Below are 46805 nucleotides of genomic sequence, written 5' to 3'. Positions count from 1 at the left end.
AATACCTTTGGACAACAACGATGCAGAGAGATCTATACGCAGTTTCTGCGTCGGAAAGCACAGCTGGAATGTCATAGGTACTAAGAATGGGGCTAAGTCCAGCGCTATACTGTACAGCATAGCAGAAACAGCCAAAGCAAACGATCTTAAGACCTTCGAGTATTTCCAATATCTTATGGAGCAGATACTCATTCATTTGGATGATGACCCCAGAGATTATATGGAGAGCATCATGCCGTGGTCCAAAGAACTACCTGAAAACTGCTTCAAAACCAAATAGCCTTAGCTAAAATCGCCGCCCTTCCGGGCGGCCTAATTATTATCCAGTACATGTGGCTTACCACTTACCACTATAAGGTATAATATAGTCAAGGAGAGCAAATGGAATGTATATGGGGCCTGAAACGGAAACGATAGAATATAAGAAAACTACAGCTGAAATAAAGGATGGGTGCAAGTCAATCTGCGCTATGCTTAATAAGCACGGAGTGGGTACACTTTATTTTGGTGTTAAACCTGATGGTGCTGTATGTGGGCAAGATGTCAGCGAGTCGTCAGTTCGTGATGTATCGAGGACGATATTTGAGTCGATTAAACCTCAGATATACCCTACAATTGAAAAGATGGATATTGGCGGGAAAAGTGTTATACATGTAGAAATCAATGGAGAGGACCGTCCATATTCATGCTATGGCAGGTACTATTTGCGTACGGCTGATGAAGATCGTGAAATCAGTCCAGCTGAACTAAAGAAAATATTTTTGGAAATGAGCAATGATAGTAGTTGGGAGACACGAGATTCCAATATGACTATGAGTAGTGTAAATCATAAAACTTTAGCCGAATTTAAGGAAAGAGCAATCAGGGCAGAAAGATTGCCTGATGCGGAACTTTCGGATATTGATATTCTGAGAAGGATAGGCTTATGTAATAGCGAGAATCTTAATATGGCTGGCAATCTGTTATTTGGTAATGAGAATGCTTTATCATTGAAGTTGGCCGTTTTTGCTACAGATGAGAAACTGACATTCTTGGACCAGAGAATTGCAGACGGAAATATCTATGAACTGCTGCGTACGGCCGAGCAGTATATACTTAAGAATATCAGATGGAAAAGCGACATTATCGGCATGGAGAGAAAAGAAACGCCAGAGGTACCAATTGAAGTTATCCGAGAGGTATTGGCCAATAGTTTTGCTCATGCGAAATATGGGACGAACACTGACCATGAAATCTGCATACATCCGGGTATGATTGCTGTGTACAACCCTGGAGGTTTTGCTAATGTCAATACTCCTCAGGATTATATAGAGAAAAACCTCCCTTCAGTTATACGTAACAGACTTATCGCTAAGGCGTTGTATCTGAGCAAAGATATAGAGAGCTTTGGTAGCGGATTCAAGCGTATAAACAGTTTTTGTAATGACGCCGGACTCAAGTACACATATGAAAAAATGGATAACGGCTTTAAATTCGTTATTTTCAGGAGAGCATATGATGGCACCAACAACCTGGGGAATGACACTGGAAAGTCACTTAAACCTACAGACAAGGCAGTATATGATTTGCTGAAAAGCAATCCAAGCTATACCAGAGAAGAAGTTTCCTGTTATATTTCAAAAACTGTGAGAACTGTACAGCGAAGTATGGATTCATTGAGAGATAAGGGCTACATAGAACGCCAGGGATCACGGAAAAGCGGATACTGGAAAATCAAGAAATAGTACAACCTATCATAATTGCGTAGTATAATGGAATCAAAAGAAGGAGGGACCTGATATGTTCTTGACAACCTGGGGAGGAACTATATTTTTCGGAGTGTTGTTTGCGATTTTCTTCGCAATCGATAAAAGACGATTTATCAACGCTATTTTATTTCTGATTTTCCTGTGGTGTCTGTTCTGGTCAATAATGGCGCAGGTGACTACAGAATCAGCAAAAGTGGCAATCATCGCAGGGACCGCGACTTTGATTTTCGTCGGTCTGCTGATAATAGGCATGACGGTAGTGTACATTGCCGACGGTGTAATAGCCTTGCGGCGAGAGGGCTTCGGGCTATCCAATGCGTTGTCTATTCTGTTTATAATTGGCATGTGGATGGGATTTTTCTTTGTCATATTCTCGGTGCTTTCCGATAAATTTGCAGGCATATTGCTGCCCTTCGGCGTTTTCATAATTCTGGCTGAGATATACATCATTGTTACTTTCTCGGCGCTGTTTCTCTATGCCATACTTTACAGACACTTTCCCAAATCGAAAGACTGCGACTTCGTCATAATCCATGGCGCGGGGCTTTTGAACGGGTGCGAGGTTTCACCTTTGCTGGCGGGTCGCATCGATAAGGGCATATATATTTATCATCGCAGCGGCGACAAAGCCAAGATAATTGCTTCCGGTGGTCAGGGTGGTGACGAGACGGTAAGCGAGGCTGCGGCCATGCACGATTACCTTATAACAAAGGGGATCCCGGAGGATAAGATCCTTCTGGAGGATCAGTCGAAGACGACATTTGAAAATATGGAAAATTCCAAGGAATTGATCGACTCTCTCACAGAGAATATGGACAGGAAAATAAGGACGATTTTTGTTACAAGCGATTACCACGTATTCAGAGCCGGCATCTACGCGCGTAAGGTCCATCTGAAGGCAGACGGCGTAGGCAGTAAGACAGCTTCCTACTATTTTCCCAATGCCTTCATACGCGAGTATGTGGCTATTATGGTCAAGCATAAGGTGATACCGGTACTGCTTGTAGGGGGACTTGTGTTGATGCTGATATTTCAATAAATTTAAAAAGTTGATCGATTTATCACCTCTACAATACCATAAAATCGTTGAAATTTCAAGTCTTGTAATTGACGACGGAATGGTGTATTAAGTATGTGGAGGTGATTTTTAATGAACAATATGACAGCATTAGTAAGTTGTTTTGCCAGAGCATATCACACAAATCAAGAGGGACCTTATGTCTACTGCGATAAATTAGCGGGAAAGATTCTTGGCGAGGATGACTATAGGCAGATAAGTGAGAATATGACAGCGGGAATAAGTTTCTTTGATCCGGGTTATGGCGGCAAAGATCCATTGCGGCGTGTAGTGAATCATCAGCTGGCGCCATCGGTGCTTGCCCGGGAGGCATTTAATGAGCAACACTTATTTAATGAAATCAAACTTGGACTTACTCAATATGTTATTCTGGGCGCGGGATATGAAACGTCCGGGCTGGTGGTATCGGATCGGGTCAAGGTCTTCGAACTGGATCTCCCGGAGATGATAGCCGATAAGAAGAAGCGGTTGGGTAGAGCTGGTCTTGATCATAACGATATCACATACTTGCCATGCGATATGAGCGATGAATGGATGAAACCTTTGGAGGAAGCAGGATACAAACCGAGTGAGAAGTCTCTTTTCTCCATGCTGGGTTTGAGTTATTACCTAGAGAAGGAAGATTTCATGAATCTTATTATGACAGCAGCGAGGAAAATGTCAGTGGGCAGCGGCCTGATTTTCGATTATCCGGGTGATGATGAGGAAAGCTACGGGACTATCAACCAGAAGCTGGCCCAAGGTGCTGGAGAGGCTATGAAGGCAAACTACTCATATGAAGAAATGGAGTTGCTGGCTCAGGAGGCAGGTCTTTTGATATACGAACATCTGACGGCGGAAGACGCGGCGAAAGCCTTTTTCCATAGTTACAACGCCGAGCATAAGGATGAGCCTATGGGAACACCTGCCGGAGTTAAGTTTTGTTATATGGTTAAGCGTTGACCGGCCAAATCGCCTGTTGTATTATAGTAGGTAAAGGAGATATAAACATGATAAATAAAGGAATCAAAGGGACTCAGGAAGTTAAGGTAACGGAGGCCAATACGGCAATCACTATGGGAAGCGGCACATTGAATGTTTTCGCAACGCCGGCCATGGTGGCACTCATGGAGGAGACTGCGTGGAAGAGCGTGGCTTCTGAGCTTGGCGATGGCGAAGGCTCCGTTGGCATAATGATGGACATACAGCACGTTGCATCGACGCCGGTAGGCATGACAGTCACGTGCAAAACGGAACTTACTGAGGTTGACGGCCGCAAGCTGACTTTCAAAGTCGAGGCTTATGACGAAGCTGGCCTTATCGGCAAAGGAACCCACGAGCGTTTCGTAGTGTATAACGATAAGTTCCAGGCTAAGGCTGACAGCAAGCTGGCTAAATAGGCTAATTACGATTTGACTGTGGAAGAGTCGTTTGTAGATATTGTTGCATAATTAATTAGGAGCAAATTGACATGAGAACATGCATATGTGTAAGCAGGACCTACGGTAGCAAAGGAAGGGAGACATCTGAGAATATGGCGGAACGGCTGGTGCTTCCCTGCCATGACAGGGTCCTCATTTCTGAGGCCATAAGCAAAGGCGGAGTTGATACCAGCGTATTCGACAGGACCAGGACCAAAGAGGCTGACCGTTGGCTCTACGAGCATCTCTATGATGCCGATGCCATAGACGAGTCAGGTATGTCCCCTCAGGAAATGTTTCTGAATTCGACTAAGAAAGTCATAGTTGAACTGGCGAAGGCTTCTGATTGCGTATTCGTGGGCCGGAGCGCAGCACAGATACTGAAGGACAACTATCCGGAATGCCGCGTCATCAGCGTGTTCATAACGGCTACGCCGGAAGACCGGATCGCAGAGATAATGCGAAGATGGGATGAAGGCGAAGTTGCGGCTAGAAGACGCCTGAGGAAAATCGACGGACTTCGCAAGGATTGCTTTGAGTACTACAGATCAGATGAAGAGGCTGAGAAAGACAACACCTGGGGAGACCCGGCGTTGTATGACGCCTGCTTCAACACATCCTTGCTTTCTAAAGACAAGATCGCAGATGCCATAGAAGCCATATACCGCAAGAGCGGGGACTGATGGCAAGCCAGAGCTTAATTAGATGACTGGGGGTATCACCGGATGAAGCAACTGTTTGAGCATATGACAAGACTGGATTATGACGAAGTGTTCAATAACCTGAGCATTGGCCATATTTTTGTGTGCATTGCATTTGTCATAGGCTTCATATGGATGTTCAGACGTTCCGGCGATATACTCAAGATGCCGATTTTCGAGGCCGTGGAGAAAGTCATGGTCTTTGTCATCATCGGCGCTCAGGGCATATATTATTACTGGTATTTTGTTCTCGGCGCAGGCGGAGATCCATATCCTCTGTACATCTGCCGAATAGCCGGCATACTCATATGCCTGACGTATTTCGTCCACATCAAACCCCTGGAGGATTTCTCCATAATGGCGTGCATTTACGGGGGAATTATGGCTGTGTTCTTTTCCAGCCCCAAACCCTTTGCCTTTCCCCACATTACACGCTGGGCCTACTTTACTATGCACATCGGCATGACTTATGTGGCCCTGCTGAGGATCGTCCACTACCACAGACTCATAGGTAAGAAGGAACTCTGGAACGCCCTGATAGTCAACACCGTGGCGGTCATCGGAGTCCTGATCACAGATATTGTCATGGGCTGGAACTACATGTTCCTTATGCACATACAACTGCCGGACATGCCGGTACTTGCGGCATTACATGTGCCGGATATAATCAATTCGACGCCGTGGATAACATGCCCGGTGGCATTTATCGGATACACATTTGGCACCTACGCCGCCTGGCTCTTCGCCAGCTGGATGAGCCGGAAGGCCTTGCGCATGGGATTCCAGGTGGCCCTGGAACAAGCTACAGATGTGTAAACAAGTGAGGACTAATATATGTTTTTTGGAATTTTCAATAGTATAATGATGATTTATTTTACGGCGGCGGTGCTGCCGGCAATTATTCTGCTGGTCATAATTTACAAGCAGGACAAAGTGGAGAAGGAACCTGTCGGCATGATAATCGGCCTCCTGGGATTTGGCGTGCTGGCTGCATTTTGCTCAATGATTGCCGAAAGCGCGGGTCAGTGGCTGTTGCCGAAATTCGTCAGCACCCACAGCCAGTACTACAAAATAATATTCGCTTTTCTTGTGGTGGCTGTCGTTGAAGAGGGCTTCAAGTTTCTATTCCTGAAAAAGCGGACCTGGAACGACCCGAATTTCAACTATCGCTTCGACGGCGTTGTTTATGCAGTTGCAGTGTCTTTGGGCTTCGCGGCCATCGAGAATCTGCAGTATGTCATGGGTTACGGCCTGTCCGTTGCCACCAGCAGGGCCCTGCTGGCCATCCCGGGACACCTGAGCTTCTCTGTGTTCATGGGTACATTCTACGGCAATGCCAAGCTGCAGGCTGCTCGCGGGAATCATGGCCGCGCAAAATTCTGCCTGTTCCTGGCTTATTTCAGCGCAGTATTTTTCCATGGATTTTACGATTCGTGCCTGATGGTAAATACCAATAATTCTATGACGTTGTTCGTGACCTTTGTCATAGCTATGTATATTTTCGTATTTTTCCTGGTTCGTCACGATTCCAAGACCGACAGGCCGCTGTAGCAACGGCGGACAGAACGAAAGGAGATCAACCTTATGGGACTGTTTTCTAAAGAATGCGCAGTATGCGGAGGTACCGCAGACCTTTTGTCAGGAAAGAAGATTTCCGACGGCAAGATCTGTAAGGAATGCGTGGAGAAGTTGTCACCCTGGTTTACGGATTACGATGGAGCCACAACAGAGTCAATTAAGAATCAGATAGCAGCTCGCCGGGAGAATCGCGGCAAGCTTGACAATTTCAATGTGACTAAGGCCTGGGGCGTCAAGAAATACCCGGTTGCTACTCAGTTTATTTACGATGGCGAAAACAGGAATTTCGTCGTAGTCGAAGGACCTGAAGAGACCTTCAGAGAGAAGAACCCTGACATTATCAGTTTTTCACAGGTCAGAGATGTTTATCTGGAAGTCGCCGAGGACTGGAGCGAGACCAAGGACCAGTACGCAGTGAAGAAAACCAGCGCTCAGTTGCTGCAGGAAAACTATGATAAAGTTTACTGGCGCTACGACTTCATTCTGCATATAGAACTGGACCATCCTTATCTTACGGAGATCAGTTATCAGATGAACTTCAAAACTACAGTCATGAAAGTGCCTCAGAGGAAGTTCATGTATAGACGCGGTTTGGAATTTAACGGAGAATTCCGCAGAAAGGAGATAAAGGAGCAGATCGCCAGACTCAAGAGCCTGATAGAGTCAGAGGATGGTGCCATAGATCGCGGCAAGGCAGTCGATGCCATTATCGGAGCCAATGACAATGAGCCAATGGCGGAAGCAGTGGTATCAGGAATCAAGGATGACATCTATCTAAGTAAAATTGCAAATATTATCAAGCACGTAGAAAGAGCAAACAGGATCTCGGATCTGCTTTTAGCGTAAGGAGATGATTCCGAATGGAGAAAACTAAGAAGTGTTATCAGTTTATCTGCAGTAAATTTCCTGAGTGCAAGCTTGCCGCCGGCAGCTGCTGCGCCATCGAAGTTGATGAATACGAGCAGAGCATAAGCGAAGAAGAATGTAGCGAGAAGAACGATTACAAGTTGTTCGTACAGAAACAGAAATTTTACACCGGGCAATAGAGCCTGGCAGATTCAGTTGTTGCAGAAATTCCAGCAGAAACAGCTTAAGCGAAAGGAAAAGCACAGAGACCACTGATGCAAACATGGAGCGGTGATTCTATTGACGAATCGCCGTTTTAATTTAGTCATTTTTGAATAAATGACTAAATTAAAATGTAGAATGACTAAATTGAATTACGCCTGGATATTGAGAAATCAGTATCATTTGGTATAATGTAAGTAATGATTAACTAAGAGGTGCTTGAAAATGACGGAATTCGATGAAATAAAAAGTGAACTGCGAGAGTTCAACGAAGAGCGCGACTGGGATCAGTTCCACAGTCCTGAGAATCTGGCTAAGTCTGTAGCTATCGAAGCAGGCGAACTGCTGGAGTGTCTTCAATGGGATAATTCCTATAACAAAGGCGAAGTCAGCGATGAAATCGCCGATGTGATGATGTACTGCTTCATGCTTGCGGACAAGATCGACATAGACCTGAAAGGCGAGATCCTTCGCAAACTGGAAGAGAACAAGAAGAAATATCCTGTCGAAAAGTGCCGCGGTAAGAGCGACAAGTACGACAAATTATAGGCTGGAGAAGGAAACATATGAGGCGTTCGCAATTGAATTGAATTGGAGCTACTACTCGATGATTCACAATATGTGGGTCATCGTTTTTAATTTAGTCATTTTGTCAAAAATGACTAAATTAAAGATTGACATGACCAAGTAGACTAATTATAATTTAACTTAGAGAGAACTGTAACAATAGCGATTATTACATACCGTTGAAAAGGAAATAGTATGCGTGATTACAATTATGAAAACAGAATAGAGCTATTGATGAAACCGGAGGTGGTTTCTCTTTTGACTACAATTCATGAGTATAAAGGTCAGCAGACACTGTTCATGGAGACTAGGAAAGACACTCTTACACAGCTGATGAATGTTGCTAAGATACAGAGCACAGATGCTTCGAATAGAATTGAGGGTATTTATACCAATGAAAAGCGTCTTAAGCAAATAGTAATGGATAAGACGATGCCGAAGAACAGGAGCGAACGTGAGATAGCGGGATACCGTGACGTGTTGACGACTGTACATGAGAGCTACGAATATTTGCCGTTGAAGCCATCCATAATATTGCAACTCCACCGGGACTTATATAAATTTACTGGTTCATCAATTGGTGGAAGCTTCAAAGCAGGAGATAATATCATTGGTGAGATCAATGAAAAAGGAGAAGAAACAGTGCGGTTTCAGCCGGTTCCAGCCTGGGAAACACCTGAGTCAATAGAGGCTATATGTAATGCATATGATAGAGCAATGTCAGGTGCACAAGTAGATCCACTGATGGCGATCCCAATGTTCATACTGGATTTTCTCTGCATACATCCGTTTACAGATGGTAATGGCAGAATGAGCAGGATACTCACACTGCTTTTGCTGTACAGAAACGATTATACAGTAGGGAAATATATAAGCATAGAGAAGCTTATCAATGATAGCAAAGAAACTTACTATGAGGTTCTTAAGGAAAGCTCTGTTGGATGGCATGAAGGGGAAAATGACTATTTACCTTTCTTGACATATATGCTGGGGATTGTAGTTGCAGCATATAGAGAACTTTCGAATCGCGTTGCAGTATCAAGTAGTAACGAATCTGCCAAGCCGGATAGGGTGGAAAGAATTATAGAAAATAATCTTGGTAACATTACTAAAGCAGAGATTATGAAATTATGTCCTGATATAAGTCAGACAACAGTTCAGCGTACATTGAAGGAACTCATGGAGAGCAATAAGATAGTTAAAATTGGCGGAGGAAGATATACCTCCTATGTATGGAATAGGGAGAACGAATAAATGATAACAGGAGAATTAAAAAACAAAATAGATGGACTTTGGGATGACTTCGCTGCAGGAGGAATAGTAAATCCTTTGGAAGTAATAGAACAGATTACATATCTGATTTTTATACACGACCTTGACGAGACTGATAATATCCACGCCAAGGAAAGTGCTATGTTGGGCCTGTCTTATGAAAGCATATTTGCTGGCGAAGTAGAAATAGGCGATAGAAAAGTTGAAGGCAGTCAGCTTAAATGGTCGATATTTCATGATTATCCTGCCAGTAAAATGTATTCAGTAATGCAGGAGTGGGTATTTCCGTTTATCAAAACTCTTCATGATGATAAGGATAGCGCTTATTCCAAGTATATGGACGATGCGATTTTTAAATTGCCAACACCGTTGTTATTGTCAAAAGTTGTAAGCAAGTTAGATGATATTTTCGATTTAATGACAGAATCTCAGAATACTGATGTCAGAGGAGATGTATATGAATACCTGCTTTCCAAGATTGCCCAGTCAGGACGCAACGGACAATTTAGGACGCCTCGTCATATAATCAGTATGATGGTTAAACTGATGCAGCCGAGACCGGATGATGTGATATGTGATCCTGCCTGCGGAACCTCGGGTTTTCTTATTGCAGCAGGTGAGTATTTGAAATCGGAATACAAGGAAGAAATTTTCTTTGACAAGGTGAAGAAAGATCATTATATGAATCATATGTTTTTCGGATATGATATGGATCGTACCATGTTGCGCATTGGTGCCATGAATATGATGACACACGGAATAACTAATCCGTATATTGAGTATAGAGACAGCCTTTCTGATCAGAATCAGGACAAAGGCAAATATTCGCTGGTCTTGGCAAATCCTCCTTTCAAGGGTAGCTTGGACTATGATTCGGTATCAACGGATATTTTGAAAGTTTGCAAAACAAAGAAAACCGAGTTGCTTTTCCTGGCGTTGTTTCTTAGAATGCTAAAGGTGGGCGGCCGTTGCGCATGCATTGTTCCGGATGGGGTGCTGTTTGGGTCATCCAAAGCGCACAAAGCCATACGCACTGAGCTGATCGAAGGTAATAGGCTGGAAGCGGTTATTTCCATGCCGTCAGGCGTGTTCAAACCCTATGCCGGTGTATCAACGGCTATATTGATATTTACCAAGACGGGAGCCGGTGGAACGGACAATGTCTGGTTCTACGATATGAAGGCGGATGGATACAGCTTGGATGATAAAAGATCCGAAGTTGAGGAAAACGATATCCCTGACATTATAGAACGCTTTCATAATAGAGATAAAGAAGTTGATAGAAAGCGCACTGACCAGAGTTTCCTCGTTCCTAAGCAGGACATAGTTGATAACGAATACGATTTGTCAATCAACAAATACAAGGAAATCGAATATGTTCCGGTAGAGTATCCGCCAACGGAAGAAATACTTGGAAACATCAAAAGCATAGAAGCAGAGATCCAGTCGGAACTGGCTGAACTCGAATCGTTATTGAATGAGAATTGAGATTTGTAGGGGAAGATATGGAAACTTATAGATTAGAGGATTGCTGTGACATATTGGATTCTCAAAGGGTTCCGATTACCGAAGCGGATAGACAAGAAGGAGAATACCCGTATTATGGCGCAAACGGAGTTCAGGACCATGTTGCTGGTTACATTTTCGATGATGAACTAGTTTTACTTGCGGAAGATGGTGGGAATTTTGGCTCAAAAACAAGGCCGATAGCATATCGAGTATCTGGAAAGTGTTGGGTAAATAACCATGCACATGTGCTAAAACCCAAAAAACTGATTGACATTGATTTTTTATGTTATTCTTTAATGTTTTATAATACAGATGGAATAGTAAATGGAGCGACTAGACAAAAGCTAACGCAGGCTTCAATGCGCCAAATGGTTATACCAAAGTATAGTAAGGAACGACAACTTAAAATCATTAAAAAACTCAATACGATCCAAGACATCATTGCTGTTAGGGAAAAGCAAATTATTGAACTTGACGGGCTTATCAAAGCCCGATTTGTCGAGATGTTTGGAAATCCAGTTAATAATGAAAAGGGATTTGTAAAAGCAGCTATGGGTGATTATATGACACTGTTAACTGATTTTAGCTCGAATGGAAGCTATAAAACTTTAGATGGTGGCGTAACAATGTATGATAAATATAATTATGCATGGATGGTAAGAACAACTGATTTGGAATCAGGCGATAGGTCTGCTATTAAATATATTGATGAGAGTGCCTATGAACTATTAGCTAAGTCAAAGATATATGGTGGTGAAATAATTATGAATAAGATTGGCAGTGCAGGAAAGATTTATTTGATGCCACAGATAGATATGCCTGCGTCATTAGGCAGAAATGCATTTATGTTTAGATATGATGAACGTATTAATGTGAAATTCCTTTATTATCTTCTTACATCTGAGTATGGACAAAGAGAAATACAACAATATGTGAGAGGTGCTGTAACCAAGACTATTACCAAAAATGATGCACGAACTGTGCTTATTATTGTGCCACCAATAGAGATGCAGAATGAGTTTGAGGCATTCGTCAATCAAGTCGACAAATCAAAAGCTAAGATTCAGAAATCATTGGATGAAACGCAGTTGCTATTCGATAGTCTGATGCAGAAATATTTTGGATAAAGTAGATTAAATTAAATGGTATACTCGTATCATAAGAAACGAGGTGACCATAATGGAAGAAAAAATAATTGCTGTCATAAATGAAATGGCAGAGGTGCTAAACGTAGCACAACTAAAAAAGTTACAGGAAGTGATGTTGAAGAAGTTTGCTGATAATGAGGCTGAGAAACAGACCATTGCAAATGATGAGTATCTTAGGCTATTCCTTGAGGCAAAGACTGTGGAAGGTTGTTCTCAAAGGACAATAGCATATTACAGAACTACTATGGAACGTCTTTTGTCGAAACTTGATAATTCGGTGAGACGGGTGACTACAGAGAATATGCGAAGTTATTTAGCTGAATATCAAAACTGGAACGATTGCAGCAAGGTTACAGTAGACAATGTAAGAAGGAATATTTCCAGTTTCTTTTCCTGGCTTGAGGAAGAAGATTACATACTGAAAAGCCCAATGCGAAGAATCCATAAGATACGTACCAAGAAGCCTGTAAAGAATGTTATTACAGATGAGTGTATTGAGAAACTTCGAGATGGCTGTACGGAATTGCGAGATGTAGCCATTATAGATTTACTATATTCAACTGGTATGCGAGTTGGCGAACTTGTAAACCTTAACATTGATGATATTAATTTCGAGTCCAGAGAATGCGTTGTATTTGGCAAGGGAGATAAGGAACGAATAGTGTATTTTGACGCGAAGGCAAAGATACATTTACAAAAATATATATCAAGCAGGAGTGATCAGGAACGAGCATTATTTGTTTCACTAGATGCACCTTATAATCGCTTGAAGATAAGTGGAGTAGAAATAAGATTAAGAGAACTGGGAAGGAAGCTGAACTTGGAGAAAATTCATCCACATAAGTTTAGAAGAACAATGGCCACGAGGGCTATAGACAAGGGAATGCCAATAGAACAAGTACAAAGGATACTTGGGCATTCACAGATTGACACCACTATGCAATATGCAATAGTAAATCAAAACAACGTGAAGGTATCGCATCAAAAATTCATAGCATAGGCAACCAAGTCAGTCTAGGCATAATTTGCCCAAACTCAACAAGTATTAAGAAATTACTAGTTGAGATTTGTAGGGAACAAAATGATAAACAGTAGAGATCGAGTTTTTTGCCCATTGAGTGATTACATTATTGAATATACTGATAGAAATGTGGCGAACGAATATAAGCCTGTAGCGGTGGGCAGATATGGCATTAGAACTCGAGAAAGTATTTATTCGAAAGAATTGGCGAAAAACTATGAAAAGAATAAATTGATTTACAAAGACACATTAACTGTGGGCATGGGATCAAAACAAGTTGACATTGGAATTCTTAGCGATGATGTTACTTATTCGGTATCTCCAGCGTACCATACTTATCGCATTACAGGTATTAATTGCGATTATTTAAGGTACTGTCTTCGGTGTCGAAATTCTGACATGTTTGCAAGATATGTTAAAAGAGGTAGCAGACAGGGTAAATCAATTGATTTGAAACGATGGATTCAATATGTAATACCGGTTTATTCGGATATGATGCAGCATGAAATTGTGAAAAGATTGGATAAAGCGGAAAGCTTAATTGCGTTACGTAATTCAGAACTTAAAGAACTGGATGAACTTATCAAAGCCCGATTTGTCGAGATGTTTGGAAATCCAGTGACAAACGAAAAGGGGTGGCCAACTAAAACACTTGAAAAATTATGTAACTCTATTGTTGACTGCCCACATTCTACACCCAATTATACATTTGAGAATACAGGATACATGTGCATACGTACTTCTATAGTAAAAGAAAATTGTATTCGTTGGAATGAAATAGAGTACATATCAGAAGAAGAGTTTCGACGGAGAATTCAACGAAAACGTCCTGAAAAGGGAGATATTGTGTATACTCGAGAAGGTGCCATACTCGGGATAGCGGCTATTATCGATAAGGATTGTAATGTGGCATTGGGTCAACGATCTATGTTGTTATCCCCTAATGAGCATCAATGTTCTTCAGTGTTCTTAAGTGTAGCAATGAATTTTAAATCATTTTTGCGTACTGCTTTAAGGAGTATGAGCGGCTCGGCATCACCTCATATTAACGTTGGAGACATTAAATCATTTGTTATTATTGTGCCACCAATAGAGATGCAGAATGAGTTTGAGGCATTCGTCAATCAAGTCGACAAATCAAAAGTAGCGTAAGAACTAATGTAACAAATATGAGCATAATTTGTTATGAACAATATTAAAGTGTATAATGAAAATTGATTAAGATGGGAGAATCCTATGGGTAATTTTGATTTTCTTAAAAAGGATCCGCAGTTTGCTGGGTTCGCGGATGTTGCGATATCAGCAGAGAAGATACTGCATATTGATGTGGAAGCCTGCGTTATCAATTGCAGACGAGCGATGGAGTTTGCTGTCAAATGGATGTATTCTGTTGACAGTGACCTTGTGATGCCTTATCAGGATACACTGGTAAGCCTTATGAATACTGAAGAGCTTCGGGATATCGTTGATCATGATTTGTGGCGACGGATGGATTTCATCCGAAGGATGGGGAATAATGCAGCTCATACGGGAAAGCAGATAAAGATAGAACAGGCAGCTCTATGCCTGGAGAATCTGTACATATTCCTTGATTTCGTAGCATACTGCTATAGCGTGAATTACGAAGAAAACAGTTTTGACCGTAAACTTCTGGCGGAGGATGAAGCTCCAAAACTAGCGCCTGTTGATAATACTCCGGATATTGACCTGGAGGCCTTGATCGAGGAGAATAAGGCGCTGAAGGCAGAATTGACTGCCAGGCGTGAGACTAAGAAGGATACTTACGTACCTAAGCCTATTGATTTATCCGAATATAAGACGAGGAAGATATACATAGATGCCTTACTGATGGATGCGGGATGGACTGAGGGTAAAGATTGGGTCAACGAGGTCGAACTACAGGGAATGCCAAATAAATCTGAAGTCGGTTATGCGGACTATGTGTTATATGGCGATGATGGTCGTGCCATTGCTGTAATTGAGGCAAAGCGTACTTGTGTTGATGTGGCAAAAGGACGTCAGCAGGCAAAACTATACGCGGATCTGCTTGAGAAACAGTATAGGCGAAGGCCGGTAATATTCCTGACTAACGGATTTGAAACCAGAATAGCGGACAATCAGTATCCTGAACGCAAAGTTGCAGCATTTTATTCTAAACGAGATCTGGAAAAGTTTTTCAATTTGCAGACAATGCGAATGAGTTTGAAGCATATTTCAATCAACAAAAATATTGCGGATAGATATTATCAGGAAGCGGCCATCAAGGCAGTTTGTAATGCTTTTGACGAAAAAAATCGTAGAAAGGCATTACTTGTAATGGCTACAGGTTCAGGAAAGACCAGAACCGTTATAGCACTTGTAGATGTTCTGGTGCAACATGGTTGGATCAAGAATATTTTGTTCCTTGCAGATAGGAATAGCTTGGTAATGCAGGCAAAGAGAAACTTTACTAATCTATTGCCTGATTTGACGCTGACAGACCTTTGCGAGGACAAGGATAATTGTAGTACTAATGCTGTTTTTTCAACATATCAGACTATGATGGGATGCATAGATTCTACAAAGGATGAAGAAGGAAAATTATTCACCTGCGGGCATTTTGATTTAGTGATATGTGATGAAGCACATAGGTCAATATACAACAAATATAAAGACATTTTCAATTACTTTGATGCTCCTTTGGTTGGTCTTACGGCGACACCTAAGGATGAAATTGACAAGAATACATATTCGATTTTCCAACTTGAAAGCGGCGTTCCGACATATGGTTATGAATTGGCCCAGGCCGTAAGGGATGGATATCTGGTTGACTTTCTATCGGTGGAAAGCAAGCTGAAGTTCATTGAGCAGGGCATTGTATACGATGAGTTGTCTGAAGAGGATAAGGGAATCTACGAAGAGACCTTTGAAGAGGAGGACGGTGAAATCCCTGAAAAAATATCTTCCTCCGCATTGAATGAGTGGGTATTTAACGAAGATACCATCAAGCAGGTACTTAATATCTTGATGACGGAAGGAATACGCATAAACTACGGAGAAACACTTGGTAAGACGATTATCTTTGCCAAGAATCACTTGCATGCTGAGAAGATTCTGGAAGTGTTTGGCAAAGAATATCCTACACTTACTGGCTATGCCAAGGTAATAGATAATTATATGACATATTCACAGAGCGCGATAGATGAGTTCTCTGAGCCAGGGAAATTACCACAGATAGCAATATCGGTAGATATGCTCGATACAGGCATCGATGTGCCTGAGGTAGTCAACTTAGTGTTCTTTAAAAAAGTAATGAGCAAAGCTAAATTCTGGCAGATGATTGGCAGAGGCACTAGACTCTGCCCGGGACTTATAGATGGAACAGACAAGAATAAGTTCTATATATTTGACTTCTGCGGGAACTTTGAGTTCTTTAGGATGTATCCCGGTAAGCCTACTGCTAACCAGATGGCGTTGCAGGGGGCGATATTTGGATTGAAATTTGATATTGCTTACAAGTTGCAGGATATTGAGTATCAGACTGAGAGATTGATCAAATATAGAAAAGAATTAGTAGGCGATATGTCTGGTAAGGTGGGCGAACTGAACCGTGATAACTTTGCTGTACGTCAGCATATTAAATATGTGGATCTATATGCCAAAGCGACTAATTATAACAGTCTTACTTACGAAGACACATTGTTAGTCCGCGAGGAAGTTGCGCCATTGGTTCTGCCGGATAAGGACGAGGCAAGTGCCGTTAGGTTTGATGCATTGATGTATGGAATTGAATTGGCATATTTGATTGGCAAGAAGTATACTAAAGCACGCAATGACTTGTTTAAAAAAGTACAGGGAGTTGCGGGAGTGTCCAATATACCTGAAATCATGGCTCAGGCAGAGCTAATCAATAAGATATTGCATACAGATTACCTTGATAACGCAGGTATAAATGAGTTCGAATACATACGCGAAAATTTGAGAAACTTGATGAAATATATTCCACATATTGTCGCATATTATGATACAAATATGAGCGATGAACTACTCAGCACGGAATGGAATGAATCAGAACTGGAAAATGATGATCTTAAGAATTATAAGGCAAAGGCGGAATATTACATTCGACAACATCAGGACAATACCGTCATATCCAAATTGAAATCAAACATTCCTATGACGAAGTATGATTTGCAGGAACTGGAGAAGATCCTTTGGGGAGATGTTGGAACTAAACAAGACTATGAGGCAGAGTATGGTAACAAACCCCTTGGAGAACTAGTTCGCGAAATAGTAGGCCTTGATATGAATGCGGCCAAGACGGCGTTTTCACAGTATTTGGAGAACACTGATTTGGATGATAGGCAGATATACTTCGTTAATCAGATAGTTGAGTATATAGTACATAATGGTGTGATGAAGGATCTGTCGGTGTTGCAAGATGCACCGTTTACAGATAAGGGCAGTGTTGTGGAATTGTTCACAGATTTGAATGTATGGAACGGCATCCGTGGTGTGATCGACAGTATTAATGCTAATGCGGCAGCATAATTAATGAGGAGGACAGAAAATGAATGTTATATGTTTTCACAATCCCGATGAAGATAACGGATATCTTAGTAATTGGTACCTGTCTGATTTTACATTGGATGGAGTAAACTATTCTTCTACGGAACAGTATATGATGTTTAAGAAGGCGGAATGCTTTCATGACGATGTAATTGCTGAACAGATTTTGGTTACTGATGATGTGGCGTTCATTAAAAAATTAGGGCGTCAGGTGTCTGGATATGATGATAGCCACTGGGGTGGCATCAGACAGTTGATCGTATATGAAGGACTTTTGGCTAAATTTACACAAAATAGCGAACTAAAGCAATTGCTGATCAATACTGGTAATGATGTACTGGCAGAATGTGCAGTAAAAGATAAAGTCTGGGGGATTGGACTTTCAATATGTGACCCTGATAGACTTGATAAAGAAAAATGGAAGGGACAAAATTTGCTAGGATATTCATTAATGCTGGTAAGAGATAAATTTGTTTAAGGCTAAAGCCCTTATAGACAGAGCATACAATGAAAATTAGTAAACTGATGGGAGGATCATTATTATGGACTTTGATGAATATCTTAGAGAGTGCAATCTTATAAAAGATAAGAACGAGACCTATCTGAAAGAATTTGAGGATGACCTGAGGGACAAGGGACTTACTGAGAAGACCATTAAGCGGCATCTTTTTAATGTAGATTTTTATATTAACGAATTTTTGTTCCGTGAGAGGCCGGAAGAAATGCCAACTGGGTGTCATAATCTGGGACGTTTTTGGGGAGGGTTTTATATTGAAAAATGTATGTGGTCGACGCCCGGGAATATCAAGACCACGGCGGCCAGCATTAAGAAGTTCTATAAATCTATGCTGGAAAGGAATCACATAAGCCAGGAAGACTATAAGGAGCTTTGCGATGACATCAAAGACGAAATGGAGTTCTGGCAGGAAGACTGTGCGGCCTACAACGACCCATCGTTACCGAACCCGTGGGATTTTTTCTAAGGGAATCTGAACCGAAATTAACAGGGGGGAATCATTATGAATTATCCAAAACCTTTATCTGAAAAGTCTTTGAAGAGGCTTTATAGTGAGTCGGGTCTCAGCGATAAGCAGATAGATTTTCTACATCGTCTATTTGAGAACGCGGCAAATCTCTATGGAATCATCAGCGTAAGAGATATGTGGAATGTCTACAATGAATTGTCGGAGAAGATCCAGGTACCTAAACTTCATAGGAAGGACATTGTGACATTCTCGAGTATTGCCAGAAGAGAGGTGCAACCGTACTATGTAGCTGAGATAGATGATCTATATAGCATGGAAAAGAGGAGCGACCTTGCGAGAGAAATCGTATTACAATCTTTGATATGCCCAGGATACGCAGGACTATCGGAATACTATGAGCTTTCAGAGACACAGTGTGGCAAGCCTTATTTTGTCCCTGAGAATCTGCTCAACTTTGTAGACAGACCTGAATCCACAGAAGAACTCAAGCTGAGAGTGTGTCTGGAAAAGCTCAAGGTTACTATGAAGACCACCACCGATGAGCATGGTAATACTGTAAAGTGCCAGCACTTCGGTAAAAAACTGAAAGACTTTTCATACTATAACTCCCATGAAGATTTTATGATCAAGTATGAAGAAGGTGAAATTGACGGCAAAAAGCCTAATGAAAAAAGGGCGGAATACTTTAAGAATGAATACCGGGGGCCGGAGTCAGATAAACTGTTAAGGAACATTAAACACGAGTCTTCTATGGGATTCAATAATCCTACAAGTGTAATCAAGGATATATTTGATGAACTGAATGAATTGGGTGTATCTATGGACGAGGATCAGGCAAATAGGCTAATAAATCTTATATATACATTTCACAATAGCAGCAATCTCATGTGTAATCGCGGCTGGGCACCAGAAGAACTGATGCGTAAATCAGCAGCGGAAAATCCAAACATGCAGCCGATGATGACCTTGGGCCCAGGAATAAGGAAGGCCATAGAAGATGGGAAAATCGATATTGACGAGCTTCGTGCCATGATGGAAGCCAAAGGCATAAAGGTAGACTGGTAGCCTATATCCCTCTGATAAACCGCGACATCTGATCGCCCGAGTAGCTTGCATCAGTACTGAGTGCAGGAATCAGTCATAATATGAAATACATCAGAATAAACATCAGGATCTGTGTTGCCACCTAAAACCACGCGACACAGGTCTTTGTTATTGTAGACATAGTCCAAGAGTTCGCCGTAGCAAGCCGCCAGATCTTTTGCTTGCTTTTATGTTTCAATGATTCAATACCCTGGCTTCTTGCAATTGCAGCCCATCTTCTGATATTATCCTGAAAACTTGAAGTGAGAATCTCATCTGGAGTCTCAGGCCATTTTCCATTGTGATACATTTCAACACACTTTTTTGAAACGATACGAATACTGCATAAATGCCTCCTTGACTTTTTGTCCAGTAAAGGGGGTATATACCGTTTTGGCCGCGCACCTCCTTGCTGCCATTTGGTCTCATAAGTGCGAGCTCGCACGTATTGCCCTTTATTGAGGAACAAAGGTGCGCTTTTGGATTTTCAAATTTCATTTCCGCACGTATTGCCCGTTCTCAGATCATGGAGGTGCGCATATTGAAATTCCAACGATTTTACACGCACGTATCAGCCATTTGAGAGGAAAAAAAGTGCGTTTAGAACTCAATTATATACCATAAATTACCAATTATGGTCCTCGCCACCAGTGATGCGCACCTTGACCTATCAGATTGAGCCGATAAGTGCGAATTTGGTTTACAATAATGAAAAATCCGCACTATAGTCCAGGATATTCGCCTAATACGTGCGTGGGGGCTCGGATAATCGTGGGGGCACCGGATAATCCCAGAGGCTCTGTGCAACAATGGATCGGAGGATACCATGTCCAACTCATCTAAGCGACAACGCACAAAATTATGGCAGATAATCTATATAAAAAGTATAAAAATAGTGCTAACAACACAAACCATAATAAAAAATTATGTTATGTATAACAAAAAACCTTTTGCACTTATATTATAATTGTGTTATTATGTTTAAGGGCAAAAAATGAAGCATAACGAATTATTTGAGAAATTATTAAACACTTATAAAGAAAGCTATGATATATACACCGGTTACAGAGTTGGTGACCAGGAGTATGATGCATACGCTTTTTTAGATGTCACAAGCAGCAGGTATGTCCTTATGAAGAAGGCCGAACTGTGGCGTGCTGACTGTTACGAACATGTTTTCTTTAAACATGCTTCACAGATAACGGGTAAAGAGATAAGTGCATTTTCTGATCTGACCAAGAAGGAGATCGAGCCTAAATTGGTTCGAAAGGGTGAGCATACTATGCCCAAGGATCACATGTACAGTTTCATCACAGGTATATTTATCTGCGACGGACCAGTAACAGGTGAGACCGTGGACAAACTTAAAAGGACTGGATTCTACAAGAATTACAGTCTTTCTTTGCGTGGGTACTGTCAGCTGAGGCTGGCACTCATAGACATTGACGGCAGGAAAGTCTTCGGCAACAAAGCCGCTCGCGATATGGTCAGAGATATGCGGAAAATGCTACGTTCATCATAAATCAAAGTGAAAGGAGTGTTTTATGAACGCAATAGTATTATTTCTGGTAGGCGCTGCGGCGCTTATCATAGGTTATGTTACCTACGGCAAATGGCTGGCAGGTCAATGGGGCGTAGACCCCGGCAAAACTACACCGTCACACACTATGGAGGACGGTTTGGATTATTGCCCGGCCAAGGCCCCTGTTCTGATGGGTCACCATTTTTCGTCGATAGCCGGTGCGGGTCCTATCAACGGCCCTATACAGGCCGCAGTATTTGGCTGGGTGCCAGTGTTTCTGTGGGTAGTCATCGGCGGTATCTTTTTCGGAGCCGTACATGATTTCGGCGCACTGTTCGCATCCATCAGGAACAAAGGGCAGTCTTTAGGCGAGGTAGTTGCTGACACTATGGGCAGCGGCGCCAAGAAACTCTTCCTGGTTTTTGCTTATCTTACATTGATATTAGTAGTTGCTGCTTTCGCGTCTATAGTAGCTAATACATTTATGGCCACATACAATGCAGATGGATCGGTCAATTACGCTGCCAGCTCGGCGAACGCGTCGACAGCTATAATTTCCCTGCTGTTTATTGCTATCGCCATAGTATTCGGTTTTTTGGTATATCGTAGAAATGCTTCCCTGGGAGTTTCGACTATCATAGGCATCGTTGCTATCGTAGCGATTATGGCTATAGGACTCAACTGGCATCCGCTGTACCTGAGCAATCAGGCATGGATGATCATCTTGGGCATCTATATTCTGGTAGCATCAGTCACGCCCGTCTGGATATTACTTCAGCCTCGTGATTATCTGAGTTCGTTTCTGCTGTACTTTATGATGGCAGTCGCTGCAGTCGGCATAATCGGCGCAGCCCTGACAGGACATGGAACCCTTGACATACCTGCATTTACAGGATTCAAGGACACTTTGTACGCGGACAACGGCTTCACCGCGGGCACATCACTGGGATATATGTTCCCTGCACTATTCGTAACAATAGCCTGTGGAGCCATCTCTGGCTTCCATTCCCTGGTAGCATCTGGCACAACGGCCAAGCAGATCAACAGCGAGAAAGACGCAAGGCCTATCGCCTATGGCGCCATGCTCATAGAGAGCGGACTTGCCGTTATTTCCCTTTGTGCAGTTGGCTACATCTGGAATTCATTTAAGACAGGTCAGACCATTACGCCGACAGTAGTATTCGCAACGGGAATTTCCAAAATGTGCGCTACTATACCGTTCCTGGCGGGAGCAGAGACTGTTATCTATGCCATGCTCATACTTGCAGTTTCAGTATTCTGCCTGACATCACTGGACACAGCTACCAGGTTGGCGCGTTACATGTTCCAGGAATTCTGGCTTGAGCCGGGACAGACCTGGCACGAGGCTAAAGGCTGGAGAAAGACTCTGACCAATCCGCTGGTGGCAACTGTGATCACAGTTATTGCGGGCATCGCCATGGGTATGACAGGATACGCCAAGATCTGGCCACTCTTCGGAGCCGCCAATCAGTTGCTGGCAGCCTTGGGACTTTTGACAGTAGCCACATGGCTAGGAAAAATGGGTAAGAACAATAAGATGTTCCTGTTCCCGATGGCATTTATGCTTGTGGTAACATTGACATCCCTGGTACTGACACTGAAGGGTAAAATAACGGAACTTTCTGTAGTCGCCAGCGGCTGGGGAATAGCTCTGACTGTGCTTGCAGTGTTGCTTATAATACTGGCAGTAGTACTTGCCGTTACAGGTATCAGGACGCTGATTGCGCAGCATGGAGAGAAGCAGAAGGAAGAACAGACAGCTTAGCACATAATTGTGTGAAGATAATATACAGTGTTATGGGGGCTTGTCCGATCAGATTTACGCTGATTCGACAGCCCCCCTTATTTATTACTGATTTCTGTATTCTCTGATATGATGCTCAAGGGACGTGTACAGTTTGGTCGGTTCAACAGGCTTGGTCAGATAATCGTTCATGCCTGCGCCCTTGGCAGCCTTCATATCCTCATCGAAGGCATTAGCCGTCATGGCTATGATAGGAATACCGGCGGCATCCGGACGCCTGAGTCTGCGTATTGCCGCTGCGGCCTCCAGACCATTCATGACCGGCATCCTTATATCCATGAGAACAGCGTCGAAATATCCGAGCTCAGACTGGCAGAACAGATCCAGACACTGCTTGCCGTCAGGAGCGTAGGTAACATCCATCTGATGATTTTCCAGGAGGCTGATGGCTATTTTAGCATTGAGCGGATTGTCTTCGGCCAAGAGGATGCGTCTGCTGTCGAGGCAGTAAGCAGCCTCGTCGGCAGATCCGAAAGTGTCCTCGTGAGATTCCGGAGCTATCTTCATATCCAGGTGAACGGTGAATTGCGTGCCTTTTCCCGGAGCGCTGATTACTTCAATGGTTCCGCCCATGAGTTCCACCAGACTTTTCACGATAGCCAAGCCAAGGCCTGTTCCGTGGGAGGCCCTCGGATCCATACTGTCCTCCTGCTCGAAAGGCTCGAACATATGCTGCTGGAATTCCTTGCTCATGCCTATACCGCTGTCGCGGATGATAAAGTCGTTTGCAATGGTCTCCTCGTCTATTATGGTGGTTCTGACAGTGATTTCCACCTTACCGCCCTCAGGCGTGAACTTCACCGCATTAGTAAGCAGGTTAATGAAAATCTGCTCGAACCGGATAGGATCCACATATACCGGATAGGCATGGGTGCTTTCATTGAAGACGAAAGTAATATGCTTCGCCTCGCAGAGCGGGCCTATCATAGTTTTCATATTGTTGCTGAATCTGGAATAATTATATGGCTCAGGATTCAGCGGCATCTTGCCGGCTGACATTTTCTCTATGTCCAGGCAGTCGTTAACCAGACCTAACAAAAAGTTCCCTGCGGTGTTTATGTCTGCGATGTATTCGGACATAGTCTCCGAGTCTGCGGTTTTGCTCTTGGCCAGCTCGGACAGACCGATGATGGCGTTCATAGGTGTTCGCAGGTCGTGACTCATGCGCGACAAAAAGTCGGTCTTGATTTCGTTGGCTTTTTTCACGGCTTCTGCTGCGTCGCCCAGTGCCTTTACACGTGCCTGCTCCTGCTTGTAGACATCTGTAATATCCTGACGTGTAATGATGACCTTGTTGATTGAAGACTCCAGATAAGAATATTGCATTCTTTTTCTGCTTTGACTTCCATCAGGATTTAATACTGAAAGATAGTGTATGTATGAGTCATTGGCTTCCAGTTTATCACATATAGTCTGTATGGAAGTATTTACTATAGAGGCTTCCACATCTTCCTTACAGGCATACTTGTGCAGATATTTCTTAATATCGACGCTATAGTCATCGGACTCTGCCGGAGGCATAGGAGAAGCTCCGGTGCCCTTTTTTACCTTGATAGAATAGGTATTGTTGCGGCAGTCGAGAAGGGCCATGTAGTCATAGTCCAGGCCGATAACAGCTTCGATCATTGAATGGCTGGCCTTCTGTTCGTCGATATCGTAACTGTAGACGAAGCACATAATATGACTGGAATCAGGCTCTGCAAATAACTGGCCTTGAGTATGAGCCCAGAATATGCGACCGTCCTTAGCGCTGCGTAGATATTCGAAAGAAACCTCGTTATGTCCCAGGGAAAATCTGTGCTGCAATTCATTCCTGCCAAATAGAGACCGGAACTTTGCGGCTTCGTTTTTATCAACGAAAAGCTCTGCAGTTGCGAGCATGGCATGATCATAATCGATGACTCTTTCCAAGGCTACTGCATCGGCGGTTTCCATATAGTAGTATTCTTCTTCTCCTGTAGAGAGATCATACATGCCCTTAGCTACCAGATCAGGGCTGTTGGCCGTATTCAAAGCCTGGAGCTGACGTTGGAATTTACTCTCGGTATTCTTCTGGTCAGCGATATCCATGGCAAGCAAGATGGATATTATGTGGGCCTTATGGCGATCGAACACCGGCGTTACCATTATCCGCGTCCATCTGAAGTTTGATTCTTTGGAAGGCTTGACAAATACATCCTTTGATATTGCGTCTGATTCGGACGTCATTACAGGGAACAGGCTACGGAAATCATCTATGCTGTCAGGATGGACCAGTCCCATTGATATTATAGATTCAGGCACATTATAAACCAGTTGAGCATCCTTATCATCAGCGCTCTTTTTCTCAGTTCCCAGTGCCAAACTGCCCTCCGTTACATTATATGTACTGGCGGTTATTCTGGCCGCATCCATGGCGTGACTCAGTATAGCTCTGTTTGTCTCTAGTTCATGCTGGGTCTTGATTTCTCTATCCACATTATAGAAATTGCAGTAGAGCAGCCTTCGCTTGCTTCCCTCTGCTGCATGGACATTCCCTATGAGATGGAACCATACATATTTACCGGAGCCGTCTATGACCCTGTAGATAGCATCGGCGTGATCATGACCTGAAATCAGTTCAGCGATAGATTCCTGAAGAATGTGCACATCTTCAGGGTGGATGGCGTCCAGATAACTGTAATCGAAATACTGGGATCTGTTTTCACGGCTGTCACCGAGCATAGTATAGAAACTGTCGTTGAGATACAACTGCTGGAGTTTACCGCCTTTGATCTCATATATACCTATGCCGCCGGGTACACTGTTGATAATGTTCTTCAGCCACTCGTTATGCTCCTGGAGCTGAGTCTGATCGAAGAAATAGAACAGGTTGGCGGATTTTCCCATCCAATCGATGGCGCGGCCCTTGACCTGGATATTTCGTTCGTCGCTGGTAGTGGTGTTAGTGTCGATTTCTCCGTCAATCTGAATCGCCTCAGACTGAGCTTTAATGAGGCTATAGTCGATTTCATTCAATAGGCCATCCAGGTCGTATCCGGCAGAACTAACTTCCTCCGGAACGTGAATCATATATCGGAAGGCCTGATTGCCATAGAGCACCCTGTTGGAAGGGTATTCCAAGACAGCCTCAGCTACCATTGAATTCTGAGAAATGTATCTGTAGATCCGGCTTTCATCAGAGGCCGGAGAGAGTATGCAGTAATATATAGGATATCCGTCTTCCTCACGGATCTTAACTGCTGATATATGAAGCCATGAGGTTTCTTCGTAAACGCCTGTGTAATAACGAAAATCGCAGTTGATAGGCGAGCCTATGGCAGACTTCAACAATACTTCTGAATCGTATAGAGCTCTGTCATCAGGGTAGACCATGTCGCGCAGGCCGCCTTGGGAGTTCATCAGAGCCAGGAGTTCATCCTTGGTTCTGTTGCCAAGATTGAGGACAGCATCGTTCAGGTATATGCACTTGACTTGATCTGCTCTTTTGAAAACCCCTATGCCTCCGGGCATGGCGTCGACCAGTCCCTTGATTATCATGGAATTCTCCACGTCCTTATTGACATCCATAATGACGCCGATAGTACGCAGACGCTTGCCGTCCCTGTCAGGGGAAACAACGCCGAACATTCTAATCCATCTGTAACTGCCATCTTTCATTTTAAGACGAAGCACGCAGTCGGATTCTTTATCAGGGTCCAGATTGGACTCGAAGAAGGCCTTGAGCGTATGAATGTCATCAGGATGAACAGCATTTAAAGAACCCGTGTTATTCAGTATGGACATGTTATTATCTTCGCTCATGAGATAATTTTTATATGACTCTGAGGCATAGAATTCCTCGGTGACATGATTCCACTCGAATATAGCGGCATTGGCACGCTCGAAGGCCAGCCGGTATCTGGAACGTTCCTCAGCAAGATGATCTGAAGCTTTCTTCAACTGAGTCATATCTATGGTGGTTGAAAGCATTATAGGATAAGGGGAGTCCTCCTGATCTATAATGGTGAAATTTCTTCTTACATATATACGTTCGCCTGATGGTTTGGTGAGCCAGTACTCTGTGTGGCTGCCTTTATTCTTGATTGCCTTGTGGACTGCTCTGCTGATTTTCTCATAGTCTTTCTTGCTAACGGCGTGGTTATGTTAGTGATCAGGATCCTTTTCATAATCTTCGCGAGATACTCCGAGCATATCGAAGAAAGCGCTATTAGTGTATAGAGGGATCCCCTCGGATCCGTGAAGCTCTATCATGGAAATACCGCTGTTGATGCTGTTGGAAATTATCTGTATCTGGGCCTCGGCAAGTTTCGCCCTTGTGATATTCCTGAAAGATGACAGCACCATAAACTCGCCTTCTATTTCTATTTTGGAGGCGTCCATCTTCACCCATATGATCCGGCCGTCCTTGCGGGTCAGTCTGTACTCGGATTCAGTATGGTTCTCGTACATGAGCTGCTCTTTACATTTCTGGACATCAGGAAGATCATTAGGGAGTATCAGCTTTTCTATAGGCTGATCCTCAAACCTGGAATACTCTTCTCTGCTATAACCGATAATATTGAAGTACTGATCGTTAAGATATTCGGATTCTCCGGACCCTCCGTAGCGGAAGAGGCCGACTCCGTAAGGAAGTCTGTTAAGGAGTCCTTCAAGTGCTGTCAATGCTATCATATCGACTCATCCTTTCATAAAATACACAATCATTGTTGTAAGTAAAAAATATACTTACTTAGATAGAGTCATTATAGCATAATAATACAGAATATTCACTAACTATTTATATCGTAAGAAACCGGATAATAAATTAAGTTCCCTCATCTGTCTGAATATAGTATAATGACATTACGAGATATCGTGTTCAGACAGATTTCGGAGGAATGCATTATGTTGATGGATATGTTAGAACTGTTCGTGACCAGGAAGGATTTCCTCTGGGATCTGACCTTGCAGCACATTGAAATATCCCTGGCGGCTATTGCCATAGCCGTGGTTTTCGGAGGTATCGTGGGCATACTCATCAGCGAGTACCAGAGCGCCGTCAAGCCGACCCTGGGAGTCATCAACTTCCTATACACCATACCATCGATTTCCATGCTGGGCTTTCTGATTCCTTTTTCCGGAGTCGGGAACGCCACAGCTATTATAGCTCTGACCATTTACGCCCTGCTTCCTATGGTGAAGAACACTCACACGGGACTTGCCAATGTTGATAAAGGCATACCGGAAGCGGCTAAGGGCATGGGCAGTACCCGAAGGCAGATATTATTCAAAATCAAAATCCCTCTTGCCATGCCGGTTATTATGGCAGGCATCAGAAGCATGGTCACAATGACTATAGCTCTCGCCGGTATCGCCTCATTTATAGGTGCCGGCGGTCTTGGCGTTGCCATTTACCGTGGCATCACCACCAACAATTCCGCTTTGACCATAGACGGCTCCCTGCTCATAGCACTGCTGGCCATCATAACGGATCTTTTGTTAGGAGACTTGGAAAAGCGTATGGGCCGACACACCAAGAAGATACACATGCAAAGGAAAGTTTTTGTTATAATTGCTCTGGCCCTGGTAGTCATAGTCGCAGCCTGCGCCATTAACGCAAGCCGCGGCAGCGATACCGTCAACATTGCCACCAAACCTATGACGGAACAGTACATACTGGGCGCCATGCTTCAGGATGTAATCGAGCAGGACACTGACCTGAAGGTCAACCTGACTCAGGGAGTCGGCGGCGGCACATCTAACATACAGGCAGGCATGGAGAGCGGGGATTTCGATCTCTACCCTGAGTATACGGGCACCGGGTGGAATCAGGTGCTGAAGCGGAAGGAACTTTATTCGGAATCCATGTTCGACAAACTGGAATCCAAATACATGAGCAAATACGATATGACTTGGGCCAGCATGTACGGTTTCAACGATACTTATGGCATTGCAGTCAGGAAGGAAGTGGCAGACCGCTACGGCATCGAGACCTACTCGGATCTTGCTGCTGTAGACAGTAACCTGACCTTCGGCGCCGAAGCCGACTTCTACGAGCGTGAAGACGGATATAAGGCTCTTTGCAGGAAGTACGGTCTGTCCTTCGGAAAGACCATGGATCTGGACATAGGCCTCAAGTACAAGGCTCTGGCTCAGAAGAAAATAGATGTAATGATAATCTTCACCACCGATGGCCAGCTTTCTCAGGCAGACGCCGTGGTACTGAAGGACAATAAGGGATTCTTCCCATCATACCAGTGCGGAAACGTCATACGGAACACCGTTCTGGACGAGCATCCGGAGCTGCAGACGGCTTTGGACAAGCTGACGAATATTATAACCGACGAGGAGATGGCTCAGATGAATTATCAGGTAGAGAGCCAGGGCAAGGAGCCGACCGATGTGGCAGAGAAGTTCCTGAAGAGCAAGGGGGTCCTGAAATGAGTATGGAAATAGAATTCAGAAATGTGGATAAATCTTACGGAGAAAAATCCGTCCTGAAGGACTTCTGCCTCCAGGTGGAAAAGGGCGAATTTCTGACTATTATCGGAACATCCGGCTGCGGTAAGACCACCATGCTGAAAATGGTCAACGGCCTCATAACTCCCGATGCAGGGGAAATCTTCGTCATGGGAAAAGACATAAGCAAAGAAGACCAGGTCATGCTCAGGCGTAACATCGGCTACGCCATTCAGGGCGGAGTTTTGTTCCCGCACATGACCGTCGAACAAAACATATCCTACGTGCCGAACCTCCTGAACAAAGGCGATAGGAAGCGTACGGAGAACGCCGTGGAAAAGTGGATGGGTATAGTCGGTCTGGACGATGAGATCCTGGGACGCTATCCGGCTGAACTTTCCGGGGGACAGCAGCAGAGAGTAGGCATAGCCAGAGCTCTGGCAGCATCGCCGGAACTTTTGCTCATGGACGAACCCTTCGGCGCCGTAGATGAGATAACCAAAGCCCAGCTACAGAAAGAGCTGAAGGAGATATACCGCAAGACAGGCATTACTGTACTTTTTGTTACTCACGATATTGCAGAAGCACTGACCCTGGGGACCCGCGTTCTTGTCATGGATCACGGCGAGATCCAGCAGCTGGCCACGCCGGAAGAACTTCTGAAAAACCCGGCTACAGACTACGTTGCCCGCCTGGTGGAGAAAGAACTACACTGAAACTTCATTGAATGAAACCGAAATCTGTATTATAATAGACTGAAAACTAAATTTTTAGACACTTATTATAGAGAGGCAATATGAATAAAAGATTTAAATCAATATGCGTTCTTACGGCTATATTGGTGACCGCAGCCATGATAACGGCCTGCGGAGGGCCAACACCGTCGGAGGCTGCCGGAAGTTTCTTCAAGGGGGTCAAGGCCCAGGACGCTAGTGCTATAGAGAAGGCCTATGACGGTAAGGCTAAGTGGGTAGGTACTGAGGACCTGGAGAGCGCCTTTTCTGTAGGCGATACCAAGCTGACCAAATCTCAGAAGAAGGTCATAAGCAATCTTACGGAAAGGCTTCTGAAATTCAGCTATCAGGTCACAGACGAGCAGATAGACGGTGATAAGGCAACAGTCAAGGTTACCTTCACTACATATAAATTTGGAAACATGATAACTTCTGTGTTTACTGATTTCAAGGCAGAGGCAGTCGATAGAGCTGTTGCAGGGAAGACATATACCGATAAAGACCTGACGAGGATGGTAATAAACGAACTGAAGGCAAACAACGCGACCCTGACTGACAAGAATAAGAAGAAGACAGTAACAGTGAATCTGAAGAAGACCGGCGGCAGGTGGAAGGTCACCAAAATGTCTGCGGAAGCAGTAGACGCCATGCTGGGAGGCATCGTCACGGCCCTGGAAACTATCAATGACGCGACAGATACGGGGAGTGAAGAATGATGCAGAAACGTAAATATAAAATTTCGAAAAAACGCCTGGCAGTTGACATAGTATGCCTAGCAGCAGTGCTGGCGTTAATAGCCTTCGGTGTCAACAGAGTATTCTTTGCGGACAAAGGCGATGACGTGACCGGCGTATCGGTAGAAAAAGAACTGACCACGGCTGTGGACGATACGGCTGAGCACGAGAAGCTGCTGGCCAAGGCCATCAAGGCGTCGCCAATGGTCAAGGCGGCTGTACCGAACATCGGATATAAAGGTGGAAAGAAATTCTGGACATATTGCGGTTACTCGGGCCATATAGACTGGTGTGCATGCTTCGCCTCATGGTGTGGCGGACAGAACGGCTATATCGATGACGGCAAAATGGAAGAATTCGTATATGTGCCTTACGGAGTCAACTGGTTCAAGGAGAAGAAAAGATGGAAGGACGTGGGCTATAAGCCGACTTCGGGAAGTCTCATATTCTTCGACTGGGATGAAGACGGAACGGCTAATCACGTGGGGATCGTTGAATACTACCACGATGGTATAGTTTACACCATCGAGGGCAACCGCGACGACACCTGCATAGAAGGACATTATTCGTTAAACAGCAAGAAGATACTGGGATACGGTATCATCAATGAGTAGGAGGAGAAAATGATACATTTCGAGTCAGATTATCTAGAGGGCGCATGCCCGGAGATCCTGGAAAGATTAGTTGAAACAAATATGGATAAGACTGAGGGATACGGCGAGGATCCTTACTGCGAGAGCGCTCGCGACAAGATACGCAAGGCCTGCAAGTGTTCTGATGCTGAGATTCATTTTCTCGTTGGCGGTACTCAGACTAATATGACTGTCATCAAGGCTCTGCTGAAGACCTATGAAGGCGTCATGGATGCGCCGACAGGCCATATAAGCCAGCATGAAGCCGGCGCCATTGAGTTCACAGGCCACAAGGTGTTCCCGCTGCCATCAGAAGATGGCAAGATCAGTGCTGCAGAAGTAAAGAAATTCATGGACGATTTCCTGAAGGACGGAAACCGTGATCATATGGTAAGACCGGGCATGGTCTACATTTCTCACCCGACAGAGCTGGGCACCCTTTACACTAAGAAGGAGCTGACCGACCTGAGCAATGTCTGCAGAGAGTACGGCATCCCTTTGTTCATGGATGGAGCGCGCCTTGGCTACGGCCTTATGGCCACGGATACTGACGTGACCCTGCCTGACATAGCTGAGCTTTGCGACATATTTTACATTGGAGGCACCAAGGTAGGCGCATTGTTCGGCGAAGCCGTGGTAATTCCTAAGCCTGGCCTCATAGAGAACTTCTTCCCTATGATCAAGCAGATGGGGGCATCCCTGGCCAAGGGCCGCATACTGGGAGTGCAGTTCGATACTCTGTTCACTGACGACCTTTATATGAAGATATCCGGACATGCCATACACATGGCTGACAAACTGGAGCAGGGCCTCAGAGATAAGGGCTGCAGATTCTTCCTGGAGACGCCGACCAACCAGAAGTTCATTATTATGGATAATAAGAAACTGGAGGAACTGGGCAAGTCTGTGGTATATGAATATGTCCAGGCATATGATGATAATAACACGGTAATTCGTTTCTGTACCAGCTGGGCTACAGAAGAGAAAGATATCGATTTGCTTTTGGATTTAATGTAATTCATAAGCAATAATTAGTGTACTGGAGACCATTTATCACAATTAATGATAGATTCTTAAAATTTAACAACGAAGAAGTATCGGTTTTGTGCAAAAAACAATGCAACTCAATTGATATCGGCCTTTTTGGATGTTATACTATCTATGAAAGGTAAAAAAGGTGTGAAAATGAGAGAATTTGCAGAGATAAACAGAGCTTCCGTTGACGATTATCTGGATGTCTGTTTCAGCGCATATAAAGGCATGGGAAGGGTAGACGAGAAGCGGACTGAGTACTTGAGAAATAATGTGCTTGCCGATATAGACGATGCCTATGATTCTCGATTCTTCGGGTTGTATGAAAACAGTCAGATGATCGCGGCCATGAAGATCGTAGATCTTTCTATGAATATTTTCGGGAAATTGCAGCAGGCCACAGGGCTTATGTCCATGGCTATCAGACCTGAGTTTGTCAATGGAGAAGTGGTCAGCCAGATGATCAGCTACTTTGAAAGTTTTGTTAAAGACTCGGATTCTAATATAGCATTGCTGTTCCCGGGCAGCGTAGAGGTCAGTAAGAAATACGGCTACGGAAACGGCACCCGTATGGAAGAGTACAATATTCCGATCCAGGATCTGCCGGCTGCAGATGATATTTCCAAGCTGAGGTTCCTGACTAAGGAAGATTTATGGAACACGCTGAAATATCATGAGAATTTCGCAAGGCATAATCATACGGCTTTGATGAAGTGCATCCAGGAGATACGCGATATGCAGAATGACGCGGATATCCTCAGAATCAGTTATGTTGATAACGGACATATCAGAGGCTATATATCGTATAAATTCGTTGTTGATGAAGAAGGACAGTGTTTGTCCAGACATATCGCAGTAGATGAAATGGTCTATGAGAGCAGAGACATACTTAAATGCCTCCTCGGTTATCTTAAGATATACGCTAAGGATGCGGATCATGTGACCTTGGATACAGAAGAAGAGAACTTCACAGAACTTCTGAATATCAAGGAGGATGCTGATGCGCCAAGGGAACTGATAGTTTCTGATATGCGTGGAGTTATGGGCAAGGTATTGTCACCGATGAAGTTCGTGGCTCATACCAAGTACAGGAAGCTACCTTTGGCTAACATCATAGTTGAGATAGAGATCAGTGATGAGATGGCCGGAATGGACAAGGCCATGAAGCTTCGTTTCAGTGAGGACCGTGTCAACGGTTGCAGCAGATGGAGCGTCGCTCAGGCTGATGTAACGGCAGATGTCAAACTGCAGTGCACAGGAGCAGCCGCGACATCGCTGATGCTTGGAACTGTAAGACTGCCTAGTCTTATCAGATCAGGGCAGGCGAAGATCAGCGATTCACAATATACGCTGCTGCTTGATAAGTTGTTCTACAGCGGAGACGAGTGCGATGCAGAACCTGAACAACTGAATAGTTGATGATCATTGGCAGGCCGCAAGGCCTGCTTTTTTAATTCCATCATCATAGATGTTTCTTTATATGCCTTATAATCTGTTACGCCTTTGCCCATATTCGGGTGCTTGATAGAGTGGATCTGATCTACGGCGAAGAGCATTACCAGGCACAGGACCACAGGCACGACTATCTTCAGACTGATTCTGGAGAAGAGCACATCGTTGATCGGTCCGATCAGGTAAACTATGAGCATGCCTGCTATGGCGAAGACCAGCAGGCCTTCAGCGCAGATGCGTCCGTCCAGATTCAGGAAATATCCCGTATAATCCCACCAGCGCATTCCGTACTTTGCTTCTAGGTAATAGGAAGAACTGTATTCCAGAATGCCGCAGAGAACTATAGCTCCCAGAAATTCAACTACAGGGAACTTACGGAATTTACTCAGCAACACAAGTACGATGATCCCTCCGTAGCCATAGATCGGCAGCCACGGTCCGAATAAGGTACCGCGGTTGACGAATTCGCCGTCTTGAATAAGGTGGAGACTGACCTCCCAGCACCAGCCCAGGAAGGAGAACAGGAAGAACATGAGCAGCAGGTTCCATACAGTATAACTGCGCAGGAACATTATCTTACCGGCCAGGAAATCATCCCTGTGATCATACAGTGGATTGAGTCTTGACGGATAAGCCAGACCCTCCAGGCAGTTTTTATTCCGCCTGATCTGGAATTTCCGGCCTTCGATTTCCTGATAGGCGTTCTTAGTCTTAGTGCGGCCCAGCCAGATACCCAGCCAGTCGGCTATTAGTTTCTGGATAACATTGATGGTGATAGCGTTATCTTCTATGTAGTCAATTTCCTTGACGGTGTCAGAGTAAGCGGCCGTCAGGGCTGTGTCAGGGGCTTTAACAAAGAGATACTCGTCGTTGAGTTTCTCGGCGCCCGGCAGGTTGTTCTCCTTGGCTACGGCGCGCATGTCCATGTAATATTCGCAGAATGTGGACAGCTTGTAAGGAATCACATAGAGAATACTCACGAGGCCTAAAGTCGCAGCAGAGAGAATATACCATCCTATGAAGGACAGTTCGTATTTGAAGCATTCCCACTTGTGGCCATACATCATTTTCCGGGAAAGGTTAATTGCCTCACGCGGCCTGATATCCGGATTCTCTGCAACGATATAAGGTACCAGATAATAGGAATAGTGCTTGATGACACCTCCTATTATAGTGAGATCCCAGAGAAACTGGAATATATAGGTCACGAATACCGTCATCGATGCCCTGAACCATCGGCGTACAGACAGAAGATGGATGGCCCGTTGCAGAGGCACATATTTATATGTCCTTGCTTCCAGAAACATCCTCCTCATAATGACCTTGTAAACATTCATTAGAAAGATCCATATACACAGATAGAAAAACAGACTGATGATCACGAATATGACTGAAACAGCCTTGTCAGAATTAGTTATGGAATTCAGCGCCGAAGCAAATTTCAGGTAAAGCTGGCCCGAAGAAACACTGTTGGCCAGTCTGGCCAGAGAACCTCTGGAACGGCCTACGATCTTACCGTTATAATCCTTGGATCTGTAGTTTTCCAGTATCTTATTGGATTCAGTCTTTCCGGCCTTGATGTTATTATTGTAAATATCATTGAGAACATCGCTGGCATTATCCTTCATGAAGGGCGCCGATGTGCTGCTCTGAGTAGCCGTAGTCGTGTCGATCTTATTGAAGAGACTGCCGGAGGAATTGAACTCAGTTCCCCAGAACACAGCCAGAAGACACAGTATCAGCAGAAGAAAATAGTGGTGTTTGACTGTTGAACGACCCCGTCGTTTTAATTCTTTGATAGGTTCCATAATCAATTTCCTTTCCTAATAGTTAACTTAAATGTGAAATCTACCACAGCGATCTCGCTGTGAGTGCCAATGCGCATAGGAGGTCCGTAGTAGCCTACGCCGGAGGTGGTCAGGGTGGTGACCCCGTCGATGACACGAACGCCGTAAGGGTTCTGGCTCAGAAATCTGACAACCAGATTCCCCGGGAATATCTGTCCGTCATGGGTGTGGCCGCTGAAGACGAAGTCCGCGCCTGCGTCGTAAATGTTCGCAAAGTCCATGGGTTCGTGTTCCAGCACAAAAACAGGCTTGGTGGTGTCTTTGCCAAGGATAAGTGACTGTATGCCAGCTCTTTCGGCAGTGCCGTCGCCAGCCTTTTCCCCGTCCCGTCTGCCGGCAAGTATGACATTGCCGCCGGCGATGCTGACAGTACGGTCGTCCAGTATTTTGAAGCCGCAGTCCTTCAGGAAGGCCGTGACCTTGGGATTTCTGTAGGAGTGAGAAGAATCGGTTATAGCGAAGCCGCCGAAGAGCGTTTCTTCTACATCGTGATTTCCGTAAACTGCGTAGACGCCATACCTGGACTTGATGCCTGATAATATTTCGGAGTATATCTGCGGATCCTTCAGTGAATTGTAGGTACTGTTGAATATATCACCGCCTACAAGGACCAGATCCGGCTTCTGAGCGTTGATTTTCCCTACGAGAGATCTGTACAGGGATGGGTCCGAATTGCTTCCAAGATGGAAGTCTGCCACCAGGACGACCCTCATGTGTTTAACATTTCCCGCGTCCTTGTTAATCGTTGCTTTATAGTTGGTCGTGTAAATATCCTGAGCGTTGAGAATGCCGTAGAAATTCAAACTCACAGTAAGGAACACCATCAGAGGCAAAGCCACCCAGGCCCAGTGCCGAGGCAGTCCGCTGCATTTGCCACGAGAGGCCAGCCTTATGAGCAAGCGCAGGATCTGCGCTATGAGCAGAAAGCCTGTAAAATAAATATAGAAACCCAGCCACAGATTTCCTGCGGCTGCAAGTTGCGTTTTCAGCTGGTCATCGGGTAGATAAGCTCCGGAAACCGGAAGGAGGGCAAGCAAAACATACACTATATAGAAGACTATCCTCTTGACTCTGCTGTGATAGCTGTGAAAACAGCGTCTCAGCCAGAAGTCGGTCTGGACAGCAGTATAGATGTTGATCACCACATAGGTTGTGAGCAGTAGAGCTGTTATCATAGGCATCCTTTCTGCTTTTAAGTTTATTCGATTTTACTATAACTTCATCTAAAATACAATAAAAACACAGTCCCCTGTGATATAATGATTAACATATTGTTGGGAGGTCAATTAGATGGATAGAAGCATTTTCTATGGAAATATAATGTTGATAGTCTGCATAGGCATATACCTGTTATGGTGGGCTCTGGCTTTTAAGCCGGAAGCTGAAGAGGTTACTACCAGAAACGGGGTCATCATAATCATCGCTGCCATAGTCGGCATCATAGGAATCATAGTTATGGTCAAGGGCATAAGATCCGTCCCTGAAGGCGGGGAACTGTTCTCTAATAAATGGGTCATTATAATCGGCGTAGCTGCCTATGTAGCCCTGTTCCTGTTTTCATGGTTTGTCTTTAAAAGACAGGTCACCACAGAGCTTTTGCTTATAGTCGGCTGGACGGTGCTGGAAATGATCGTAGTCAACGTAATGTATCAGTACGGCATGATAATGTCAGGCCGGGCGTTGCTGGTCATAACAGTCATCATCGCCGCATCCATCGTAGGCTTCATATGTTACCTTTTGTACTATAACCTTGAAGGAAACAAAGCTTACATCGACGGCATGATCCCACTGGTGCTGACAGGGGCCGTGACCGCATGGATCACCGTGCTGACAGCCCTCATATAAATTAGCGTATAATAAGAGCCGGTCCTCACGGGCCGGCTTGTTTATTTACAGTTTCTGCTTGACCATGTTGACGAAGTTCTTCCGGTCACCTGCAACGATGAGATGCTCGTCTAGGTTGAAAGTGTACATCTCCCTGTCCAGGGCACTGATCTTGTCCGCAGATTTATATGCGATGATGTTCACATGGTATTTCCTGCGCACATCTATTTCCTTCAAAGTGTGACCCAGCCATGACTTCGGCGGGGCGATCTCGAAAATGCCGTAGTGCTCATTCAGTTCCACATAGTCGAAGGCTTCCTTGACGCTGTATTTCAGCGCCGTCCTGTGAGCCATGTCACGCTCCGGATAAATAACATCGTCAGCTCCGTTTTGTAATAAGAACTTCACATGGAGATCGCGGTTGACCTTGGTGACGACCTTCTTGGCACCCAGTTCCTTCAGAGTCGATGTGATGACCAGCGATGTCTCCAGATCGTCGCTTATGCACACGAAGCAGATGTCGAAGTTGGCCACGCCCAGATCCCTCAGGACCACCTCGTCAGTGCAGTCGCCGATCTGAGCCGATGACACGTAAGGCGCCAGTTTATTGACGATCTTCTCGTCCTTATCAACGACCATTATATCATTTTTCATTTCGGCCAGACTCATGGTCAGATGTCTTCCGAATCTTCCTAATCCTATTACTAATAATGAACGCATTTCTATTTCCTCCTATTATCTATCCTAATGTTATCTTTTCTTCCGGATAACTTATTTTCGGTATTACTTTCTTGCGCACGATGGCCATAGCCACGGCGATACTGCCCAGTCTGCCGCAGTACATAAGGAACATGAGACACAGCTCTGAAACCGTGCCCAGACCAGACGTTATGCCCATGGTCAGCCCTACGGTACCCATGGCTGACAGAGACTCGAAGAAGCAGCTTTCCGAAGTCAGCTCCGGGTTCAGCATCAGCAACAGGAAGGTGCAGCAGATGACCAGGAATATGTATGAGGCTATAGTCGACAAAGCCTTGCGCTGGGCGTCGGCCGGCAAACGTCGTCTGAATATGCTCAGGTCGTTGTAGTTCTTGGCGTTTGAATATATGGAAAGCATCAGTGTAACAAAGGTAGTCACCTTGATTCCTCCGCCGGTGGATCCCGGGCCTGCGCCTATGAACATGAGCATCATGGTCAGGAACCGTCCGGCCGTGGACATGTCCGCGTATTGAACGGAGTTGAATCCCGCCGTTCTCGGAGATACCGAGGCAAAGAAGGAATTCATTATTCTCTCGCCGGCACTCATGCCCTTGAAGGAATAATTACCTTCTACAATGTAGAAGATCAGAGCTCCTCCAACTATGAGGCCTCCTGTAAATGTCAGCATTATCTTGGAATGGAGTGACAGCCTGTGGAAACTGAACTTGTGGTCGGCCATGTCGCTCCATACTATGAAGCCCAGACCGCCTACGGCTATCAACGCCATTATGGTTATCTCTATAAGTGGATCGTCTGCGAAGAGAGTGATGGAACTGCCCGGTTCGAACCTGCCCATCAGGTCGAAACCCGCGTTGCAGAAGGCTGATATGGAATGGAATATGCCGTACCATATGCCCTCGGCAAGGCCTACCTTGGGAACAAAACGCAGGCTGATAAGGAATGCGCCCATGGCTTCTATGACCAGCGTTCCCACGAGCATCCTGCGGATGGTTCTCACTACGCCGCCAATGTGCGACGAGCCAAGAGACTCCTGCAGCAGTGTCCTTTGGAAAATGGTTATTTTGCTCCTGGCAGCAAAGGCGAAAACCGTAGCCAGGCCCATGAAGCCCAGACCGCCGATCTGTATGAGTATCAGAATCACCAGCTGGCCGAAGAAATTGAACTGCGAATAGGTATCGACTACGGCAAGGCCTGTAACGCAAGTAGCTGACGTTGAGGTGAACAGTCCGTCTATGAAAGACAGATCCGCGCCATTACGACAGCTTATAGGCAGCGATAATATGATACCGCCGCAAAATATAATTAAAGCAAAGCCAACAGCCAATATCTGTACCGGCATCAGTTTTACATTTCTTCTCATTATCTTCTATTTTCCTCCAAAAACTAACCATTAAACGAATTATGATTGTACAACATTTAAAAATAAAGTCAATAGATTTTCAGAAAATCATTTATTCAAAAATATGTGGTAAATTAGGCCATTCAATGCTAAAATGTAATGTATCGTAAAAATAGATTATGGAGGTCGATAAAATGGAAGAATTTAAACCTGTAAAAGAAGGAAAAGTCCGTGAGATCTATGACAATGGCGACAGCCTCATAATGGTTGCTACCGATAGAATCTCCGCCTTTGACCATATATTGAAAAACCAGATAACAGACAAGGGAGCCATCCTGACTCAGATGTCGAAATTCTGGTTCGATTTCACCAAGGACATAGTTCCGAATCACATGCTTTCAGTAGACGTCAACGACATGCCTGAGTTTTTCAGACAGGAGAAATTCGACGGCAACAGCATGAAGTGCCAGAAACTTGAGATGCTGCCTGTTGAATGCATCGTCCGCGGTTACATTACAGGAAGCGGCTGGGAAAGCTACAAGGAGACAGGTAAAGTCTGCGGCATACAGCTGCCTGCAGGCCTTCAGGAAAGCGCCAAACTGCCTGAGCCTATATTTACACCGAGCACCAAGGCAGACATCGGCGATCACGACGAGAACATTTCCTATGAAGAAAGCATCGATGTCATAGAGAAGATCTACCCGGGCAAGGGGAAAGAGTACGCCACTAAAATCAGAGACTACACCATCGCTTTGTATAAGAAATGCGCAGAGTATGCTTTGTCCAGGGATATTATTATAGCAGATACCAAGTTCGAGTTCGGACTGGATCCTGCCGGCAATGTGATCCTCGGCGACGAGATGCTCACGCCGGACAGCTCCAGATTCTGGCCGCTGAAGGGCTACGCTCCGGGCCAGGGACAGCCGTCCTATGACAAGCAGTTCGTCAGGAACTGGCTGAAGGCCAACCCTGACAGCGATTATCTGCTACCGCAGGACATTATAGACAAGACCATAGGCAAGTATAAGGAAGCATATCAGCTTCTGACAGGCGAGGAGTTTAAATAGCAACATGGATAATTATGAATCAGGTAAAGAAGAAATAACTGAAGAGGAAACTGTGGATCCCGGCAAATACGAGGAAATGTGCCGCTTGCTGGACCAGTTCCAGGTGCCTTATTACGATGATGAAGTCGTGGATTATATCAGGATGTTCGACGTTATAGACGAGCTGACAGAGAGCAAGCTCGAGCTGTCACAGCAGGTATCGGCTTTTGCCAGCCTGAAGGATCTGGTGGCTGACGATGACAACTACGTGACCAGCCATGACAAGATAAAAGGGCAGTATGTCTTGCTGGAGGAGCTTCCTGCAACAAAAGGCAGGCTGGAGTATAAGGACAAGCTGTTCTTCGCTTTCTGCGTTTACGCGGCCCTGTCGCTGATTTCGGAAAACGACGATAAGAAGCATCATTACTTCGGCATAGCCGAGTTCGAATCCACAGAATACATCAAGTGCAAAATGGAAGAATACTGGGGTATGGACCCATATATGTTCAAAGTCAAATAATGCATATACGGTGCCATAAAATTTTTTCCTGAAAATTTATTTGAATCGAGATTTTTATAAAAAGCAAGCGTCTTAGTAGGTAATTAACCCAACCCATTAAGATTGCTTGCTTTTAGCATGCTAAAATTTTTGAAAATTCAGACCTATGCAATTTTGGTTATAATTATTATCTTAAATTTGGAATTTTACTGACAATTACTCATGAAGTAAACTGTGTGTAGAGTGTTTATTAGCTATTGGAATCCTGTTACGTAAATGAAGGAAGGAGGAGTATTCTGAACGTCAAGCAGGTAGGTAAACTTTGCAGATCATTAGGAATACTTCTATTTTTTCGGTAGATTTGCAATTATGAGCAATTGGATGAGAGGAGACTTTCAATGAATGGTAAATTAAAGACTATATGCAAAGAGGCAGTTGTTGTCGCTTTAGCAGTGGTAATGGTAGTTGGTTTTGGAATGCCAAGTCTTTCATATTTAGGCGGACAGAACACCAGCACCTCAAGCGTTTATGCTGCTGATACAGCAGTAGTACCTGCAGGTGGCGCAGTGGTTAAATCGATAGATACCAGCACAGATCCTGCAACGATAGCTTTGGATGACGGTACATCCGTAAGCTACGACAGTGGCATGACATTTATGTATGGCTCAAGCGAAGTAACATACGCAAGAGCTCAGAAGATCTCAGCCAGCGCATCAAGCGGCGGTGGCGGCGGAATGCCACCGGGAATGGGCGGAGCTACTAAGTCCCTTAAGGTGTACAATCAGTACTTCAAACCTGACAAGACTACAGTATTTGGCAGCAACACCAATAAGGTTGGAACAGCTAAGTTCCGTATCGGTTATTACATCACCAACGGTGGAGTAGACGGAGATACATCAGCTATCAAGAGCGGTATCACAGGCAGCACTCTTTCACTGGGCAAAGATGTAGTAGGCGGAACAGTTACTACATCAGACAATACTACAACAGTAGACGGTCTGGAAGTAAATTCATACAGCGACAACCTGAATCCACTGGTTATCCAGGGAACAGATTCAGCTAAGCAGACAGTAGCTAAGATCAACAATGCAACGATCAATCTTCTCGGTAAGAGCGATGGTAACGGAACAGTTTGCGACTTCAGCGGCTGGGGCGCGGCTATCTCAACATATGACAATGCTAAGACGATCATCGACAACGCAGACATCCATACAACAGGCGTAGCTCGTTGCGCAGTTGAAGGCGACGACGGATCAGATACTATCATCAAGAATTCTGATTTGGCAGCAGACGGCGGAACAACTTATTCCGGATATGAAAACAGTGCTAATACGGAATTAATGGTAGAGCCACCTTGGGTTCTTGGAATCGTTGGAAATGCAAGAACGACTAACCTTCTTGGTACTGCTTCAACAATGTCAGTATACAACACTACAGCATATGCTACTAAGTGGGGCGTTCTGTCAACAGACGGATGCAGCAATGTAAACCTGACAACAGTAGATTCTACAGTAAACATGGATCTCTCAGGAAACAATCTTACAGAAGACAGCGGCTACGGCACATATGCCATAGGTTCAGCACTTGAGAACTTCTACGGCACTACATTCAACGTATCCACTTATGGAACTATCTGCGCTAACGGCGAGAACGTACTGAACTACGCAGCTTCCAAGGGAACAATCAAGACTTACAAGTACAACACAACTACTAAGAAGTATGATACAGTTGTAAGTTCAACAACCGGTAAGAATAAGAAATCCACAGTCAATTCCGAGAACTTCGGCGTAGACATCTGGGGCGGCGGCACAGTCAACCTGAAAGATGGAACTACATTCAATACTGGAAACGCAGCATTCCTGGTTAAATCAGGAACAGCCAGCATCAATATCACCGACAAATCCAAGATCAATTCCAAGAACGGAGTTATCATGCAGGTAATGGATAACGAAGACAGTGCGGCAACTGATCCTGAAGGTGAAGGAATGACATTTGCACGTAAGTACTTCTCAGAGAAGAAAGGCTGGGCCGGTGAGAATGGTCAGGTCTACAGCAATGGAGACGGAAGCAAGAACACCAAGTCAAGCATCTCAGTCAGCAATTCAACTCTGAAGGGCAATATCTATAACGGTTCTGGATATCAGCAGCAGGCTGAGACTCTGACAGTTAATCTGAAGAGCGGCGCCAAGATCACAGGTAAGATCAGTGCTACAAGCATCAAGCACAGCACAGATGGCGGCAAGACTCAGAACAGATATATACCGCAGGGTAAATATTATCAGTTCGGACACGTTGTAAATAAGGCTTACTACAACAAGGCTAACAATGTTACAGTTAAACTTACAGGAAACGCAGTTTGGAAGGTAACAGGAACATCCATCGTTACTTCACTGAACGTAGGATCCAAAGCTAAACTCCAGGGTAAAGTTTATGTAAACGGCAAACTTACTAAGGTTAAGGCCGGCAAAACTTACACAGGAAAGATCACAGTTAAAAAGCTGTAAAATTAAACAAACTCAACTCAATTCTTACGAAGGGACCGCTGCCATGGCAGCGGTCCTTTTGCACGGTTCGCGGAATCGGCGGCGACATCGATATGCATTGCGATTATGTTCAGGACTCGACTAGTAAAGCCAAAATCCAGGCTTCTTTCAACCAAGATCGCCTCATAGGCCGATCAACCTACCATGTTGGTTGCTTAATCTCTCGGGAAGTGATATAATACCGTAAGAATAAGAAGAGAGGAAATCAACATGTCAATGAAAATATCCACTAAAGGCCGTTACGCCCTGCGCGTACTGATAGACCTGGCAGAACACAACAGCGGAGAATTTGTTCCATTGAAGGAAATCGCCGCACGTCAGGACATTTCAGAAAAATACCTTGAATCAATAATAGTAGTTTTCTCCAAAGCCGGCCTGCTCATAGGTCACCGTGGTAAAGGCGGCGGCTACAAGCTGGCTAAGCCGGCTGAAAACTATAAAGTCGGCGACGTCCTTCGCCTCATAGAAGGCGACCTGGCGCCGGTCACCTGCCTGGACGGGACCCATAACACCTGCCCGAGAGCAGCAGCTTGCAAGACTTTGCCCATGTGGCAGAAATTTTACGCCATGACAAATGAATTCTTCGACAGTTACACTGTGGCCGACCTGGCCGACCGCGGCAGCGCAGGTGATGACTACAGCATATAAAACAAAACCCCGACGGAAAAACTCCGCCGGGATTATTTTTGTACAAAAGGCTTGCGCCAGTTGCGCTCGCGCCGATTTGTTTGCGCTTACGCGGGTGTGCTTGCGCTAATGCCGATGCTCCCGCGTTTGCGCTTACGCCATGTTGGCCATGTATTTCAGCGTGCGGATCAGCTGCGCCGTGTAGCTCATTTCGTTGTCGTACCATGACACGACTCTGACCTCGTAAATGTGCGTGCCGCACTGCTGGGCGAGGGTCTGGGTGGCGTCAAAAAGTGAGCCGTAATGCATGCCGATGACATCGCTGGATACGATCTGCTCCTCCGTGTATCCGAAGGATTCTGTCGCCTCGTTTTTCATCATTTCGTTGATGCCGTCGACGGTGACTGTGTCGGTCATATCCTTCAGAGTCGCGTCGAGGATCGTGATGGAACCGCTGGCTACAGGCACGCGCTGGGCGGAACCGATGAGCTTGCCGTCAAGCTCCGGGATGACCAGGCCGATAGCCTTAGCCGCGCCGGAACTGGTCGGGACAATATTGATTGCGCCGCCTCTGGAACGTCTGAAATCACCCTTTCTTTGAGGGCCATCCAGAATCATTTGGTCGCCGGTGTATGCGTGGATGGTGGTCATGAATCCCGTGCGCAGCTCGCGATAATCGTTCAAAGCCTTGGCCATAGGCGCCAGGCAGTTGGTGGTGCATGATGCGCCGGAGACGATCAGGTCGTCATTTTTCAAAGTCTTATGGTTGGTGCCGTAGACAACGGTCGGAAGGTCGTTGCCCGCCGGGGCTGAAATCAGGACTTTCTTGGCGCCTGCGTCTATATGGGCCTGGGATTTTGCCTTGGATGCGAAGAAGCCCGTGCATTCCAGCACCACGTCGACTCCCAGTTTCCCCCAAGGAAGATTCTTCGGATCCGGCTCCTTGAATATCTTGATATTTTTGCCGTCGACGGTGATGGACTCGTCGTCGTACTCGACCGTGTGGTCGTGGTATCCGCCCTGAACGCTGTCGTGCTTCAAAAGGTAAGCCAGCAGGTCCGGACTGGTCAGGTCGTTTATTGCTACTACTTCGAATTCGTCATCGCCGAATACCAGCCGGAAAGCCAGTCTGCCGATGCGGCCGAAGCCATTGATTGCAAGTTTGATACTCATTGTTTGTCCTCCTTGTTATATCTTATTATTATGCTTAGATTTGCAAATTCGGTCTTATTATTATGCTTAGATTTGCAAATTCAGTAGCCACGGAAATCGTGGTTCCACTACTTTGACTATAATAATAGCATTTAATTGTGTAAAGTCAATGAGCCCCGGTCAATTACTCACCTAAAAACCACAGATGGATGATTTTGTCGATAATGCTCGAATCCAGGCCGCCCTTTTCATCATCGAAGGTGATTATCAGATTCCGCCAAGGTACGATGCCGGATTGAAGATAATCAAGATATTTCGGCATATTGGCGTGGACATAGCTCATATCTGAAGCCAGGCCGGCGTGTTCCCAATAGATGAGCCGCCGGTAGTATTCCGAATAGGCAACTATGTCCGGGTGGACATCTCTGCCAAAAAGTCTGAGGGGTTGTTCGTAGTGATAGGGAATGCCGTAATACAACAAAGCATCGCATATGTTGACTTCGTTTTTTGATCTGACTATATCGCCCTTGCGCGTTCGATGTATCAGGTCCTGGGGATAATCATGGGAAACCTCATAGGGCGTTTTCTCCCAATGCTTAGCATTGAGCAGGTCCAAAGCGTTGTAGCATTCATCGGGGAAAGTGGTCAGGCCGGCCGGCATTCTGGCGATGATATCATCAGGCGTATAAGGCTGAAGTCCCTTGACGGCCTGTTCTAATATAGGTATATTGTTCTCAAAAACCTTAACGGCCTCCTGACAAAACCGCTTGGCTTTCAGGGCGTTGATCTTATCAACGTCTTTCTTGCCGAGATAAGTGGGCGGTCTTCCACCGGGAAACCGTTGAGAATAATAAGGCCGGCCGTTTTTCATATTAGTCTTCAGCATTCCCTGTGGAGCGGTCTTCAAATCCCTATTAAAGTCACTGAGAAATATCTTCTCGTCCTCTAATTCTACATTTATAGTTTTTATGATGTCCATGTACCTTTCCTTCCATAAAATCGCTGTCGATTGAAATTCTCGACAGACATGTTTTCTCCCAAAACCGCTTATTCGGGTAAGCATCAAAACATAGGCACATAGGTAAAAAAACAGAGCAGTTCGCAACTGCCCTGTTATAGCTTACAGTGTTTGTTTACATTCTTCTGGAAT

At 44.8% G+C, this 46805-nt stretch carries 41 protein-coding genes; 33 read left to right on the top strand and 8 right to left on the bottom strand.

From position 1 onward, the window contains the following. From EV211_RS05535 to EV211_RS05430, 22 genes are all read left to right on the top strand, one after another. The coding region (locus EV211_RS05535) for an IS66 family transposase (protein WP_166635379.1) at positions 1–280 on the top strand (280 nt) is incomplete at its 5' end. A 106-nt stretch (positions 281–386) separates the two neighbouring features. Further along, positions 387–1724 (top strand): RNA-binding domain-containing protein, encoded by a 1338-nt coding sequence (locus EV211_RS05530; RefSeq protein WP_133528429.1) that lies wholly within the window; start codon positions 387–389, stop codon positions 1722–1724. Between the two features lie 55 nt (positions 1725–1779). Further along, the gene (locus EV211_RS05525) at positions 1780–2787 is read left to right on the top strand and encodes a YdcF family protein (RefSeq protein ID WP_133528428.1); all 1008 of its coding nucleotides are present in this window, start codon (positions 1780–1782) and stop codon (positions 2785–2787) included. 111 nt (positions 2788–2898) lie between these two features. After that, positions 2899–3768: a class I SAM-dependent methyltransferase gene (locus EV211_RS05520; RefSeq protein ID WP_133528427.1), complete on the top strand. Its 870-nt coding sequence runs from the start codon at positions 2899–2901 to the stop codon at positions 3766–3768. Between the two features lie 47 nt (positions 3769–3815). Continuing rightward, positions 3816–4205, top strand: a complete 390-nt coding sequence (locus EV211_RS05515; RefSeq protein ID WP_133528426.1) for a thioesterase family protein — start codon at positions 3816–3818, stop codon at positions 4203–4205. 71 nt (positions 4206–4276) lie between these two features. Further along, positions 4277–4909, top strand: coding sequence for a cytidylate kinase-like family protein (locus EV211_RS05510; protein ID WP_133528425.1), 633 nt, complete (start codon positions 4277–4279; stop codon positions 4907–4909). 42 nt (positions 4910–4951) lie between these two features. Continuing rightward, on the top strand, positions 4952–5743 hold the full coding sequence (locus EV211_RS05505; RefSeq protein WP_133528424.1) for a TMEM164 family acyltransferase: 792 nt from the start codon (positions 4952–4954) through the stop codon (positions 5741–5743). Positions 5744–5761: 18 nt separating this feature from the next. Continuing rightward, on the top strand, positions 5762–6478 hold the full coding sequence (locus tag EV211_RS05500; protein WP_133528423.1) for a PrsW family intramembrane metalloprotease: 717 nt from the start codon (positions 5762–5764) through the stop codon (positions 6476–6478). A gap of 33 nt (positions 6479–6511) precedes the next feature. Next, positions 6512–7351: a DUF4428 domain-containing protein gene (locus tag EV211_RS05495; protein WP_133528422.1), complete on the top strand. Its 840-nt coding sequence runs from the start codon at positions 6512–6514 to the stop codon at positions 7349–7351. 14 nt (positions 7352–7365) lie between these two features. Beyond that, positions 7366–7551, top strand: coding sequence for a hypothetical protein (locus tag EV211_RS05490; RefSeq protein WP_133528421.1), 186 nt, complete (start codon positions 7366–7368; stop codon positions 7549–7551). Between the two features lie 247 nt (positions 7552–7798). Then, positions 7799–8122, top strand: a complete 324-nt coding sequence (locus EV211_RS05485) for a nucleotide pyrophosphohydrolase (RefSeq protein ID WP_133528420.1) — start codon at positions 7799–7801, stop codon at positions 8120–8122. A 213-nt stretch (positions 8123–8335) separates the two neighbouring features. Beyond that, positions 8336–9394 carry a Fic family protein gene (locus EV211_RS05480; RefSeq protein ID WP_133528419.1) on the top strand — a complete coding sequence of 353 codons (1059 nt, stop codon included), beginning with the start codon at positions 8336–8338 and terminating at the stop codon, positions 9392–9394. Then, positions 9395–10900 carry a class I SAM-dependent DNA methyltransferase gene (locus EV211_RS05475; protein ID WP_133528418.1) on the top strand — a complete coding sequence of 502 codons (1506 nt, stop codon included), beginning with the start codon at positions 9395–9397 and terminating at the stop codon, positions 10898–10900. A gap of 17 nt (positions 10901–10917) precedes the next feature. Then, positions 10918–12048 carry a restriction endonuclease subunit S gene (locus EV211_RS05470; protein WP_133528417.1) on the top strand — a complete coding sequence of 377 codons (1131 nt, stop codon included), beginning with the start codon at positions 10918–10920 and terminating at the stop codon, positions 12046–12048. A gap of 52 nt (positions 12049–12100) precedes the next feature. Further along, positions 12101–13069 carry a site-specific tyrosine recombinase/integron integrase gene (xerA, locus tag EV211_RS05465; RefSeq protein WP_133528416.1) on the top strand — a complete coding sequence of 323 codons (969 nt, stop codon included), beginning with the start codon at positions 12101–12103 and terminating at the stop codon, positions 13067–13069. A gap of 81 nt (positions 13070–13150) precedes the next feature. Then, entirely contained in the window at positions 13151–14242 is a 1092-nt protein-coding gene (locus EV211_RS05460; protein ID WP_133528415.1) for a restriction endonuclease subunit S, read from the top strand. An 84-nt stretch (positions 14243–14326) separates the two neighbouring features. Then, a complete protein-coding gene (locus EV211_RS05455; RefSeq protein ID WP_133528414.1) occupies positions 14327–17620 on the top strand; it encodes a DEAD/DEAH box helicase family protein in 3294 nt (1097 codons plus the stop codon). Positions 17621–17639: 19 nt separating this feature from the next. Continuing rightward, entirely contained in the window at positions 17640–18116 is a 477-nt protein-coding gene (locus EV211_RS05450; RefSeq protein ID WP_133528413.1) for an NADAR family protein, read from the top strand. 64 nt (positions 18117–18180) lie between these two features. Further along, positions 18181–18621, top strand: a complete 441-nt coding sequence (locus EV211_RS05445; protein WP_133528412.1) for a recombinase — start codon at positions 18181–18183, stop codon at positions 18619–18621. Positions 18622–18657: 36 nt separating this feature from the next. Beyond that, positions 18658–19689 carry a hypothetical protein gene (locus tag EV211_RS05440; protein ID WP_133528411.1) on the top strand — a complete coding sequence of 344 codons (1032 nt, stop codon included), beginning with the start codon at positions 18658–18660 and terminating at the stop codon, positions 19687–19689. Positions 19690–20701: 1012 nt separating this feature from the next. After that, positions 20702–21229: a hypothetical protein gene (locus EV211_RS05435; protein ID WP_133528410.1), complete on the top strand. Its 528-nt coding sequence runs from the start codon at positions 20702–20704 to the stop codon at positions 21227–21229. A gap of 22 nt (positions 21230–21251) precedes the next feature. Next, positions 21252–23015 (top strand): carbon starvation CstA family protein, encoded by a 1764-nt coding sequence (locus EV211_RS05430; protein WP_133528409.1) that lies wholly within the window; start codon positions 21252–21254, stop codon positions 23013–23015. 84 nt (positions 23016–23099) lie between these two features. On the opposite strand, the gene EV211_RS05425 is transcribed toward EV211_RS05430, so the two are convergent. Both EV211_RS05425 and EV211_RS05420 read right to left on the bottom strand, forming a co-directional pair. Beyond that, entirely contained in the window at positions 23100–27005 is a 3906-nt protein-coding gene (locus EV211_RS05425) for a PAS domain-containing protein (RefSeq protein WP_133528408.1), read from the bottom strand. 174 nt (positions 27006–27179) lie between these two features. Further along, positions 27180–27707: a PAS domain S-box protein gene (locus EV211_RS05420; protein ID WP_133528407.1), complete on the bottom strand. Its 528-nt coding sequence runs from the start codon at positions 27705–27707 to the stop codon at positions 27180–27182. A 213-nt stretch (positions 27708–27920) separates the two neighbouring features. Here EV211_RS05420 and EV211_RS05415 point away from each other — a divergent pair, with 213 nt between their 5' ends. From EV211_RS05415 to EV211_RS05390, 6 genes are all read left to right on the top strand, one after another. Beyond that, on the top strand, positions 27921–29459 hold the full coding sequence (locus EV211_RS05415; protein WP_133528406.1) for an ABC transporter permease/substrate-binding protein: 1539 nt from the start codon (positions 27921–27923) through the stop codon (positions 29457–29459). Beyond that, a complete protein-coding gene (locus EV211_RS05410; RefSeq protein WP_133528405.1) occupies positions 29456–30190 on the top strand; it encodes an ATP-binding cassette domain-containing protein in 735 nt (244 codons plus the stop codon). Before EV211_RS05415 ends, EV211_RS05410 begins: the two co-directional genes overlap by 4 nt. Before the next feature lie 80 nt (positions 30191–30270). Next, on the top strand, positions 30271–30924 hold the full coding sequence (locus tag EV211_RS05405; RefSeq protein WP_133528404.1) for a DUF4878 domain-containing protein: 654 nt from the start codon (positions 30271–30273) through the stop codon (positions 30922–30924). Then, positions 30921–31556 (top strand): CHAP domain-containing protein, encoded by a 636-nt coding sequence (locus tag EV211_RS05400; RefSeq protein WP_133528403.1) that lies wholly within the window; start codon positions 30921–30923, stop codon positions 31554–31556. Before EV211_RS05405 ends, EV211_RS05400 begins: the two co-directional genes overlap by 4 nt. Positions 31557–31565: 9 nt before the next feature. Beyond that, on the top strand, positions 31566–32591 hold the full coding sequence (locus tag EV211_RS05395; protein ID WP_133528402.1) for a threonine aldolase family protein: 1026 nt from the start codon (positions 31566–31568) through the stop codon (positions 32589–32591). 144 nt (positions 32592–32735) lie between these two features. Then, entirely contained in the window at positions 32736–34025 is a 1290-nt protein-coding gene (locus tag EV211_RS05390) for a GNAT family N-acetyltransferase (protein ID WP_133528401.1), read from the top strand. Here the strand turns inward: EV211_RS05390 and EV211_RS05385 are convergent. Both EV211_RS05385 and EV211_RS05380 read right to left on the bottom strand, forming a co-directional pair. Next, positions 33977–35866, bottom strand: a complete 1890-nt coding sequence (locus tag EV211_RS05385) for a DUF975 family protein (protein WP_133528400.1) — start codon at positions 35864–35866, stop codon at positions 33977–33979. The genes EV211_RS05390 and EV211_RS05385 overlap by 49 nt on opposite strands. A 2-nt stretch (positions 35867–35868) precedes the next feature. After that, positions 35869–37080: a metallophosphoesterase gene (locus tag EV211_RS05380; RefSeq protein WP_166635378.1), complete on the bottom strand. Its 1212-nt coding sequence runs from the start codon at positions 37078–37080 to the stop codon at positions 35869–35871. Positions 37081–37195: 115 nt separating this feature from the next. On the opposite strand from EV211_RS05380, the gene EV211_RS05375 reads away from it, so the two are divergent. Beyond that, positions 37196–37750, top strand: a complete 555-nt coding sequence (locus EV211_RS05375; protein WP_133528398.1) for a hypothetical protein — start codon at positions 37196–37198, stop codon at positions 37748–37750. A gap of 45 nt (positions 37751–37795) precedes the next feature. On the opposite strand, the gene EV211_RS05370 is transcribed toward EV211_RS05375, so the two are convergent. Next, entirely contained in the window at positions 37796–38449 is a 654-nt protein-coding gene (locus EV211_RS05370; RefSeq protein WP_133528397.1) for a potassium channel family protein, read from the bottom strand. A gap of 19 nt (positions 38450–38468) precedes the next feature. Next, on the bottom strand, positions 38469–39809 hold the full coding sequence (locus tag EV211_RS05365; protein ID WP_133528396.1) for a TrkH family potassium uptake protein: 1341 nt from the start codon (positions 39807–39809) through the stop codon (positions 38469–38471). A 173-nt stretch (positions 39810–39982) separates the two neighbouring features. Between EV211_RS05365 and EV211_RS05360 the strand changes: the two genes are divergently transcribed. The 4 genes from EV211_RS05360 to EV211_RS05345 all read left to right on the top strand — a co-directional run bounded on the left by EV211_RS05360 (position 39983) and on the right by EV211_RS05345 (position 44524). Next, positions 39983–40855 (top strand): phosphoribosylaminoimidazolesuccinocarboxamide synthase, encoded by an 873-nt coding sequence (locus tag EV211_RS05360; RefSeq protein ID WP_133528395.1) that lies wholly within the window; start codon positions 39983–39985, stop codon positions 40853–40855. A 4-nt stretch (positions 40856–40859) separates the two neighbouring features. After that, positions 40860–41354, top strand: a complete 495-nt coding sequence (locus EV211_RS05355; RefSeq protein WP_133528394.1) for a hypothetical protein — start codon at positions 40860–40862, stop codon at positions 41352–41354. A gap of 377 nt (positions 41355–41731) precedes the next feature. Beyond that, a complete protein-coding gene (locus tag EV211_RS05350; RefSeq protein WP_133528393.1) occupies positions 41732–43837 on the top strand; it encodes an autotransporter outer membrane beta-barrel domain-containing protein in 2106 nt (701 codons plus the stop codon). Between the two features lie 249 nt (positions 43838–44086). After that, on the top strand, positions 44087–44524 hold the full coding sequence (locus EV211_RS05345) for an RrF2 family transcriptional regulator (RefSeq protein ID WP_330564571.1): 438 nt from the start codon (positions 44087–44089) through the stop codon (positions 44522–44524). Positions 44525–44656: 132 nt separating this feature from the next. Here the strand turns inward: EV211_RS05345 and gap are convergent, their stop codons facing one another. Then, positions 44657–45676, bottom strand: coding sequence for a type I glyceraldehyde-3-phosphate dehydrogenase (gap, locus tag EV211_RS05340; protein WP_133528392.1), 1020 nt, complete (start codon positions 45674–45676; stop codon positions 44657–44659). 163 nt (positions 45677–45839) lie between these two features. After that, positions 45840–46634: a hypothetical protein gene (locus tag EV211_RS05335; RefSeq protein ID WP_133528391.1), complete on the bottom strand. Its 795-nt coding sequence runs from the start codon at positions 46632–46634 to the stop codon at positions 45840–45842. Positions 46635–46805: the final 171 nt, after the last annotated feature.

The sequence above is a fragment of the Aminicella lysinilytica genome (assembly GCF_004362975.1).
GTDB lineage: Bacteria > Bacillota > Clostridia > Peptostreptococcales > Anaerovoracaceae > Aminicella > Aminicella lysinilytica.
Note: the sequence above shows the minus strand (reverse complement) of the source record. Positions and strands in the feature narration are given on the sequence as shown.

Coding starts and splice junctions, on each gene's coding strand:
- EV211_RS05530 (WP_133528429.1), top strand. CDS start 387: ATGTATATGGGGCCTGAAACGGAAACGATAGAATATAAGAAAACTACA.
- EV211_RS05525 (WP_133528428.1), top strand. CDS start 1,780: ATGTTCTTGACAACCTGGGGAGGAACTATATTTTTCGGAGTGTTGTTT.
- EV211_RS05520 (WP_133528427.1), top strand. CDS start 2,899: ATGAACAATATGACAGCATTAGTAAGTTGTTTTGCCAGAGCATATCAC.
- EV211_RS05515 (WP_133528426.1), top strand. CDS start 3,816: ATGATAAATAAAGGAATCAAAGGGACTCAGGAAGTTAAGGTAACGGAG.
- EV211_RS05510 (WP_133528425.1), top strand. CDS start 4,277: ATGAGAACATGCATATGTGTAAGCAGGACCTACGGTAGCAAAGGAAGG.
- EV211_RS05505 (WP_133528424.1), top strand. CDS start 4,952: ATGAAGCAACTGTTTGAGCATATGACAAGACTGGATTATGACGAAGTG.
- EV211_RS05500 (WP_133528423.1), top strand. CDS start 5,762: ATGTTTTTTGGAATTTTCAATAGTATAATGATGATTTATTTTACGGCG.
- EV211_RS05495 (WP_133528422.1), top strand. CDS start 6,512: ATGGGACTGTTTTCTAAAGAATGCGCAGTATGCGGAGGTACCGCAGAC.
- EV211_RS05490 (WP_133528421.1), top strand. CDS start 7,366: ATGGAGAAAACTAAGAAGTGTTATCAGTTTATCTGCAGTAAATTTCCT.
- EV211_RS05485 (WP_133528420.1), top strand. CDS start 7,799: ATGACGGAATTCGATGAAATAAAAAGTGAACTGCGAGAGTTCAACGAA.
- EV211_RS05480 (WP_133528419.1), top strand. CDS start 8,336: ATGCGTGATTACAATTATGAAAACAGAATAGAGCTATTGATGAAACCG.
- EV211_RS05475 (WP_133528418.1), top strand. CDS start 9,395: ATGATAACAGGAGAATTAAAAAACAAAATAGATGGACTTTGGGATGAC.
- EV211_RS05470 (WP_133528417.1), top strand. CDS start 10,918: ATGGAAACTTATAGATTAGAGGATTGCTGTGACATATTGGATTCTCAA.
- xerA (WP_133528416.1), top strand. CDS start 12,101: ATGGAAGAAAAAATAATTGCTGTCATAAATGAAATGGCAGAGGTGCTA.
- EV211_RS05460 (WP_133528415.1), top strand. CDS start 13,151: ATGATAAACAGTAGAGATCGAGTTTTTTGCCCATTGAGTGATTACATT.
- EV211_RS05455 (WP_133528414.1), top strand. CDS start 14,327: ATGGGTAATTTTGATTTTCTTAAAAAGGATCCGCAGTTTGCTGGGTTC.
- EV211_RS05450 (WP_133528413.1), top strand. CDS start 17,640: ATGAATGTTATATGTTTTCACAATCCCGATGAAGATAACGGATATCTT.
- EV211_RS05445 (WP_133528412.1), top strand. CDS start 18,181: ATGGACTTTGATGAATATCTTAGAGAGTGCAATCTTATAAAAGATAAG.
- EV211_RS05440 (WP_133528411.1), top strand. CDS start 18,658: ATGAATTATCCAAAACCTTTATCTGAAAAGTCTTTGAAGAGGCTTTAT.
- EV211_RS05435 (WP_133528410.1), top strand. CDS start 20,702: ATGAAGCATAACGAATTATTTGAGAAATTATTAAACACTTATAAAGAA.
- EV211_RS05430 (WP_133528409.1), top strand. CDS start 21,252: ATGAACGCAATAGTATTATTTCTGGTAGGCGCTGCGGCGCTTATCATA.
- EV211_RS05425 (WP_133528408.1), bottom strand. CDS start 27,005: ATGCTTTCAACCACCATAGATATGACTCAGTTGAAGAAAGCTTCAGAT.
- EV211_RS05420 (WP_133528407.1), bottom strand. CDS start 27,707: ATGATAGCATTGACAGCACTTGAAGGACTCCTTAACAGACTTCCTTAC.
- EV211_RS05415 (WP_133528406.1), top strand. CDS start 27,921: ATGTTGATGGATATGTTAGAACTGTTCGTGACCAGGAAGGATTTCCTC.
- EV211_RS05410 (WP_133528405.1), top strand. CDS start 29,456: ATGAGTATGGAAATAGAATTCAGAAATGTGGATAAATCTTACGGAGAA.
- EV211_RS05405 (WP_133528404.1), top strand. CDS start 30,271: ATGAATAAAAGATTTAAATCAATATGCGTTCTTACGGCTATATTGGTG.
- EV211_RS05400 (WP_133528403.1), top strand. CDS start 30,921: ATGATGCAGAAACGTAAATATAAAATTTCGAAAAAACGCCTGGCAGTT.
- EV211_RS05395 (WP_133528402.1), top strand. CDS start 31,566: ATGATACATTTCGAGTCAGATTATCTAGAGGGCGCATGCCCGGAGATC.
- EV211_RS05390 (WP_133528401.1), top strand. CDS start 32,736: ATGAAAGGTAAAAAAGGTGTGAAAATGAGAGAATTTGCAGAGATAAAC.
- EV211_RS05385 (WP_133528400.1), bottom strand. CDS start 35,866: ATGGAACCTATCAAAGAATTAAAACGACGGGGTCGTTCAACAGTCAAA.
- EV211_RS05380 (WP_166635378.1), bottom strand. CDS start 37,080: ATGATAACAGCTCTACTGCTCACAACCTATGTGGTGATCAACATCTAT.
- EV211_RS05375 (WP_133528398.1), top strand. CDS start 37,196: ATGGATAGAAGCATTTTCTATGGAAATATAATGTTGATAGTCTGCATA.
- EV211_RS05370 (WP_133528397.1), bottom strand. CDS start 38,449: ATGCGTTCATTATTAGTAATAGGATTAGGAAGATTCGGAAGACATCTG.
- EV211_RS05365 (WP_133528396.1), bottom strand. CDS start 39,809: ATGAGAAGAAATGTAAAACTGATGCCGGTACAGATATTGGCTGTTGGC.
- EV211_RS05360 (WP_133528395.1), top strand. CDS start 39,983: ATGGAAGAATTTAAACCTGTAAAAGAAGGAAAAGTCCGTGAGATCTAT.
- EV211_RS05355 (WP_133528394.1), top strand. CDS start 40,860: ATGGATAATTATGAATCAGGTAAAGAAGAAATAACTGAAGAGGAAACT.
- EV211_RS05350 (WP_133528393.1), top strand. CDS start 41,732: ATGAATGGTAAATTAAAGACTATATGCAAAGAGGCAGTTGTTGTCGCT.
- EV211_RS05345 (WP_330564571.1), top strand. CDS start 44,087: ATGTCAATGAAAATATCCACTAAAGGCCGTTACGCCCTGCGCGTACTG.
- gap (WP_133528392.1), bottom strand. CDS start 45,676: ATGAGTATCAAACTTGCAATCAATGGCTTCGGCCGCATCGGCAGACTG.
- EV211_RS05335 (WP_133528391.1), bottom strand. CDS start 46,634: ATGGACATCATAAAAACTATAAATGTAGAATTAGAGGACGAGAAGATA.